This window comes from Pseudomonas sp. PS01301, assembly GCF_029960215.1.
GTDB lineage: Bacteria > Pseudomonadota > Gammaproteobacteria > Pseudomonadales > Pseudomonadaceae > Aquipseudomonas > Aquipseudomonas coleopterorum.
Genome location: NZ_JASCPM010000037.1, coordinates 1 through 45,987, shown reverse-complemented (window position 1 = coordinate 45,987; position 45,987 = coordinate 1). Strand labels below are relative to the sequence as shown.

Sequence of the window (45,987 nt, the reverse complement as noted above, 5' to 3'; positions counted from 1 at the left end):
AGACGAGGTCAGGAGCAAGTCCTGCCTTAAGCAGCGATCGGCATCCCCCAGAAACACATTTTTGTGAGTACACGAGCAAGAATAATGATTCTTGCCGAGTGCGGGCACAACATACAAGCAGCGGCGCAAGCCGCGTCGGCGGTACCTGCGATATCTCTGACACAACGCGTCTGCAGTCGATGCGTTTGCCGATCACAGCCAGATCGCATCCCACAGCGGATAATCACCGACCTTCTCGACCAGGCCAGCGCGAACGGGGTTCATGATGATGTAGCGGGCTGCCGCTCGCAGGTCGTCTTCGCGGCGCATCGCTCTGTCGTAGTAGCCTTTCTGCCAAAGCCGGCCGCAAGTCGCATTGCGGCGATTGATGGCCAGGCTGCTGCGCGCCTTCATGCGACAGATGACCGTGGCCAGGTCGCCCTTGCGCAGTTGAAACAACCAATGCATATGATCAGGCATTACTACCCACGCCAGGGATTCAACATCCCCCGACTCATGCATGGCCCGCAACTGAGCTACCAACAACCGAGCACTTCGCCAACAGGCGAACACCGATTCCCGGTCTGCCGTCACACAGGTGATCGAATACACCTGACCCACTTCGCTCGCGCGTCCCTTGCGCAACCCACAGGCTCTCCTGCACGCCGACATTCCCTGGCCTCCGAAAAAGCCATCAAGGTAGGAAACCGGTGAACCGTGAGCAAGCCAGCAATCGTTGCCGAATCGGACGAAGGCTTCAGAACCCCGAGCCCGCACGATCCAGGCAGGCGTCGACTTCCGCATCGGTCGGATGGCGCAGAATATGCAACGATTGCGCAGACCAGCTCACCAGACCCAGCTCGACGAACTCGCCAAGCCAGCCTTCCATGGGCCATTGCTGCCAGCGTTGATGGAAGCGCTGCGCATTGGCCACGATCGCGGAGAAATGGTTGAGTGGCGGACGCCAGGTGGGATGGTATTGGTGGAAAGCCTGTGCCGCCGCCGTTCTCAACTCCACACCCTGCCGACGCGCACTGAAAGCGAAATCGGTGTCTTCAGCACCGTAGCCCAGATAACCCTCGTCGAAGCCACCGACGCGCTCGAACACCGCGCGCGTACAGGCAAAATTCAGCGACCAGAACAGATGATGGGGCAGCAGCGATCCTGGTTCGCCCCGGTATTGGCTCAACGGGTGGGCCGCCCCATCGCGGGCCAGCGTGGCATGGGTCCAGCCCTCCATCTGCGCGGTGCTGGGCAGATAGCGCACCTCACCCAGATGCAAGGATTCAGGCATCTCGCGTAACGCAACCGCGTAATCGGAAAGCAGGCTTTCGCCAGGAATGCAGTCCACGTCGAGAAACACCCACTGCTCGCCTTCGCACTGGCGCACTGCATTGCGCGCTTTGGCCAACGGCAAGCCATGGGAAGCATCGTCGACCACCAGGCAGTGAATCGGAAAACACTCACTGTGCAGATCGCGCGCAGGCTGGTTCATGAACACCACCCAGAACGCCTCCGGCATCAGACTGCCCCGCTCCAGTCCGCGGATGACATTGTCCAGCTGCCGCTCGCGGCCATGCACCAGCGTGATCACATTCAACATTTCAGAACCCACTGACTTTGCTCAATGCCGGAAGCCGCGCCGGCTCGCCATAACCACTGCCAACCGGTGTACCGCGCCTCACACGCACCGAACCACTCCAGGCGATACGCCGACCACTGGATTCTATCTGGCGAACCAGCTGCACCTCATCCTGCCCCGCCTTGAGCCCACCGGCCTCAGTGTAGGCTGCGGCACTGATGCCCAGGTTCGCACCATGAACACTGGGCCGCGGTTCGTCAAAGGCAATGGACCGTCGGCGACGCTGGCCGGCCACTGATTTCAGCATGTCCGGTTCGAGGTCCACGCGACCACAGACCGCATCCACCCGATATGCCAACTGAGCCGCCAGCCAGTCATCGGGAACGCGAGCGTCGGCCTCGGTCCAGGCCAGCCAACGCGCTCCAGCCTGGACCAGATGAGCAGCGCCCGCTGCCCGGGCAGTGAGTTTGCTGCCAGCGCCGATATCGATCAACCGCACCGGGTAGCGCTGGGCAATGTCCCGCGACCGATCGCTGCAGTTATCCAGCACCACAACGATACGGACCAGCTCGGTGCACAAGGTGCCATGCTCGGCGGCCAGCATGACCGATTGCAGGCATCGGTCCAGGCTGGCCTGCTCGTTGTGCACGGGTATGATGACGCCGATCATGCTGAACCTCTTGAGACCATGAAATCGCCAGGACCCTGCAAGTCGTTGACCAGCAATCGACTCGAAGATGGCCCAGAGGTTTCACGGCGTCGATCAAATGAGCCGATTCATTCCAGGCCGATCTTGAGCAATTCCCCGTCGTCGTCATCGGTCAGCACGTACAGGTAGCCGTCGGGGCCCTGACGCACGTCGCGGATACGCTCGCCGCGCTCGCCCAGCAGACGCTCTTCGTGCACCACCTTGTCGTCTTCGAACTGCAGACGGATGAGGTCTTCGGACGCCAGCCCACCGATGAACAGGTTGTGGTTCCAGCGCTTGAACTTGTCGTTGTCATAGAACGCCATGCCGCTGATGGCCGGCGACTTCTCCCAGACATGGTAGGGATCGGTGATGCCCGGACCGGTTTTCCCTTTCGCTTCAGGAATCGGCTCGCCGGAATAGTTGATGCCGTGGGTGTAGAGCGGCCAGCCGTAATTGGCCCCCTTCTCGATGATGTTCAGCTCATCGCCACCCTTGGCGCCGTGCTCATGGGTCCACAGGGTGCCTGTCCACGGGTTCAAGGCTGCGCCCTGCTGGTTGCGGTGGCCGAACGACCAGATTTCCGGGCGCACGTTTTTCTGCCCCACGAATGGGTTGTCCTTGGGCACCTTGCCGTCGGGGAAGATACGCACAACCTTGCCCTGCAGCTTGTCCAGATCCTGGGAAGTCGAGCGCTGGTTGTTTTCGCCCAGAGCGATGAACAGGTAGCCGTCGCGGTCGAACACCAGCCGCGAACCGAAATGGTTGCCAACCGACAGCTTGGGCTCCTGACGGAAGATCGTGGTGAAGTTTTCCAGGTGAGTCAGGTCCTCGGACAACCGGCCGCGACCTACCGCCGTGCCGCCCTTGCCGTCCTCACCCTGCTCGGCATACGACAGGTAGACCATGCGGTCAGCCTTGAAGTCGGGCGACAGCACCACGTCGAGCAGCCCGCCCTGGTTCTTCGCCCAGACCTGCGGCACGCCGCTGATGGGCGACGAAATCTTGCCTTCGGCGCTGACCACGCGCAGATCACCTGGTTTTTCGGTCACCAGCATGCCTTTGTTGTCCGGCAAGAACGCCAGAGCCCACGGGTATTTGAGGCCTTCGGCAACGGTGGTGACCGTGACCTGGCCCAGTTCGCTCTGATAGGTTTTCACCGTGGCGGCCGAAGCGGCCATTCCATACAGGGCAAGGCCGGCGAAGGCTGAGGCGAACAGGGTTTTCTGCAACATAGGGCTTATCCTTCAGCGGAAAAAAAGAGGAATCACCGCGTGCCAGGGGCAGTGCGCGGTTGCTGGGTGCCGTTGGCCGGCCGGCGCAGGTTATCGCCGTTGCCGATGCCACGGTTTTCCAGCGTCGGCGGCCGCGGGTTATCGGTGCGCGGTGTCGGCTGGCGCAGCTGCGGATTGGGCGCGGTGGTGCCCTGCCGACTGTTGGGGTTGATCCGTCGGATCGGGCTGTTATAGGGGTTGGAGGTGTCGTTTGCAGCCAGGCTGATGGGCTGGCGTAGCGGCGCGTGTGCAGCGGCCACGTCGGCCAATGCCGAATGGGACAGCATCGCGCCAAGAAGCACGGTCGCCAATAGGGACAACTTCATGAAGGGCGTGTCCTCGATCACGGTGGGTTCAGGCCTTTGAGGCCGAATCGTCCTCGGCGTTCGCCGCGGCATGGCGTGACGACACCCCCGAGGTGATTCACCATGTTTCCGAACGGCCCGCGGGCTCAGTCCTGAGTCAAGCCGAGCCGCTCGTGCCATTGAGCCAAAGATTCGTCAGGATACTGCTGGAATTGCCGGTCATTCTTGCCGGCTTCCACCTCAACCCACCCTGCCTTTGAGTCCAACAGCAGGTGAGTGTGCTCCGGTGGCACGGGCAGCTCGCTGTCGATGGCGCTGGCGAAAGGATGCACCAGCTCCGGCCAGGCCGGATCGAACAGCCACAAGGCGCTGCCGCACAGATGACAGAAATGCCGTTCGGCGGTGCTGGCGTGGGTGCCAGTGCCGTCTTCGTCGGGCATCCGGGCGTGGTAGACGGTGATGTGGCTGCGGCCCTGCACATTGAGGCTCGCGGCCTCGCCCCCCAGGTTGATCGCGTAGCCACCACCGCCCTGGGTCTTGCGGCAGATCGAACAGTAGCAACGCTGATAAGGATAAGGGTGGGCGCTGTGCAGGCTGAAGGTGACGGCACCGCAGTGACAGGATCCGTGCAATTGCATGGCTGAACTCCGTATCGAATGACCATGAAGGGTCGGCTGGACCCCGTTCAGCGTAGACCCTGCACGGTCGCTTCAGTTTCGCAGGTAGCGCCCGCTGGCAGCGACGAACAGCAGCAGCACGATCAGCACGCCCAGCGCGATCGACAGGCTGCTGCCGTGGGCGACGAAGCCGATGAACGCCGGCCCTACCAGAATCCCCGCATACCCCAGCGAGGTCATGGCCGGGATGGCCGCGCTCTGCGGCATGGTGGTCTGCCGGCCGACAGCGGTGAACAGCACCGGGACGATGTTGGAGCAACCGGCGCCGATCAGCGCATAACCCAGCAACGCGGCAGGCCAGGCCGGGATGGCAAGCGACAGGGCCAGTCCGGCAGCGGCGCACAGCCCACCGAACAAGGTGACCCGCGCTCCACCGAAGCGAGCGACGATCCTGTCGCCGGTCAGACGGCCGATGGTCATGGCAGTGGCGAACGCCGCATAGCCAAGTCCGGCATAGGCCGGTTGCATGTCCCGCTCGGAAACCAGGAACACCGCACTCCAGTCGAGCATCGCGCCCTCGGTGAGAAAGACGATGAAGCACAGCGCACCGAGAAAAAGCACGATACCGCGCGGCATGGCGAACAACGGGCCGTCGCTTTCGTTGCCATAGGGCAGCAGGTGGGGTGCGGCCTTGAATACCGCCAGCAGGGTCACTACCACCACACAGGCCACTGCCAGCAGCGGCGTCAGGCCCAGCGCGAGCAGTGCGGTCATGCCGCCCGCCCCGAGTATGCCGCCAACGCTGAACAGGCCATGGAAGCCCGACATCATCGGTCGGCCACTGGCCTTCTCGACCAGCACCGCCTGGATATTCATGGCGCAGTCGATGGCCCCCATGCCTGCGCCGAACAGCAACACCGCACCGATCAGCAGCGGCAGGGTCCCGGCCGTGGCCAGCAGGGGCAACATCAGGCAGATCAGCACGCCGGCACCGACGATGACACGTCGGCAACCCCAGCGTGCGCACAGATAACCGGACAACGGCATGGCCAGAATCGAACCGGCGCCCAAACCCAGCAACAGCAACCCCAGGCTGCCATCGCTGAGTTCGGCCCGCGCCTTGGCCAAGGGCACCAGCGGGGCCCAGGCGGCCATGGCGAAGCCGGCGATGAAGAAAGCGATACGGGTGGAAAACTGCTCTCGCCGCCCGGCTGCGGCGGTGGCGTAGGTGCTGCTCGACGACATGATCAAAGCCTTGGATAAGAAACGTATGAACGGTAGCAGACCCGCCCTGAACAAAGGGCGGATGCCCCAAACGCAAGATGAACAATCCCGACAAATGCCGCCAATCGGCGAACTTGCCTGGCAAAATTCAATCAGTGACTGGTGTACCGACCAATAGAGCGACCCGCATTGTGTTCAGTTCCCCCGCCAGATTCACCCTCTTCCTGCTGTCTGTGCTGCTGAGTTTCAGCCTGCAGGCCGCCGAAGCACCCGCAGCCGATGCACCCACCGAAGACCCCGCGCCGCTGGTGCAGGGAGGTCTGCTGGGCGCCCTGAGCAACGGCATCGACGATGTGCAGAAAAAGCTCGACCTGGACGAGCACGTGCTCGACACCTGGCGCTTGCGCACCGACCGCGCCGCCAGCGAGGTCGACACGCTGATCAATCGGCATTCACGCTCGGCGCTGGACCTGGCGACCGATTTCATCCTGCTGTCGATGTGCTGGATGGCCACGTTTCTGGCCGTGCATTTCCTCGGGCGCTTCATCGTCGCGCGCAGCGCACGCCGCCGATTCGTCCGGGAACGCCCCCGGCTGCACAACCTGCTGGGCTATATCCTGCCCTTTACCCTTGCGGCCATCGTCGCACTGCCGGTGACGCTGTACGCCAGTCATTCCCTGGACATGTCCATCGCCCGCGCCATCGGCATGTCGCTGGCCTACGCTACCAGCAGCGGCATTTTCTCAACGTCGGTAATCATGTGCGTGATCACCCTGTTCGACAGCGGACACAAGCGCGCTGCCGTCGGCGCCTTGCGACGCTATGCGCCACGGCCGCTGTTCATGATCGGCTTTCTTGCCGCCCTCAGCGATGCACTGACCAGCCCGCAGATCGCCCGGCAACTGGGGACCAATTTCACTGCCAGCCTGGCGGTGGTCGCCGGCCTGTTCGCCACCCTCTCGTTCGCTGTACTGGTGGTGCGCATGCGCCGGCCTGTGGCCCACCTGATCCGCAACCGGCCACTGCCGCAGCGTCTCCAGCATCGCGCGGTACAGGAATCGCTGCGGCTGTTCTCATCCCTGTGGTACCTGCCTATCCTGCTGATGATCCTGGTGTCGGCGGTGCATCTGATCGGTGCGGGGGAGGAAAGCCAGAAAGCCTTGCAGAATGCGCTGCTGACCACGGTCCTGCTGATCGCCACGGTGTTTCTCAGCACGGTCATGCAGCACCTGTTCAAGCCCCCCGCTACGGCCACGCCGCGCCTGCGTCCCTATAAAGAGCTGCTGCGCAGCCTGGGGCACGCGGTGGCACGCATCGCCATGGCCATCGCCTTCATCGAGCTGCTGGGGCGCATCTGGGGCGTGTCGATGCTAGAGTTCGCCGCGCGCAACAGCATGGGCCGCGCCATCAGTGATTCGCTGAGCAGCATCGGCTTGATCCTGCTGGTCACCTGGCTGCTGTGGGTGGTCCTGGACACCGCCATCCAGGAGGCGCTGAAGCCCTCGGTGGGCAAGCGCGCCACGCGTCAGCCGAGCACGCGGGTGTTGACCATCCTGCCGATGCTGCGCAACGCGATCAAAATCATCCTGCTGGTGATCTGCACCATCACCACCATGGCCAACCTGGGCATCAACGTCGCGCCGCTGCTGGCCGGTGCCGGGGTGGTCGGCCTGGCCATCGGCTTCGGCTCGCAACAGTTGGTGCAGGACGTCATCACCGGGTTGTTCATTCTCATCGAAGACACCATCGCCATCGGCGACTGGGTGGTGCTCGATTCCGGGCATGCGGGCACCGTGGAGAGCCTGACCATCCGCACCCTGCGCCTGCGCGACGGCAAGGGCTTCGTGCATTCGGTGCCGTTCGGCCAGATCAAGGCAGTGACCAACCAGTCCCGGCAGTTCGCCTATGCGTTCTTTTCGGTGCAGTTCACCTACGACAGCGACATCGATACGGCCCTGGACCTGATCAAGCAGGCGGGCCAATCGATCGTCGACGACGTGATGCTCAAGCACAACCTGCAGGGGCCGCTGCAGGTGTTCGGGGTGGACAAGATGGACCTCAACGGCATCGTGCTCACTGCGCAGTTCCGCACGGTGTCCGGCGGGCAGTACGGTGTCGGGCGGGCGTTCAACGAGCGGCTGAAGAAGCTCGTCGACCAGCACGACAACGTGCGTTTCGCCCAGTACTACCCTGCCCTGGGCCTGCCCGCACCCGCCGCCGTCTGAAACGCAAGACGCCGACGCTCACAGGGCATGTGAGCGTCGGCATCGATGCTTTCAAAGCAATGATCAGCTGCCGTCGCCGCCGTGCGCTTCTTCGAAGAAGTAGTCCTTCCAGCTCTGCGCCTTGTTCTTCAGCACGCCCAGCTCATGCAGGCGTTCGGCGTAGATGAAGGTGCGTTGCGGGACCACGGTGAAGTCGATCTCCGGGTCCTTCACGATCTTCTCGACGAAGGCCTCGCTCAGGGTGGATTTCTCGACACGGATGTAGGTCTTGGCGGCGGCTACCTTGTCCGCCTTGACGATCTGCGCCGCTTCCACCAGCGCGTCATAGAACGCCTTGTAGGTCTTGGGGTTTTCGTCGTGGAATTTCTGCGTGGTGTACAACACGTTGAAGGTGGCCGGGCCACCGAGAATGTCGTAGCTGCTGAGCACCTTATGCACCTTGGGGTTTTCCAGAGCCTGGTACTGGAACGGCGGGCTGGAGAAATGCGCGCTGATTTCCGAACCGCCAGCGATCAGTGCCGAGGTGGCATCCGGATGGGGAATGCTCACCGAAATGTTGTCGAATTTCTTGAATTCCTTGTCGCCGTACAGCTTGGCCGTTTCCAGCTGCAAGGTCCGCGACTGGAAGCCTACGCCAGCGGCGGGCACTGCGATGCGATCCTTGTCGGTGAAGTCTTTCAAGGTCTTCACGTCTGGATTGTTGCTGAGCAGGTAGTTGGGCATGGAGCCCAGCGACGCAATGGCCTTGACGTTCTGCCGGCCCTTGGTCCGATCCCACACGGTGAGCATCGGCGGCACACCGGCCGAAACCACGTCCAACGCACCGGCGAGCAACGCCTCGTTCATCGCGGTCGCGCCGGAAATGCTGTTCCAGTCCACCTCGATGTCGATGCCCTGCTGCTTGCCGTGCTTCTCGATCAGGTGCTGGTCACGCACCACATCGAGGATGAGGTAGCCGATGCCGAACTGCTGGGCGATGCTGATCTTGCCTTCGGCGCTGGCCCCACCGGCCAGCAGCGCAGCGGCGAGGCCGCAGGCCAGGGAAAGCTTGTTTGCAAATACCATGTTGAATGCTCTGGACAGGGATTGAGGGATCAGCGCTGCATGCCCCAGCGCTTGATGGTCAGTCGTTCGAAGGTGTTGAACAGCAGGTTTTCCACCAGCAGGCCGATCAGGATCACCGCGGCCAGGCCGGCGAACACCTTGTCGGTGTACAGCTCGTTGCGGTTCTGGAAGATGTACCAGCCCAGACCGCCCTTGCCGGACGACGCACCGAACACCAGTTCGGCGGCGATCAAGGTGCGCCAGGCGAACGCCCAGCCGATCTTGAGGCCCGCCAGGATCGACGGCAGCGCCGCCGGTATCAAGATGTACCAGACGAAGCGCAAGCCACGCAGCCCATAGTTGCGCCCGGCCATGCGCTGGGTTTCAGAAACGCCGAGGAAACCGGCGTAGGTGTTCAGGGCCAGGGCCCACAACACCGAATGCACCAGCACGAAGATCAGGCTGTTCTCGCCCAGGCCGAACCACAGCAACGACAGCGGCAACAAGGCAATGGCCGGCAGCGGGTTGAACATGGCGGTCAGCGTGCTGAGCAGGTCGCGCCCCAGCTGGGTCGAGACCGCCAGGGTAGTCAAACCGAATGCCAGGACGATACCGATCAGGTAGCCCTTTATCAGCACGGTCAGGGAAATCCACACCTTGCTCAGCAGTTCGCCACTGGCGATGCCATCGATGAAGGCGTTGGCGGTCTGCAGGAAACTGGGCAGCAGCAGATCATTGTTCTGCCAGCGTGCCGCCAGTTCCCAGAGCACGGCCAGGGCGAGCAGGATCACACCCTTGCGCACCCACGCCTGTTGCCAGATACGCCGAGGCAGGGAGATATCCCGAACGAGTTCGGATTGAGTGAACGGCTCAAGAGCAACTTCGTACTCCTGACGCACGGGTGGGGAAAGGCTCATGGATGTGCTCCGAATGCGGCGAGGTCAGTGCAGCGATATCAATAGGCGATGCGCAAATGCTGGAAATCCACCGGGCGGTCCATCACCGGCTCCTCACCTTCGTCGAACAGCAGCCGGTGAATGCGCTGGGCACTGGCCTGGAAGTCCACGCCACCCAGGCTGCCCAAGTCGAACTGGTGGCTGTTGATCTCGGCCCGCACCCGGCCCGGATGAGGTGAGAGCAGCAGAATGCGATTGCCCACCACCAGGGCTTCCTCGATGGAATGGGTGACGAACAGCAAGGTGAAGCGCACTTCCTGCCACAGCTCCAGCAGCTCTTCCTGCATCTTGCGTCGCGTCAGCGCATCGAGTGCAGCGAACGGCTCGTCCATGAGCAGGATCTTCGGCTGCATGGCCAACGCCCGGGCGATCGCCACCCGCGCTTTCATGCCGCCGGAAAGGGTGTGCGGGTAGGCATCGGCAAAGGCACTCAGGCCGACCTTCTCCAGGTAGTAGCGGGCCCGCTCGTTGGCCTCGGCACGCCTGAGCGTCCGCGACGCCAGCAGCGGGAACATCACGTTCTCGATCACGGTTTTCCAGGCCGGCAGCTGGTCGAACTCCTGAAACACCACGATCCGGTCGGGGCCCGGCTCTTCGATCCGCTCACCCGCGAGGCGGATCTGACCTTCACTGGGCTTGATGAAACCGGCCACGGCCTTGAGCAAGGTGGATTTGCCGCACCCGGACGGGCCTAGCAAGACGAAGCGATCGGCCCGATCGACTTCGAAGCTGACCTGGTGCGTCGCACGCACCACCCGTTCGGAGGTGCGGTATTCGAGGCTGACGTTCTCTACCTGCAACAGGGTTTCGGGAGTTGCCCGTTGTCCGGTTGCCGAATCGGTCCCAGCGCTGGCCGTGTGGCCTGGCAGTGCAGCGTTCATGCAAGACTCCCTATCAAAACGGCGCATCGCCCTGGATGGTGGTGCGGTACAGCTTGCGCCGCAGGTGGTCCGGGCAGCCGGCCGCGAGGTGAATCAACGAGCGGTTGTCCCAGAAGACCATGTCGTGGGCTTGCCATTGATGCCGATAGACGTTGTCTTCGCGCACGCTGTGGGCATAGAGCTGCTGCAGCAGATCACGGCTTTCGTCTTGCGGAATACCGACGATGTGGGTGGTGAACCCTTCACTGACGAACAGGGCCTTGCGGCCGTTTTCCGGATGGGTACGGACCACCGGATGGGTCACGGTCACCACCTGAGCCAGCTGCTCTGCCGTCAAGGTCGGCCGCCAGTTGGCCGCATTCTTGCCCTCGCTGTAGCGCGCGGTGTACGAGTGCACGGCCTGCTTGCCTTCGACCGCCTCGCGCAACGCTGACGGAAGAGTGTCCCAGGCTCGATGCATGTCGGCGAACAAGGTGTCGCCGCCCTCGCTGGGCAACTCCTGCGCATGCAGCATGGAGCCCAGGCTCGGCAGCTCCTTGTACGACAGGTCCGAGTGCCAATACTTGCCCGCGTCACCCAGCCCGACCGGCTGGCCGTTCTCGACGATGTTGGAAACGATGAGAATCTCAGGGTGCCCGGCCAGTAGAAACTGCTTGAGCACATGGATCTGCAGCACACCAAAACGGCGGCTGAAGTCGATCTGCTGCTGGGGCGTGATGCGCTGGTCGCGAAAGACCACGACGTGATGATCGAGGTGGGCACGGTGGATGCTGGCGAAATCCTGGTCGTTGAGCGGCAGGCGCAAATCCAGGCCGATGATTTCGGCCCCGACATGGCCGGCCAACGGACGGATCTCGAAGGACTGACGAGGGATTTCTGAAAGGGCGACGGCCATGTTGTGCTCCGACTCTGGCTATTGAGTACGAGTGAATGGCCGAACTGTAGAGGTATAAGAACGGAATTTTAAATATCGTTATCGCATAACCATATCTCCGTCGGGACTTTCGATTCGACGCGACTTGTCGGATGTCTCTGATCGGATTCAAGTTTTTTCGTAAACATGGAAGAAAAATCGCGAATCCGCTGTCAGAAACCCGCTATTTATCCAGGGCTATTGCGAAACGTCTTACAGTCAAATACTGTACGCACGTACAGCCCATCAAGGAAACGCGTCGTGACCACTGCCACCCCCGCCGCGCCGAGCGCCTATGAACGTCTAGGCGTGCGCATCCAGAAGATCATCAACTCGCCCACCGCGCAGAAATCCCGTGCCGCTCTCATCTTTCGGCTCGAACACGAGAGCGAAGATGACTGGGCGCAAATGCTCGAAGAAATCGCCGAGAACGACAACGTCACCCTTGCCCACCGCGACGACGGTGGCGTGCAGATTTTCTGGGTTGTACCGAAGGAAGATTGATTCAATGATGGTTCGCAGTCTGTTCGTCAGTTTGATGCTGTTCAGTTTCACCGCCCACGCCGATGCTCCGCATACCTTCAGCGAAGCCAAGAAGATCGCCTGGAAGCTGTACGCGCCACAATCCACGGAGTTCTATTGCGGCTGCAAGTACAGCGGCAACCGCGTGGACCTCGCCGCCTGTGGTTATGTCCCGCGCAAGAATGCCAACCGCGCCGCGCGTATCGAATGGGAACACATCGTGCCCGCCTGGCAGATCGGCCATCAGCGCCAATGCTGGCAGAACGGTGGGCGCAAGAACTGCACCCGCAATGACAAGGTCTACCAGACCGCCGAGGCCGACTTGCACAACCTGGTGCCGAGCATCGGCGAAGTGAACGGCGACCGGAACAATTTCAGCTTCGGCTGGCTGCCCGAACAGCGCGGGCAATACGGTTCGTGCCTGACCCAGGTCGACTTCAAGGCGAAAAAGGTCATGCCCCGACCGTCGATCCGCGGCATGATCGCGCGCACCTATCTGTACATGAGCAAGCAGTACGGGCTGCGTCTTTCACGCCAGGACACCCAGCTGTACCAGGCGTGGGACAAGACCTATCCGGTGCAGGTCTGGGAGCGCCAGCGCAACCAGCAGGTGGCCTGCGTAATGGGCCACGGCAACGCGTTCGTCGGGCCGGTGGACCTCAAGGCCTGCGGCTGACGCCGCGACCCTGAAGTGCACACTGGCTTCAGGGCTTGTCCGCCTTGCTGAACGGCATCACCACCGACTCGATTCCGCGCGACCCCATCAGACGTGCCCGCTCCTTTTCAGCTTCGGCTTTGCTGTCGAATGGACCCAGATAGACGATGGTCTCGCCGTCATGCTGGACGAAGCTGGCGACGAAACCATTTTCTACCAGCCGGGCGGCCATGTCGGTCACCGAGCCCATGTTGCGGCCAGAAACGATACGCACCTCCCATTGCTGCCCCTGCTGCTCGGCGACATCCACTGGCGGCAGCAGCTCCTCGGCACTGCCGCACACCTCGCGCACGCGCGGATCGTTGCCGTCATTGTCGATGACGACCTCGAACTGGTCGCCATGGGGAATCGCCGCGTAGCTGCGGTAAGGTCCGTAGACGCCTTGGGCGTCCTTGCCCTTCACCTGGCCACAGTAGTTGCCCTGGTCGGTGGTGCGCACATTGGTGAAACGCGCCGTCTTGGGGTTCTCCAGCAACTGCGAGACCGCCTCGTGGGCTTTTTCGAACGCCGTGCCGCACCCGGCCAACGTCAGCACTGCCATCACCATCATCAACTTGCGCACGCGTCTACCTCCAGAATTCGAGGCGCAGATTTTATCACCATCCGCCCTCCCCGCGCCCGCCCACCCGTTGACCGTCGCTGACGGGCCGGCGGCGCCATGGCATCATGTCTCTTTATTTCCAACAATCAGCAGGGCCTAGACATGATCGCCAAAGAAGACCGCAACCAAGCCGCATTGGCGATATTTCTCGATGCACATCCCGAATTGCGCGAAGAGATTCAGGTGCTGAACGCCCGCGAGCAGGCAGAACAGGTGCAGTGGGCGTTCGAGGACGAAGCTCAGGCGCAGGGGCTGGAACCCTGGGAGCTGGCGCTGCAACTGATTGCTGAAAGTCCGGAAGAACTCAAGGCCATGCGTCTGGAGGTGCATCAGGAAGTGGCCGATGCACTCGGCCTGAGCTGGGAGGATTACTGCGAATTCAACGAAGTCGAACCCTGACATGACCGACGGTCACGGATCGAACAGAACCTGCCGCGTCGCGCACGCCTCGAATGCATGAACCCACCGTCAACGTGCGAGGCATGCCATGAATACCGATATCGACCCAATCCCGCTGATCGGCCAGGCCGAGGCTGATCCGCTGGCAGATGACCTGACCAGCGATGGCGCCGCGCTCAACGATGCCGATGACGGCGAGCCCGAAGTGCTTCCGGACGATCCGGACATCGATGGCGCCGATGCCTCCACCGAGCCCAGCTGAACGCTTACCGACGATCCGGTAATTCGCCATGGCGGCTGTAGGTCAACCCTTCCAGGTCGATCACCATGGCGAACCAGCCGGCAGTGGCCAACAGCACTACCAGCGCCATGCATGCGATCCATTTGTTCATCATTCTCAAGCATCCTTGCCCAGCTCGAACCGCCTGCGTTCGACGTCCTGTCCATCGTCTCCATCGCCTTCCCGATAACCCGGTCTGATCGATAGTAGTTTTTTGCCATCATGACGGAACTGGCCAATGGCCTGCATGTCTGATGCCCGGTAAAGCGGGAGCATTATATGACAAGCCGGTTCACGGATTACGAGATTCGCTATGTACTCAACGGTGAGTCCCGGCGCTTTCAACAGCGAGACACGCACATGAGCGACGCCGATGCCTGGTACTACGCGGCCTTGCACTCGGGAATCGGGCTGGTCTATGGCGGCACCAATGCGGGGGAACATGCTGAGCAGTTGCGCCGCCACGTCGAACGTCGAGGGCTGCGCGATGTGCAATGGCGGCCGTTGAATTGAATCCGCGACATCCAGTGCCGTGCATTGGTAGGCTGCCGTAACACTGCACGAAGGTGGCCGCGATGTTCCAGCAAGAACTATTGGCGCTGCACCTGATGCGCCTTCACCAGCATCAGCAGGCGTACACTGGCGCCCTGGCCGATGTCCGGCGCTGCCTGGCTCGACCAGAAACAAACGCGGAGCTTGGCGACTTGCTCGCCGAGATTGAAATGCGCGGCGCTCAACTCGAAGCCTTGGTGGAACGCCTCCGGCAACTTTCCGATGGTTGAGCACAAAAAAGGGCGACCCTTTCGGATCGCCCTTTCATACCGCCCAGCAGAGCGGATTTTGTTTGGTAGGCGCGATTGGACTCGAACCAACGACCCCCACCATGTCAAGGTGGTGCTCTAACCAACTGAGCTACGTGCCTGCTGTGAGGCGGCATTCTACGGAATCGACGCTGCCTGTCAACTCCTTTCTCACGCTAAGCCTATGAAATGCGGAATTATTTTCAGCGCCGACGGATCCAGTGCGCTGGTGAGCGGCTGGCAACTGCGCTAGCATCCAGACACAGGCGAATTCCACCGAGCCGAGGTTGCCGGATGTCCAGCATGCAGTATCCACCGTCCTTCTATGCCGCTTCCGCCAACGCGGCGCCGCCCCGCCCTGCCCTTCAAGGCGAAGTCGAAGCGGATGTGTGCATCATCGGCGCGGGCTACACCGGATTGTCCAGTGCGCTGTTCCTGCTCGAGCGGGGTTTCAGCGTTTGCGTGCTGGAAGCGGCCAAGGTCGGTTTCGGCGCTTCGGGACGCAACGGCGGCCAGATCGTCAACAGTTACAGCCGGGATCTGGATGTGATCGAGCGCAGCGTCGGCGCGGACCAGGCGCGGTTGCTGGGCGACATGGCCTTCGAGGGTGCTCGGATCATCCGTGAACGGGTGACCCGCTACGGTATCAACTGCGATCTGAAGAATGGCGGTGTGTTCGCGGCGCTTACCGCCAAGCAGCTCAAGCACCTGGAGGCGCAGCAGCGTTTGTGGGAGCGCTACGGCCACACCCAGCTGGAACTGCTGGACGAGAAGCGCATCCGCCAAGTCGTGGATTGCGAACAGTACGTAGGCGGTCTGCTCGATGTCAGTGGCGGTCATATCCATCCGCTGAACCTGGCCTTGGGCGAAGCGGCGGCAGTCGAGTCGCTGGGCGGCCGCATTCATGAGCAATCGCCCGCCATACGCATCGAGCGCGGCCCAAGCCCGGTGGTCCATACCGCTCAAGGCAAGGTGCGGGCCAAGTTCGTTATCGTCGCCGGCAACGCCTATCTGGGCGACCTGGTGCCGGAGCTGGCGGCCAAGTCCATGCCTTGCGGTACCCAGGTCATTGCAACCGAGCCCTTGGGCGAGGAGCTGGCGCGCAGTCTGCTGCCCCAGGACTACTGCGTGGAGGACTGCAACTACCTGCTCGACTACTATCGCCTGACAGCCGACAAGCGTCTGATCTTCGGTGGTGGCGTGGTGTATGGCGCGCGAGATCCGGCCAACATCGAGGCGATCATTCGGCCGAAGATGCTCAAGGCGTTCCCGCAGCTGGCGCAGGTTAAGATCGACTACGCCTGGACAGGCAACTTTCTGCTGACCTTGTCGCGCCTGCCGCAGATGGGCCGCCTGGGCGACAATATCTATTACTCTCAAGGCTGCAGCGGGCATGGTGTGACATACACCCATCTTGCGGGCAAGGTGCTTGCCGAGGCCCTGAGCGGCCAGGCCGAGCGCTTCGACGCTTTTGCCGACCTGCCCCATTACCCCTTCCCCGGCGGCCGCGCCCTGGGCGCACCCTTGACCCAGCTGGGCGCTTGGTATTACAGCCTGCGCGACCGCCTGGGGTTCTGACCCGGACACGTTCATCCAGGCGCACCGCGAGTGCCGCCGACGCAGCTTGCGCAGCTGCTACAGGATTGCAGCTGATTCCCCTGTAGCAGCGGCGCAAGCCGCGTCCGGGCTAGACGCGTTCATCCAGGCACACCGCGAGTGCCGCCGACGCAGCGTCCGAATTCGCAGGATTCCCCTGTAGCAGCGGCGCGAGCCGCGTCGGGATGCATGCGGCCCTTCAGCATGACTGCCGCGGCCTTCAACGTGGTATGCGTTTACGGGCCAATGGCCTTGCGCGCGCGGGCGGCGGCGGGTTCCTGGCCGGCTGCGGCGGTTTCGCGGGCGGCGTCGAGCCAGCGCTGGCGGTCGACCTGTGCCGGCAACTGGTTGGGCTGCTGAATCAGGATGGCCCAAGATCCTGCACTCTTCCACGCGGACGCAAAGCTGTCGAAATCCATCGGCAGACGCCGGTTCATCCCCGAGCGCAGCAGCACGTGCCGCTTGAACCGGTCGTAGCCCACCAGCAAGGCGTAGCGAGGTTGGGACCACAGGAACGAGCCTTCGCTGTAGCGCAGCAACACGGGATTGCCTGCGGCCACTTGAGCCAGCAATGCGTTCAACTGTGGATCGAGCGGATACACCAACAGCCCATATTCACAGGCCACCTGGGTGATGTTCTGTTGCAGGCGATCCGTTTCGCCGGGCAGTTTCAATGCCGGGTCGAGCAGCCCGGGTGTAATGGTAATGCCTTGTTGCGAGAGCATGCTGGCCAGCACCATCGAACCGCTCTGGTTGGCGTTACCGCGATAGAACGGTACGCCGTTGAGCTCCACCCGGTCCGCCAGACCCGGCAATGCCGGTCCATTGTTGGTGGCACAGCCAGCCATGCCTGCCATCAGGCTGCTGGCCAACAGCAGCCTGAGCAGGACGTTCGATTTGCGCAACATCGTGTTCCTCGGGACGGGGCGGCGCACAACGTGCCGCGCGAACGGCCATCATAGGTTTCCCGCGGCCCGCGGTATAGCAGCCAGCTGATCCATTGTTTGGGAGCAAGATCGATTCACGCAAATGACCTTTCGTCAATAGGTTGAAACGCTCGCAAACCCTCAGGGTCATCTATTACGTGACCGAGAAGACGCGAAAGCAATGGAGGTAGTGATGAGCCTTGCAATGATAATCTTCAGCCTGATCGCCGGCTGGATGGCCGTGGCGGCTGCCATGCTCTGGGGCGTACTGCGCATCGCGCGTCGCCATCAGCACCACGAGCCCCAGGCCCGGCAACAAGTCAAGCCAAAAGCCGCTGTAACGCTGCGCCGCACCAGCACCCCGCAACACATCTGAATCAATCCGCACAAAGTAGCAGGCGAAAAAAAAGGGGGCATCCATGCCCCCTCGCTTTGTCCACCTCGCTTACACCTCGCGATTGGCCGCTAGCTTGCGCTGCTTGGCCCTGCGCGACAGCATGTTCAAGCCTTCGATGGTGGCCGAGAACGCCATGGCTGCGTAGATGTAGCCCTTGGGTACGTGGGCACCGAAGCCTTCTGCAATCAGCGTCATGCCGATCATGATCAGGAAGCCCAGGGCCAGCATGACGACCGTAGGGTTGTCATTGATGAACTTGGCCAAAGGTTCGGCAGCCAGCAACATAACCACGACGGCGCTGACCACGGCGATGATCATGATCGGCAAGTGCTCGGTCATGCCCACAGCGGTGATGATGCTGTCGATGGAGAACACCAGGTCCAGCACCAGGATCTGACCGATCGCCGAAGCGAAGCTCAGGCTGACCTTGTCGCCGATCTTGGCTTCTTCCTGCTCGACAGGGTCCACGGTGTGGTGGATTTCCTTGGTCGCTTTCCACAACAGGAACAGACCACCGGCGATCAGGATCACATCTTTCCACGAGAACCAGTGATCGAACACGGAAAACACCGGTTCGGTCAGCTGGACGATATAGGCCACGGTGCTCAGCAGACCCAGGCGCAGGATCAGCGCCATGCTGATACCGATACGACGGGCCTTGGCCTGTATTTCCTTGGGCAGCTTGTTGGTCAGGATGGAGATGAAGATCAGGTTGTCGATACCGAGCACGACTTCCATGATCACCAGGGTTATCAACGCCACCCAGGCGGTGGGGCTTGAAGCCAGTTCCAGTAGGTATTCCATGTATCGTTCCTGCCCTTATCACGGTTTGCTGAATGTCTGGAGAGGCTCGGCCGGTGCCGCGCACAGTAGCGAGCCCCAAATACTGGCTCTTTGCTAGCGAGGCATTCTAGAGAGATGGACAGTTCTGGAAAATTCGTATTTTTACCAGCTACACTTCGGTTTTTACGAGGTGTAGGTGCCCGTGCTCAACTATCGTCAGCTTCACTATTTCTGGGTTGTCGCGCGCACCGGAAGCATCGTGCGCGCCAGTGAGCAACTCAATCTCACCGCACAAACCATTAGCGGTCAGATCAGCCTGCTCGAAGAAACGTTCTGCGTGAAATTGTTTCGGCGTGTTGGCAGACATCTTGAGCTGACCGAGGCCGGTCGTCAGGCCCTGCCCTATGCCGAACGCATGTTCCAGATGGCCGGCGAACTGGAAGCGGTACTGCGCACCCAGCCCGATGAAGAGCAGATCCCCTTCCGTGTGGGCGTGGCCGACGTGGTGCCCAAGTCGATCGTCTACCGGCTGATCGCACCGACCATGGAACTGAGCGAACCCCTGCGCATCACCTGCCGCGAAGACAAGCTCGAACGCTTGCTGGCCGACCTGGCCATCCAGCGCCTGGACATGGTCATCTCCGACAGCCCCATGCCATCCCACCTGGACATCAAGGGCTACAGCCAGAAGCTGGGTGAGTGCGGCATCAGTTTCTTCGCCACCGAGCAGTTGGCTGCTCGCCATGGTGAGGATTTCCCGCAATGCCTGCACGGGGCGCCGCTGCTCATTCCCGGTCAGGAAAGCGTGTTGCGCAGCCGCCTGATGCGCTGGTTCGGCGACCAGGGCCTGCTGCCGCGAGTGGTCGGGGAATTCGACGACAGCGCCTTGATGCAGGCCTTTGGCCAATCCGGCAGCGGGATCTTCATTGCGCCCAGCGTCATTGCCGATGAAATCATGACGCAGTATCGCGTCCGCTTGATCGGGCAGACCGAAGCGGTCACCGAGTCGTTCTACGTGATTTCGGTGGAGCGCAAGGTCAAACATCCCGGCATCGTGGCGATCACAGAGGGCGCGCGCCGGGAGTTGTTCACCCCGCCCGCCTGAAGGTTTTCCAAGCGCCGCAGACAAATATGGCAACATGGCCCCTTGGCACCCAGAAAGAAGGAGTCCCCATGAAGTTCATCAACGCCCGGTTGCGCAAGACCGATGGATTGCACACTGTCACCTGCGAGGGCGCCGTCATTGCCTCGATCCAGGCGCAAGGGGACACGGTGACAGCCCAAGAGGATGACATCGATGCGCAGGGAAATCTGCTGATCGCTCCATTGGTCGAGCCGCACATTCATCTGGACGCCACCCTCACCGCCGGTGATCCGCAGTGGAACATGAGCGGCACGCTGTTCGAAGGCATAGAGCGCTGGGGCCAGCGCAAGGCCAGCATCACCCACGAAGACACCAAACAGCGTGCCTTGACTACCATCGGCATGCTCGCCGAGCACGGCATCCAGCATGTGCGCACGCACATCGACGTTACCGACCCTACCCTGGGCGCGCTCAAGGCCATGCTCGAAGTACGCGAGGAAGCGCGCCACCTGATCGATCTGCAGATCGTGGCCTTTCCTCAGGAAGGCATCGAATCCTACCCCGACGGCCGCGAACTGATGGAGCGCGCGGTGGCCATGGGCGCCGATGTGGTCGGCGGCATTCCGCACTTCGAAAACACCCGAGAGCAAGGCGTTAGCTCCATCGGTTTTCTCATGGATCTGGCCGAGCGCACCGGCTGCCTGGTGGACGTGCATTGCGACGAGACCGATGATCCGCATTCGCGGTTTCTCGAAGTGCTCGCCGAGCAGGCCCGGGTGCGCGGCATGGGTAGCCGCGTCACTGCCAGCCACACCACCGCGATGGGCTCCTATGACAACGCCTATTGCTCGAAACTGTTCCGCCTGCTCAAGCAGTCGGGCATCAGCTTCGTGTCGTGCCCGACCGAGAGCATTCACTTGCAGGGTCGCTTCGATACGTTTCCCAAGCGCCGCGGCGTGACCCGCGTGGCCGAGCTGGACCGGGCCGGCATGAACGTGTGCTTCGGTCAGGACTCCATCAAGGATCCCTGGTACCCGCTGGGCAACGGCAACATCCTGCGGGTGCTGGATGCTGGTCTGCATATTTGTCACATGATGGGTTTCGAGGACCTGCAACGTTCGCTCGACCTGGTCACCGACAACAGCGCCCGCGCGCTGAACCTGGGCGAGCGCTACGGCATAGCCGTCGGACGTCCGGCGAATCTGGTGATTCTGGGTGCGGAGAATGACTACGAAGCGGTACGCCAGCAGGCCAAGGCGCGGGTATCGATTCGCGCTGGTCGGGTATTGATGAAGCGCATACCCGAGCGGGTCGAGTTCAGCCTCAGTTGACTGAGGACACCATACCGTCTTGACCGCTATTGTTGCCTTGAAGACAGGTAAGACAGCCCTCTGACATCGCGCCTGACAGATACGTCCTACACTACAAGGATCGTTCCTACACTCATTGCCATGCCTCACACCTCTCTAGAGTGGCCTGCGGCGGATTCGTCCATCCGCCCTGCCAACTCATAGCCCCCAGAGAGGAGCATCATCGTGCAACAAGCAGCTTTTTCTACCCAATCCTTCACTAGACACGGACTCGGACTCGCCGTCTCGGCGGTCCTGCTGACTACCCTCGGCTCAGCCTCGGCCAGCGAGCTGATTGCAGCTGATGGCCCAATGGGCATGGCCATTCTCGGCAACCAGGCCGGCGTACCGGTCGTCGATATCGTCGCGCCCAATACGCAAGGTCTTTCCCACAATCGCTGGCAGGACTACAACGTTGGTACAGCCGGTCTGGTGCTGAACAACAGCCTGGCGGCTGGGCAAGTACAGCTAGGCGGTGTCGCCCTGGATATTGGCGCCAATCGGCAATTCGCTGACGTCGCCGCCAGCACCATCCTCAATGAGGTGGTGGGCACTCGCGGCTCCACCATTGCCGGCTCGCAGGTCATCTTCGGTCAGGCGGCGGACTACGTCTTGAGCAACCCCAACGGCATCGAGCTCAACGGCGCACGCATGACGCTGGACTCGGCCCACACGGCAACCTATGTGGTCGGGACGCCCGCGTTCAGCGATGGCGTGATCAGCCAGCACGATACACGTTCGCAGTCCCCCGCCGAACACCGCCTGGTGGTTGGCCAGAACGGCCTGGATGTCGGGACCGGATCGGTGCGTCTGATCGCTCCTACCGTGCAGAAAACCGGGGCCATTACTGCGGGCGGCGACTTGACCTTGCTGCTGGGTAATCACTTGGTCGACGCACGTTCTCTGTCCACCGAAGCCGTTGCTCGGTCATCCGCGGCGGTGGATGCCAGCCTGCTGGGCGCCATGCATGCCAGGCGCATCAAGATCGTCAGCACCGACCAGGGTGTCGGCTTGAACATGGGCATCACGCGACTGCGCGGTGACAAAGGTATCGAGATCAGTTCGGCCGGGGCATTGTCCATCGGTTCCAGTGTGGTCAACCAAGGACAGTATGGGCAGGCGGCGATCGACGCCGGCGAACAGGACCTCGTGCTCTCATCTGGTGGTGACATGTCACTCACGTCCGTGGCGATCGATGCACAGAACATTGACGCACGGTCCCGCGGGCTGCTGAAGCTGGATGCATTAAGCAACCAGACCGAAACGCAGCGCCAGGCCAGCGCCGATGAACATTGGTTCACCCTCGCAGCGGGTGAATCGGACGCACAGATCACCGAACGCAGCTTGACCCATATCGGTAACCGGTTGACCGCAACGCGCAACGTACGCCTGGACGGCCGCAGCGGTATCGAGATGGCAGCTACCCGCATCGACGGGCCGGAAGATATCGGACTCTACACCGTCCGGGGCGGCGTGCAGCTCGGGGCCAAGATGGACCAGTCGTGGCGCACGGTGCGGGTGCCTTCCCTCGATGGCTCCGATGACAGCGCCTCCACCTACACTGAAACCGCTCAGGCTACGCACATTGAAGGTGGTACGGTCAGCCTGCCTACGGCCACATTGCTGGGCGCCACGATCAATGCGACCCACTCGATCGATATAGGCGGCGCGGGGGCTACCCACATCGGCAGTCTGGATTTCAAACGTACGCTCACCCAGGGAACCGGCGCCCGCCGGGTCAGCCTGACGGACACGCTCGCCCACGAGGCGCTGCAGGAGCGCCGGTATCAGCGACCATCGCAGCTGCAGGCCCCCAACGCCAGCCTGTCGCTGCATGGCACGGAAATTCGCATCGTCGGCAGTCAGCTTTCGGCGAAAGACGTTCGTTTGCAATTCGACGGCACCGTGGCCATCGAAGGTGGCAGCGAAGACGCTCGCATCGAAGGGGCAAGACCGGCAGCACAGCAGTTTCAGCGCAGTTTTGATCGTAGCGCGCAAAGCAACGTCGCCAGTTTCGTTCAGGCTACGGACACGCTGGCAATACGGGCACGCCGCTCGACCTTCCGCGAGGGTAGCGTATCGGTCAGCGGTTCACATCTGCTGGGCGACAAGGCTGTCATCGTCGATGCCGAGGACAATGTGTGGATCAGCAGCGCCGACGAAAAGCAGAGTTTCAACCTGAGCGGGCCGCAGTGGGGGCCGGTACCGGGTGAACTGCCGCAAACGGGTGCCTGGAGCCGCAAGGGCTTCCGGGAGTCTCAGGCACGCAGCACGCTCGGTGGCGCGGGTTCCCTGCACGTTTCTGCCGGTGGCATGCTCGACGTGGCCGGTTCGTACTTGGATGCCGGAGGGGATATCAAGTTGGCGGCCGCCGACATTCAGTTGACCGGTAGCCTGGCGCCGACCGGCCCGCGCAATGAAACCATATGGTTGGACAACGACCTGCCTGGGTACTATTTCGCGCCAGTTGCCGGCGGAACCGATGCGCGGGTGACCGACCGAGTCAATAATGGCTTCGCGATGAAGGCCGGAGGCAGTATCGATATCACGGCGAAGCGCTTGGCCACCCATGCCGCTTCGGTGAATGCGGCAGGTCAATTGACGCTGCCGAGCGGTCTGGCGCTGTTCAAGGACACGCCAGTGGAGGACGCCGATGCGATTCGCAGCAACTACCATGGCTACGTGGCGCCGCGGCCGTCGAGCTGGCAGAGCCTGGCAGGCCTGCCCTTGGCAGCGTTGGATGTAGCCGTGCCATCCAGCAATGGCACGACCCGCGAGTCGACATTCGTGGCCGGGGAAGTCAGCGCCGATACCGCTCAGCGCATCCAGGCGCTGAACATTCCCCTGACCCTGCGTTGACCGGTGTATCCGCCATCCGAGACCGCGTGGACCGCCGACGCGGCTCGCGCCGCTGCTACAGGAGCGCGGGATGGCGGATATCGGGTGTGAATCACCGGGCGAGGAAGCCGAACCCAGGAGCGTATCGCGGATATCGGGCGTGGGCCCCCGGGCGAGGCCGCCGAACCCAGGAGCGCATCGCGGATACCAGGCGTGAACCACCGGGCCAAGACGCCGCATCTGCGCGTGGATCGCGGCTCCTGTAGCAGCGGCGCGAGCCGCGTCCGGTGACACTGCGGCGGTTCTGGATCAAGAGCAGTCGCTGTTCTGTACCAGCAACATGATCGCGTCCCGCTTCTCCAGCAGGTGCTGGCGCAGGATGGCGCTCAGGCGCTTGCCATCGCGGGCCTGCAGGGCCTCGATCATCTGTTCGTGGTCGTGCAGGGCGCGGTCCCACTTGGGCGCCTGCTGATTGGACAGGAATCGCAACGCCTGCAGGCGGCGGTTCACCGTGAGGTACATCTGACGCAGTGCGGAATTGCGCGAAGCCAGGCTGATCAGGTCGTGGATCGCGCGATTGCGCTGGTAGTACCCGACCAGATCCTGCTGGCTCTTGCTCACCACCATGGCGTTGTGCAGCGCCTTGATCTCGTCGAGCTCCGCGTCGGTCATGCGCTCGCACGCCAGCTCGCCGGCAAACGCCTCCAGGCCGCTCATCAACTCGAACGCTTCGCGAATCTCCAGCTCGCTCATGCGCGCCACACTCGCCCCTCGGTTTGGATTGATTTCGATCAAACCCTCCCCGGCCAGTACTTTCAGCGCCTCGCGCAGCGGCGTGCGGGAAATGCCCAGGGTTTCACACAGCTCACGCTCGTTCAGCTTGGTCCCGGGCGGCAGCACGCCTTCGGTGATAAAGCCACGCAAGTGCTCTACCACGGTGTCGTGCAGGCGTTGACGTTCTACCCGTGGCAACTGCAACGCAGGCGCGGGCGCTGAAGCCATTGACGAAGACTGCATGCAAACTCCTTGTATCGACAGGTCAACCAGCGCTCTTCTTATTCTAAAAAGCACGAATTCGACTCGATATTAGCGCAAACGAGCCGTTTGACACAGGGTGACCAACTGCTAATGTAATTTTGCATTCAAAATACAACAACAAAAGGATTACCTCATGCTCAAGCTCGATTTCCATCCTGCCGGCCGTCATTTCCTGCAGATCCCCGGGCCCAGCCCGGTGCCCGACCGTATCCTTCGCGCCATGAGCTACCCCACCATCGATCACCGCGGCCCCGAGTTCGGCCAGCTCGGGCTCAAGGTGCTCGCGGGCATTCAGCAGATCTTCAAGACCCGCCACCCGGTGATCATCTACCCGGCCTCGGGCACGGGCGCCTGGGAGGCCGCGCTGTGCAATACCCTGAGCACGGGTGATCAGGTATTGATGTTCGAGACCGGTCATTTCGCGAGCCTCTGGCAGAAGATGGCCGTCAGTCTGGGGCTCAAGCCAGAATTCATCGGCCTGCCAGGTATCGAAGGCTGGCGCGGTGGCGTACGTGCCGACATGATCCAGGCCCGCCTGGAACAGGACAGCGATCACCAGATCAAGGCGGTGTGCGTGGTCCACAATGAAACCAGCACCGGCGTGACTTCAGATATTCCCTCCGTGCGCCAGGCCATCGATGCCGCCGGCCATCCGGCGCTGCTGCTCGTGGACACCATCTCCGGTCTGGCTTCGGCCGACTATCGTCACGATGAATGGGGCGTGGACGTGACCATTTCCGGCTCGCAGAAAGGCCTCATGCTGCCGCCCGGCATCAGTTTCAACGCCCTATCGTCCAAAGCCATCGAAGCCAGCCAGCGCGGTGGACTGCCCCGGAGCTTTTGGGCCTGGGACGAAATCATCGAGATGAACAAGACCGGTTACTGGCCTTACACCCCCAACACCAATTTGCTCTATGGATTGTCCGAAGCGCTGGACATGATCCTCGGTGAAGGCCTGGACAATGTCTTCGCCCGCCACCAACGCCTCGCCCACGCCTGCCGCACCGCCGTGCAGGCTTGGGGCCTGCCCACTCAGTGCGCCGACCCCAGCGTCTACAGCCCGGTACTGACCGGGGTCATGACCCCTGAAGGCATCGACGCAGACCAGGTGCGCAAAACCATCTATGAGCGCTTCGACATGTCCCTGGGGACCGGCCTGGGCAAACTGAAGGGGCGCATGTTCCGCATCGGCCACCTGGGCGACTGCAACGACCTGACCCTGATGGCAACCCTGAGCGGTTGCGAGATGGGCCTGCAGATGGCCGGGGTGAAGCTTGAGGCCAGCGGCGTACTGGCGGCGATGGACTACCTGGCCGGGCAACACGTGCCGCTGCGCCGCGAATAACATCAACGGCGCCGCCGTCCCTGGCTGGCGCTCATGCGACTGACTATCCCGACTCAACGCCTGCGGGCGTAAACAATAAGAAACTGGAGATAGAACATGAAGCGGTTATATCTGCGCCCTACTACTGTGGTGCTCGTCATGCTGTGCGCCATGTATTTCATCACCTACCTGGACCGGGTCAACGTCAGCACCGCGGCGGTCGGTTTCGGCAAGGAATTCAACCTCAGCAAGACCGAAATCGGCATCGTCTTCTCGGCCTTCGCCTATCCATATCTGGTGTTCCAGATCATCGGCGGCTGGGTCAGCGACCGTTTCGGCGCCAAGCGCACCCTGGTGGTGTGCGGGCTGATCTGGGCGAGCGCGACGGTGCTCACCGGCATGGCAGGCGGCTTCGTCTCGCTGCTGGTGGCGCGGGTCCTGCTGGGGTTGGGCGAAGGCGCGACCTTCCCTGCCGCCACTGCAGCGATGTCACGCTGGGTCGGCAAGGAGAACCGTGGTTTCGCCCAGGGCATCACCCACGCCTTTGCCCGCCTGGGCAATGCGTTGGCACCTGCAGCGATGGTCGCCGTGATGGCGGCGTATGGCTGGCGCGAGTCATTCTACGTCTGCGCAGGCATCAGTTTTGTCTGGGTGGTGCTGTGGGCACTGGTGTTCACCGAGCAACCCAAGGATCACCCGCGTATTACCCAGGCGGAACTCGCCGCCCTTCCTCCGCCCAAGCCGAAGAACACCCGCAAGTTGCCCTGGGGACGGCTGTTCCGGCGCATGGCGCCGGTCACCGTCGTCTACTTCTGCTACGGCTGGACCCTGTGGCTGCTGCTGAGCTGGGTGCCGATGTACTTCATGAACATGGGCCTGGACCTGAAGAACACTGCCATCTTCGCCTCCACCGTGTTCTTCGGCGGCGTGGTGGGCGATACCCTGGGCGGCATCGTCAGCGACCGCATCTACAAGCGCACCGGCAACCTCAACCGCGCCCGCAGCCTGATGGTCGCCATCTGCCTGTCCCTGACCCTGGTAGCGCTGCTGCCGCTGATGTTCACCCACGACATGTACGTGTCCCTGGCCTGCCTGGCCATTGCATTCTTCTTCTCCGAGATGACCATCGGCCCGATGTGGGCGATCCCCATGGACATCGCGCCGGACCACTGCGGCACCGCCAGCGGCATGATGAACACCGGCTCGGCCATGGCCGCGATCATCAGCCCGGTGGCGGCCGGACTGCTGATCGACAAGTTCGGCAATTGGCAGCTGCCGTTCATGGTCAGCATCGTGCTGTTGGCCATCGGTGTGGTGCTGTCGTTCCGCATGCGCCCTCAGAACCGGTTCGTCTACGACCTGCCGGCCAATCCCGTCACCACCGCCGTGGCGATGCCCAAATGACCCGCTGACGCCCAGGTAGGCGTAGGATGGCATGGATGTGCGCGGTGACACGCCAGGACGGTCACCGCGCTCCCTGACAGAAGGAGCCTGCCATGCCGCGCTTGTGTGCCAACCTTTCCATGCTGTTCACCGAACATGCCTTTCTCGACCGTTTCGCCCTCGCTGCACGGGCGGGCTTTCGCGGGGTGGAATTCCTGTTCCCCTACGCATTCGACAGCACCGAGATAAAAGCACGGTTGCAACACCATGGTCTGACCCAGGTGCTGTTCAACCTGCCACCTGGCGACTGGGACAACGGTGAGCGCGGCATTGCCTGTTTGCCCGATCGTCGCGAGGAATTTCGCGCCGGCGTGGCCACGGCCATCGAGTACGCCAAGGTGCTGGGCAATACCCGAATCAATTGCCTGGCCGGTATCGCGCCGTCAGGCAGCGATCCGCAGCAGGTGCAGCAGACCCTGGTCGACAATCTGCGCTATGCCAGCGAGGCACTGGCGGCTCACGGTATCCGCTTGGTCATGGAAATGATCAACACCCGCGACATGCCAGGTTTCTATCTGAATGGAACCCAGCAAGCACTGGCGATTCGGGAACAGGTGGGCCACGAGAATCTGTTTCTGCAATACGACATCTATCACATGCAGGTGATGGAGGGTGATCTGGCGTGCACGCTGCAGGCGCACCTGCCTGCCATCGGCCACGTGCAACTGGCGGACAACCCCGGCCGGCACGAACCGGGCACTGGGGAAATCAACTTTCGATTCCTGTTCCAGCACCTGGACCGGATCGGCTACCAGGGCTGGGTCGGTTGCGAGTACAAGCCGCTGAGCGGGACGGAGGCCGGGTTGGGCTGGATGAAGAGCCACAACCTGGCCTGAGTCTGGCGGTTACAACGGCTGGCGTTCGTAGGCGCGGTATTCCGGCTTCCAGAAATGCACCTCGATCGCTTCGCGCAGTGCAGCTTCATCCATCGGCGCCGCCACCCCATCCTTCTGTGCGGCCAGGCCTACGGCCAGGGCGATGCGCTTGCTGACCGACTGCACGTCGCGCAGCGGTGGCAGCATCTGCCCTGGCGCTGCGCTGTCGGCCAGCGCCTGGGCCGAAGCCATGAGCATGCCGTCGGTGATGCGCGTGGCCCGACTGGCAATGGCACCCAACCCGACACCGGGGAAGATGTAGGAGTTGTTGCACTGGGCGATGGGAAAGGTACGACCCAGCACCTCGATCGGCAGGAACGGACTGCCAGTGGCCACCAGTGCATTGCCCTCGGTCCACTGCAGGATGTCCTTGGGGTGGGCTTCGATCTGCGAGGTCGGGTTGGACAACGGCATGACGATCGGCTTGGAGCAGTGCTGGTAGAGCGTCTTCACCACTTCTTCGGTGAACAGCCCGGCCTTGCCGGAGACGCCGATCAGCACGCTCGGCTTGGCGTTGCTCACCACTTCCAGCAGGGTTGGCCACTGTCCGGCGAACGACCAGGACGTCAGGCTCTGGCTGTCGTGGGCCAGGCGCTGCTGGAAGTCGTAGAGGTCGGGCTGGCGATCGGTCAGCAGCCCCTTGCTGTTGAGCAGATAGACCCGGCTGCGGGCCTCGCTGTCGCTCAAGCCTTCCAGCTGCATGGCGGTGATGATCTGCTCGGCGATGCCACAGCCAGCTGAGCCGGCGCCGACGAAGGCCACGGTCTGCTCGGAGAGTTTCTGGCCTTTGACCTTGCACGCGGCTAGTAAGGTGCCCACGGTGACCGCGGCGGTGCCTTGGATGTCATCGTTGAAGCAGCACAGCTGATCGCGAAAACGCTCCAGCAGGGGCATGGCATTGCTCAGGGCGAAATCCTCGAATTGCAGGATCGCCTCCGGCCAGCGGCGCTGCACGCCCTCGACGAAGGCCTGCACGAACGCTTCGTAGCGCTCGCCGCGCACCCGTTCCTCGCGACGTCCGAAATACAGCGGATCGGCCAGCCGCTCGGGGTTGTTGGTGCCCACGTCCAGCACCACCGGCAAGGTATAGGCCGGGCTGATTCCACCGCATGCGGTGTACAGGGACAGCTTGCCGATGGGGATGCCCATCCCGCCCACGCCCTGGTCGCCCAGACCGAGGATGCGCTCGCAGTCGCTGACGACGATGACCTTGACGTTGTCCTTGGTCACGTTGTTGAGAATCTCGTCCATGCGTTCGACGTCGTCGATGCTGATGAACAAGCCGCGATGGCTGCGGTAGATGCGTGAAAATTCCTGGCAGGCTTTGCCGACGGTCGGGGTGTAGATGATCGGCAGCATCTCGTCGATGTGGTCATCGACCAGGCGGTAGAACAGGGTTTCGTTGGAATCCTGGATCGAGCGCAGCAACACATGGCGTTCCAGATCGGTGGAGCAGGCCTGGAACTGGTGATAGGCGCGCTCGCATTGCTGGTCGATGGTTTCGATCTGTTGCGGCAGCAGGCCTTGCAGATGCAGGACATCGCGTTCCTGAGCGGTGAAGGCAGTGCCCTTGTTGAGCAACGGCGTGGCAAGCAGTGCCGGGCCGGTGAACGGGACCTTTACAGGGCGTTTGGCGGAGCTGGTCATGCTGTTTCTCCCTTGCTTATTGTATTTTGCATTCAAAATAGACGCCTTTGCCAAAGGGTGCCATCGGTTTTAGCGCAATCGCCGCCCTGACGCCAGCCATGCGCTCTGTTCCCTGTCTTTTGCGCTAGCCGCGGGAAGGCCCGCATACCGCCGGGGAATAAAGCGCTTCGAACCTTTGCCGATCCTGCACCGTCGTAAATGCAGGCCCCTCGTCACGGGGCTTCCATAGCCAAGGACCACGACCATGCAGATCATTCATCCCAAAGCCCGCTACCAGCCCTATAGCTCGTCCTCTGGAGGCTGGGGATCGGCGTTTTCGGTGATGAACATCCTCTGGCGTCAACAGGCGCTGGGCAAGGGTCCCTTGGCATTGCTCAAGCAGAATAAGCCCGACGGCTTCGCCTGTGTCAGTTGCGCCTGGGCCAAGCCGGGCAATCCCCACGCCCTGGAATTCTGCGAGAACGGCGCGAAGGCGACCGCCTGGGAGCTGACTGCATTGCGCACCGGTCCCGAACTGTTTGCCAAGCACAGCCTGACCGAGCTGCGGACCTGGAGCGACTACGAACTCGAACGCCACGGCCGCCTCACCCACCCGATGCGCTATGACGCGACCCGCGACCGCTACGTGACCACCACCTGGGAAGAGGCGTACCGCGGGATCGGTGAGCAACTGCGCGGGCTGGAACCCGACAGTGTGATCTTCTACGCCTCGGGGCGTGCCTCGCTGGAAACCTCGTTCATGTACCAGCTGCTGGCGCGCGCTTACGGCACCAACAACCTGCCCGACAGCTCGAACATGTGCCACGAAAGCACCTCGGTCGGCTTGCAGGAAAGCATCGGCGTGCCGGTCGGCACGGTGTCCCTGAATGATTTCGAGCGCACCGACTGTATCTTTTTCTTCGGTCAGAACGTGGGCAGTAACAGCCCGCGCATGCTTCACCCGTTGCAGGAAGCGCGCAAGCGTCAGGTGCCGATCATCAGTTTCAACCCGCTGCGCGAGCGTGGCCTGGAGCGTTTCGTCAATCCGCAATCGCCCGTCGAAATGCTCGGCCCCGATTCCACGGTGATCAGCACGCAATATCACCAGGTCGCCATCGGCGGCGACACGGCGGCGGTGATGGGCATTGCCAAGGCGCTGCTGGCCATGGATCGGGCGGCACAGGCCGAGGGCCGGCCAGCGGTGATCGATCACGCTTTCATCGCCGAACACACCGAAGGCGTGGACGCGTTCCTGGCTCAGGTTGACCAGCATGAGTGGATCACCCTGGAGGAACGCAGCGGCCTCAAACGCGCGGCACTGGAAGCCGCCGCTACCGTTTATGCCCGCAGCGAGCGGGTGATGATCATCTACGGCATGGGCCTGACCCAGCATCGGCATGGCGTGCAGAACGTGCAGATGCTGGTCAACCTGCTGCTGTTGCGCGGCAACATCGGCAAGCCCGGTGCTGGCATCTGCCCTGTGCGCGGGCATTCCAATGTGCAGGGGCAACGGACCGTAGGCATCACCGAGGACCCGGCCAAGGTCCCTGCGGACAAGATCGAATCGCTGTTCGGCATCCAGGTGCCGAAGAACAAAGGCATGGCCACGGTGGACGCCTGCGAGGGCATCGTAGCCGGTACGGTGAAAGGCTTCATCGGCCTGGGCGGCAACTTCCTGCGCGCCGTCCCCGACACCGATCGCATCGAGCCCGCGTGGGCCAAGCTGACGCTGAACGTACAGATTGCCACCAAACTCAACCGCACCCACCTGTTCCCGGGCCAGCATGGCTGGCTGTTGCCCTGCCTGGGTCGCATCGAAAGCGACGTGCAGGACGGTCGCCGTCAGGTCTACACCACCGAGGACAGCACCGGTTGCATCCGCGCCTGGGAAGGCCGTGCGGAACCGGCCAGCGAGCACCTGCGCGCAGAGCTGGCGATCATCGCCGGCCTGGCCCAGGCGACCCTCAGTGGTCGCGAGCAGATTCCGTGGGAGCTGTGGCGTCAGGACTATGCCCGCGTACGCGAGGCCATCGCCCAGACTTACCCGGAGATCTTCCATGACATGGAAAAACGGATGTGGGAACCCGGTGGCTTCCACCGCCCCTTGGGTGCCTGCGAGCGCAAATGGACCACGCCTTCGGGCAAGGCTCAGTTCGTCACGGCCAAGACCCTGGACGAAGACGACGACATCTCGCAGAACAGTGATCAGCGCGATGTATTGCAGCTGATGACCCTGCGCAGCAACGATCAATTCAACACCACGGTGTATGGCTACGAAGACCGCTTCCGCGGCGTCAAGGGCACGCGCAGCGTGATCTTCCTGAATCGCAATGACATCGTTCGGCTGGGCTTCCATCCCGGTGACTGGGTCACCATCCGCACCGCCATCGAGCCTGGAGTGCGGCGCGAAGTGGGGCCGATGCAGATCATTGCCTACGACATCCCGATCAATTGTGCGGGCGCCTACTACCCCGAATGCAACGCGTTGATTCCCTTGTGGCATTACGCGAGCAAGAGCAAGGTACCGGCCGCCAAATCGATCCCGGTCACCCTGCACAAGGCCCAGGCCCGCGCCGAAGACATGGCCCACGCCGTTCCGTTGTCCGATCAGGTGATGTAAATCCGGACGCGGCTTTCGCTCTCTGTGGCAACAGTGCAGACCCGGACCTTCTGGTAGAAATCACCGTGGTCGCAGCCAGCTGAACCGCGTCGCCTGATTCGCGGGCAGAGGGCTCGCCGCGGTAGGTCAGACAAACCGCATGCGCCGCCGACGCGGCTCGCGCCGCTGCTACAGGGGTACCGCACTCCCTTTGTGGGAGCGGGCTCTGCCCGCGAAGGGCGCGCTGCGGTCCCAGACTTGAAACGCACAGCCCGCACACCCCAATCACCTGCGCAAATATCCCTCTTCCCCAGTTGACGGCCACATCGATTTGGTGTTTCCTGAAACCGGTTTCAAACCATCGATCGCCTGCCCATAACATCCATAAAAGGACCCAGGCCCGTGACACGTCTCTCCCTCACTGCGCGCCCCCGCGTGACCATGCTCGACGTTGCCGAGCGCGCCGGTGTGTCCAAAGCCAGCGTCTCGCGCTTCATCGGCGAAGACCGTGGCCTGCTGTCCGATGCCATCGCCGGACGCATCGCTCACGCCATCGATGAGCTGGGCTACCGTCCCAACCAGATGGCCCGCGGCCTCAAGCGTGGTCGCACGCGTCTGATCGGCATGCTCATGGCCGATATCCGCAATCCCTACTCGGTAGCGGTCATGCACGGTGTGCAAACCGCCTGCCGCCGCCACGGCTACAGCCTGGTGGTGTGCAACACCGATCGCGATCCGGAACAGGAGCACCAGCAGTTGCAGGCGCTGCGAGCCTACAACATCGAAGGCTTGATCGTGAACACCCTGGGCCACCATCAGGAGGAGTTGCGCGAACTGCAACAGGAACTGCCGATGGTGCTGGTCGACCGCAAGGTCGCGCACCTACCCAGCGATCTGGTAGGTCTGGACAACCAGTTGGCCGTCGACATGGCCCTGGACCACCTCCACGCGCGCGGCTATCGCCACATTGCGCTGGTCAGCGAGCCAGCGGACGGCACCAGTTCCCGGGTCGAGCGCATCGATGCGTTCAAGCGGCGCGCCGATGGCCCGGTGTTCTTCACCGAGCCCGACCTCGGCGAGCGCCTGCGGGACTTTCTTGACGACGCCCATTCCGGGCCCAAGGCGCTGTTCTGCGCCAACGGTGTCGCGGCCCTGGCTTGTACCCTGGCGCTGCGCGCGCTGGACACCCACCGGTGCGAAGACGTCGGGCTCATCGCCCTCGACGACCTCGACTGGTACCCCCTGGTCGGGGATGGCATCACCGCCCTCGCCCAACCCACTCACGCCATCGGCGTGCAAGCCCTGGAGTGCCTGCTGGAGCGACTGGACGGCTCGCAAGCCCCGGCCCAGACGTTTCATTTCACCCCAGAGCTGATCATTCGAGGTTCGACACCGCCGCGCTGAGTCGATTCGGCTGCGTACCGCTTACGTATACCTAAAATTGAAACCGGTTTCAGAGGACAATAACAATGCATCTCTATCCCGTCTCCATCAGCCTTTCCAGCTTCGGTGCGGACTATGTCCGTGCGCAGGGTCAGGCCAGCCTGGCGCCGTTGGTTGCCCAGAGCGGCGCCAGCCACCTGGAACTGCGCGAAGAGTTGTTCGACCACTTCGATGCACCTGTCCTGCGCAGCGCAATCGTCGACCAGGGACTGACCTGCGTCTATTCCTCGCCGCTCGAGCTGTGGCAGCCCGGCCAGGCCGCACCCAATCCACAGCTGCAAGAAGCGCTCGCCCGAGCCGTTGCCTGCGATGCAGTGTGGCTCAAGGTGTCGCTGGGCTTCTATTCATCCATCAGCGACCTGAATCTGCTGCACCAGCAACTGCGCGACCAGCCCGTGCGCCTGCTGATCGAAAACGACCAGACCGCCCAGGGCGGACGAATCGATCCCTTGGTCAAGTTCTTCACCGCGATCGCCGAACAGGGGCTGCCCGTGGGCATGACCTTCGACATCGGCAACTGGCAATGGCAGCAACAATCGGTGTCGAGTGCGGCGCTGCAACTGGGCCGTTTCGTCGAGTACATCCACTGCAAGGCAGTACAGCGCACGGCGACCGGCAAACTGGTCGCCACACCGCCCGAGCTGACCGACCTGCACCAGTGGTCGCGCCTGCTGCGCCACATGGCGCCGGGCCTGGTACGGGCCATCGAGTACCCGTTGCAGGGCGCCGATCTGCTGGCCGTCAGCCAGGTACAAGTGGCAACCCTGGCTGCGCTTGGTCAGGCCGCCCAGGAGGTGGCCCATGGCTGAGTTCGACGTGCTGAGCTTCGGCGAAACCATGGCCATGTTCGTCGCCGAGCAGACCGGCGACCTGGCCGATGTCACCCGCTTTCACAAGCGCATCGCCGGGGCCGACAATAACGTCGCCATCGGCTTGTCGCGCCTGGGTTTCAACGTCGCGTGGCTCAGCCGCGTGGGCGATGACTCTCTGGGCCGTTTCATCGTTGCGGCCCTGCAGCGCGAAGGCCTGGATTGCAGCCATGTCGCCGTGGATCCGCAACACCCCACCGGCTTCCAGTTCAAGTCGTTGCAGGACGATGGCCGCGACCCCTGCGTGGAATACTTCCGCCGCGGATCGGCCGCCAGCCACATGGGCATTGCCGACGTGCCCCCGCGCTTGCTCGATGCCCGCCACCTGCATGCCACCGGCATTCCCCCGGCACTGTCGCCGAGCATGAACGCCTTGACCCGAGGCTTGATGACCGCGATGCGTTCGGCAGGCCGCAGCGTTTCGTTCGACCCCAACCTGCGCCCGTCACTGTGGCCCAGCCAGGCCAAAATGATCGAGCAGATCAACAGCCTCGCTGCCCTTGCCGACTGGGTGCTGCCAGGTCTGGCCGAAGGGCAGCTGCTGACCGGGCAAGAACGCTGCGAAGACATCGCCCGCTTCTACCTGGACCTGGGCGTGCAAGCGGTGGTGATCAAGCTGGGCGCGGACGGTGCCTTTTATTGCAGCGCCCAGCAGCAGGGCTACGTGGCCGGACGCCCGGTGAACAAGGTCGTCGACACGGTCGGTGCCGGTGACGGTTTCGCCGTCGGTGTCATCAGTGCCTTGCTCGAAGGCCGCGACCTGATGCGGGCCGCCGCCCGCGGCAACTGGATCGGCAGCCTGGCGGTGCAGAGCCCCGGCGACATGGAAGGCCTGCCGACCCGCGCCGCGCTGACGGCGGACGAACACCGATGACCTGAACACACATCACCCCAGACCGTTGATTCAGCACCCTCTACCTGTTGCGACAATTACAAAATGCTCAGGAGTCAGACCATGCAGAGCCAGACCGCGAAACTCGCCAGCCGTCGCTGGTGGTACATCATGCCGATCGTTTTCATCACCTACAGCCTGGCCTACCTGGACCGGGCCAACTATGGTTTCGCCGCCGCCTCGGGCATGGCCGCCGACCTGAACATCACGCCGGGGCTGTCCTCGCTGCTCGGTGCCCTGTTCTTCCTGGGTTACTTCTTCTTCCAGGTACCCGGCGCCATCTACGCGCAACGACACAGCGTCAAGCAACTGATCTTCGTCAGCCTGATCCTCTGGGGCAGCCTGGCGACCCTGACCGGCGTGGTGTCCAGCGCCTACTGGCTGATCGTGATCCGCTTCATGCTCGGGGTGGTCGAAGCCGTGGTCATGCCGGCGATGCTGGTCTACCTGTGCCACTGGTTCACCCGTGCGGAACGCTCGCGGGCCAATACCTTCCTGATCCTCGGCAACCCGGTGACGATGCTGTGGATGTCGGTGGTGTCCGGTTACCTGATCCAGCATTACAGCTGGCGCTGGATGTTCATCATCGAAGGGCTGCCGGCGGTGATCTGGGCGTTCATCTGGTGGCGCCTGGCCGACGACCGTCCGGCGCAGGCCAAATGGCTCAGCCAACAGGAAAAAGATGACCTGCAAGCCGCCCTGGCCGCCGAACAGGTGGGCCTGAAGCCGGTGAAGAACTATGCCGAAGCCTTCCGCTCGGGCAAGGTGATCACGCTGTCGCTGCAGTTTTTTCTGTGGAGCGTGGGCGTCTACGGCTTCGTGCTGTGGCTGCCCTCGATTCTCAAGCAGGGCGCGCAGATGGACATGATCGAAGCCGGCTGGCTGTCGTCCCTGCCCTACCTGGCGGCGGTGATCGGCATGTTGGTGGTGAGCTGGTTTTCCGACCGCCTGCAAAAACGCAAACGTTTCGTCTGGCCGCCACTGCTGCTGGCCGCGCTGGCCTTCTATGGTTCCTACGCGCTGGGCAGCGAACACTTCTGGTGGTCCTATGCACTGCTGGTGATCGCCGGGGCCTGCATGTATGCGCCCTACGGGCCCTTCTTCGCCATCGTGCCGGAAATCCTCCCGGCCAACGTGGCTGGCGGTGCCATGGCGCTGATCAACAGCATGGGCGCCCTGGGCTCGTTCGCCGGTTCCTACCTGGTTGGCTATCTGAATGCCAGCACCGGCAACCCCGGCGCGTCGTACCTGTTGATGAGCGGCGCCTTGCTGCTTTCGGCCCTATTGACCCTGCTGCTCAAGCCCAGCGGCTGTGATCTGGAGGTAAAACAATCGACGACGGCAGGCCTGAAACCCTGCAAACACTGACCCAGATCATGAAACTCGATGAAATCATTCTGGAATCGCGGCAAACCACACAGCTGTCATCCAAGGGGTGCTACGTTTAATACTCAAAACGCAGCATTCGACAGGCCATCGGTCCGGATGGCCTGTCCCACGGCAGGCGACATGCGACAGGTGGGCGCGATGAACAAGATGACATTCCCCAATGCGTGCCAGGTGATGCGCTGGCACTTTCACCCCATGGGATTCGAGGGCAGCATGGATGCGCCCAGCAGCATGGTCGCCCGGCTGTTCGATCGCAGCAGCGGCGAAACCCTGCTGACCATCGCCGGTCTGCCTTGCGCGGCCGTCATGAACGCCGCCGACGTCGAGCGCATCATCGAGGCGGTGGAAGCCGAACTCGAGGCTTTCATTCCGCCCCAGGCGCTCAAGGCGGGCTGAGGGCTGCGCCGAAATGACTCCACACAGTGGTCTGAATGATCCCGGCGGCGTCCTGCGCGGCCTGGTCATTGAGCAGCGCCTGCCAGGCGCTGGGCCCGGGCAGATGCCGGGCTCGCTCCAGCAGGGCCGGCCAGTCCTGCGCAGCCGGCACGCCGTCCACTCCCAGTGCCACTCCCAACCGCTCCAGTTGCATGGCCTGCAGACGTTGCTCGTCGAACGGACGCTGCTCGGCGATCGCGATCAGGCGTCCACCCAGGTGGGCCACTTCGGCAACGACGTTGTCGCCTGCACTGCCCACCACGATCTCGGCGCGCAGCAACTCGGGCAATGGATCGGCCAACTGCCCCAACAGCGTCAGGTTGACGGGTAATGACAGGTCACTGCTTGGCAGCGGCCCGGCCACACGGAATCGGTACTGTGGACAGCAGTCAGCAATGGCCACCAGCGAATCCACGGTAAAAGCGGTGCCGCCCTGCCCCGTGATCACCAGCACGCTGCCCTGCTCGGCCTCCATGTGTGCGCGGCCATGCCCACTGTAACGGGACACCCAGCCGCAGTGATCGGTCTTGCTCGACACCCAGTCGGGCATCTGGCTGCACTCCATGGCCGCCGGATAAGGCGCCAACAGACGCGATGCCGAAGCGTAGGCCTGCAAGTGGGCGGTGTCGGTGCGTTCACCGTGCTGACGCATGTACACGCACGGCACACCGAACAGGCGCGCCAGCAACGCCACTTCGACCGATACGTCCACCACCAGCAGGCATGGCCACGCATTGCGCATCCAATCGGCCAGGAGCCCCATGCGCTCACGCAGACCGTCCACGGCCAGAGGTGCGTAATGCAGCGCGGGGAAGCTTTCGACGTGCATGCCCGGCGCCGTGTCGCCGGGCAAGAGCAGGCCTTTGACGTTGGCCGGATACGGACCTTCGGGCAAACGCGAACCGATCAAGGTGACGTCGCAGTTCAGGTGGCGGGCGATGGCCAACGCGCGCATGCCATGGCCCGAACCGTGGTGATGGACGTAATAGCCGACTTGCGGACGTTCACGCACCGGCTTCGGCCACCTGCCGCAGCAGCGCATCGTAGCGATCGAGCATGACCTCGTGGCTCCACTGGGTTTCGGCATGCAGACGGCAAGCCAGGCGCGACTTGCGCCGAGCCAGGCGCAGCGCCTGGGCCAGGCCCTCGACATCGCCGCCCGCAGCCAGCGCACCGGTGGCATCGGTCAGCAGATCGCCAACAGCACCACGGGCGAAGGCGGCTACCGGCGTGCCGCAGGCCAGGGCTTCTGCCACCACCAGACCGAAGGGTTCTTCCCAGCAGGGTGTGACCAGTGCCGCGGAGGCACTGGCCAATTCGATGGCCAGTTCTTCGCGCCCCAGATGGCCGAGGTACTGGCACTGGTCACTCAAGCGCGGCTGAATCTGTTCCTTGAAGTAGCGAGGATCGACCGCCTGACCGGCCAGGCGCAGCGGGACGCCAGCCAGCTTCGCGGCGTCCATGGCCAGGTGGGCGCCCTTGTCGGGCACCAGTCGGCCGAACCAGATCGCATGCTCCAGGGGCGCGGCGCGCGGCGACCAGGTCTGCAGGTCGATGCCATTGGGGATGACATGGCACTCGGGAATGACCTCTTCCCACTGCCGTGCATTGGCCTCGGAAATGGTCGCGAAATGCCCCGCACGGCGTTCGCCACTGTAGGCATTGATCAGCTCGAAGAACGGTGGTGTGTGCAATACCGTAAGCATCGGCGTGCGGATCATCGATGCCATGGTCGCGGGCACGTAGTGCAGGCTGTTGTTGAAGATGACATCGAAGCGACGGTCGTCGATGTTCTGCATGGCCTTGAGGTACGCGTGGTGCTCCTCGATGTACTCGGAACTCAGGCACGCACGGCGACCATCTTTATAGATGGCGTCGTCCCACACCGGCACGATATTGAGGGCTGGGTCACTGGATGAGCTGGCGAACAGGGTGACGTCGTGACCACGTTGCATCAGCCCGGACGTCACATCGTGGGTGAACGCTTCCAGGCCGCCGGCGAACGGCTGGCGAATGGGATGTTTGATGTGCGTCAGCACACCGATGCGCAACGGGCGAGCGGAAGATGAAGACATCGAGGACGTTCCTGGCACGGATTGCAGCTTTGAGGCTGCAGCACAGGAATGGTTGCATCTAAAGCACCCCCTCGGCCCCCTGTAGCAGCGGCGCAAGCCGCGTCCCGGTCAATGCGGTCACCTAGACACACCGCATTGGCCGCCGACGCGGCTCGCGCCGCTGCTACAGGGTAAGGTCGACCAGACCGTGTCAGGCCTTGAGGCTGGCCATGTCGATCACGAAGCGGTACTTCACATCACCGGCGTGCATGCGCTCAAAGGCTTCGTTGATGTTCTTGATGTCCAGCATTTCGATATCACAGGTGATGTTGTGTTCGGCGCAGAAATCCAGCACTTCCTGGGTTTCCTTGATGCCACCGATCAACGAACCGGCCAGCACACGGCGCTTGAGCACCAGGTTGGCTGCGTGCAGCGCAGGGTCTACCGGCTGGATCAACCCGACCAGAATGTGCACGCCGTCGAAACGCAGGGTTTCCAGGTAGGGGTTCAGGTCGTGAGGCACCGGAATGGTGTCGAGCAGGAAGTCGAAGGTTTCGGCAGCGGCTTTCATCTGCTCGGCATCGGTCGACACGATGACATGGTCCGCGCCCTGGCGGCGGCCTTCGGCGGCCTTGCTCGCCGAACGGGTGAACAGCGTCACCTCGGCGCCCAGCGCCTTGGCGAACTTGATGCCCATGTGGCCCAGGCCACCCATGCCCAGAATGCCGACCTTGTCACCCGGCTTGACGCCGTAATGCTTGAGCGGCGAATAGGTGGTGATGCCTGCACAGAGGATTGGCGCAGCGTTGGCCGCATCGAGGCCGTCGGGAATGCGCACCACGAAGTTCTCGCTGACCACGATGCTGTCCGAGTAGCCGCCCATGGTGTTGGTGCCATCGATACGGTCGGGCGTGGCATAGGTCATGGTCGGACCTTCCAGGCAGTATTGCTCGAGGTCGGCGTGACAGGCATCGCAGTGCTGGCACGAGTCGACCATGCAGCCCACGCCCACGCGGTCACCGACGGCGTACTTCTGCACCTGGTCTCCGACGGCGACCACGCGGCCAACGATCTCGTGGCCCGGTACCAGCGGATACACGGCGATGCCCCAGTCATTGCGAGCCTGGTGCAGGTCGGAGTGGCAAACGCCGCAGAATTCGATGGCGATGCTGACGTCGTCGGGGCGCAGGGCACGACGTTCGAAGCTCAGGGGAGCCAGTGGCGTGGTGGGCGAAAGCGCGGCGTAGCCGAGTGCCTTGGACATGTTGAAACCTCTCGAAACGAAGATGATCAGGCGCCGATTGTGGCCCTGACGTGCGCTCGCGGCCATGTCCGATCCTGCGCGATGCATGCCCATTCCTCCGAGCACCCCGCAAACGGGGCCCGAACGTGCGATCATGGACGACTGATTTCATGCCTGATCCGTGGTATCCCATGAGCCTCACCAAACACCTCGACGCCAACGCCCGCCTGGTAGAACTCATCCGTCCGCTGGCGGTTGCCGATGACTGGATCCCTACCTCCATCGACGGCTTGCGGGTGGTTTCGTGCCGCAGCCATATCGCGCGCACCGCGCAGATCTATGAACCGAGCCTGATGGTGATCGCCCAGGGCAGCAAGCTGGCGTACCTGGGCGAGCGCACCCTGGAGTATGGCGCCGGGCATTACCTGATCCAGGCCCTGCCGGTGCCGTTCGAGTGCGAGACCTTCGCCAGTGAACAGCTGCCCCTGCTCGGCGTGTCGATACCGATCGATCGCACGTTGCTCGGTGAATTGGTGCTGGCCATGGAGCCCGGGCCGAGTCAGGCGCAGACCACCGAGTCGATGACCGCCGTGCCGCTGGACGATTCCATGCGCGGGGCCGTGGAGCGGCTGCTGCAGTGTCTGCACGATCCCCAGGACCGCTTGGCCATGGGCCAGGCTCGCCTGCGCGAAGTCCTCTATACCGCTTTGCGCGGGCCCAACGGCCATGTGCTGCGGGCCTTGGTGGAGCAACAGGGGCAATTCGCCCGCATCGCTGGCGCGTTGTCCTGGCTGCATGCGCATTACGAAGAGCCGTTGCAGGTCGATGACCTGGCCCGTCGCGCGAACATGAGTGCCTCGACCTTTCACGAGCATTTCAAGCGCAACACCCTGGCCTCGCCGGTGCAATACATCAAGCGCCTGCGCCTGCTCAAGGCCCGCGCGCTGCTGGTGGCCGACGGCATGAACGTCAGCCAGGTCGCGTTGCGGGTGGGCTACCAGAGCAGCTCGCAGTTCAGCCGCGAGTACAAGCGCCTCTTCAACCACAGCCCCGGCCAGGAACGCGACCTGCGCTGACCTCCAGCGCAACGTCAGGTACAGCACCGCCCCTGTAGCAGCGGCGCAAGCCGCGTCCGGCTTCACCGCGTGGCATCAGACACACCGCATCCACCGCCGACGCGGCTCGCGCCGCTGCTACAAAAACGCCACGATCCCCTGTGGGAACGGGGCGGGCGGCGAGCCCTCTGCCCGCGAAGGGCGCGCTGCGGTACAACAGACACACCGCACCCATCGCCGACGCGGCTCGCACCGCTGCTACAAAAGCGCCGCGATCCCCTGTGGGAGCGGGCTCTGCCCGCGAAGGCCGCGCTGCGGTACGCCAGACACACCGCAGTATCAGGTTTCGCGCACGACCAATTCGAAGCCCAGGTCGAGCGCCTGGGCGCAATGACGCTTGCCATCCATGCTGTCGAGCAGCATCTGCGCCGCCTTGCGGCCGATTTGCGCACGCGGGGTGCGGATCGAGGTCAAGCGCGGCACCAGGTGGGCCGACCCCGGCAGATCATTGAACCCCACCATGCCGACCCGATCCGGAACGGCAATGCCCTGGCGCTGTGCTTCGTAAATCGCACCCTGCGCCAGGTCGTCGTTGCAAAAGAACACGCCGTCCACGTCCGGATGCCGACGCATCAGGTCAGCGAACAACTCGCCACCCAGGCCGATCGACGAAGGCTGCGGACACAGCACTTCAAGTTGCGGATCGTGCACCCCTTCCGCCTCGAGCGCCGCCCTGAACCCCTCGGCCCGCTGCATCACGCGTGGATCGAGCTGCGCCGCCACATACCCCAGGCGTCGGCGCCCGGCATCCAGCAGATGCCGCGCCGCCACACTTCCGGCCTGCTCCTGGGAAAAGCCAACGCAGGCGCCTTGGCCCTCAGCACCCAGCTCCATCATGTGCACACACGGCACACCGCTGTTGTGCAACATGGCCTGGGAACGTTCGCTGCGGCTCATGCCCGTCAGCAGCATCCCACCCGGCTTGTAGGCCAGGTAGTTACGAATGAGGTTTTCCTCTTCGTCGACATCGTAGTGATAGTTGCCGATCAGCACTTCCAGCGCACGCGGACGCATCACTTCATGGATGGCTTCCAGTGTGTCGATGAACAATTGGTTGGAGAGAGAAGGAATGAGCACCACCACCGACTGACTCTGCGCCGACGCCAGCGCCCGTGCTGCCGGATTGACCACGTAACCCAGCGCCTGCGCGGCTTCCAGCACTTTGCTGGCCAGTTGTGGAGCAACCGTGGACACCCCGCGCAATGCGCGCGAAGCAGTAATGGGAGAAACACCTGAAAGTTTGGCAACTTCGGCCAGGGTCGGCAGGCCGGTTGCGCGTGAGCCGATTCGCGCCATGATTCTTGTTGTTATCTACTTGCAATGAAAAAGAGTTGAGGTAAGGTAGCGCTGTCTCGAATCCAGAGCAATAATGATTTGTGCCTTGCTATTACTGCAGGCTGCACCAGACTGCTTTGACAAGATCAATAAGATGAGGGCGCCGTATCCATACCCGGTGCGCCCCAGCAGGAGTGACTTGATGAATGCCCCTCTGAACGCTTTGGTGGTGATGGGAGTATCCGGCTGCGGCAAGAGCAGCGTCGGTGCCGCCATCGTCGGTCGCAGCGGCGGCCGCCTGATCGAAGGCGACAGCTTTCATCCCGAAGCCAACATCGCCAAGATGAGCGCCGGCACTCCCCTCGACGACCAGGACCGCGCCGGCTGGCTGCTGCGTCTGGGCGAAGAAATGCGCGCCTGTATCGAATCGGGACAGCGCCCGGTACTGACCTGCTCCGCCCTCAAGCTCAAGTACCGCGAAACCCTGCGCAACGCCGTGCCCGGCCTGGGCTTCGTGTTTCTCGAACTGACCCGCGAAGAAGCCGCCAATCGCGTTGCTCACCGGCCCGGTCACTTCATGCCGGCCAGCCTCATCGACAGCCAGTTCGCTACCCTGGAACCGCCCACCGGTGAAGCATTGACCCTGCCCCTGGATGCCACAGTCCCCATCGTGGAGCTGGCGCAGCAGGTGGAAAACTGGCTGGTCGAGCATGGCGCCTCCACGCTGGCTTGAACGGCTTTTGAAGACAGCGCTGTCTGAGCTTTCCGCCCGGCAGCGCCCGATGTTCCCAACCACAACCGTTGCGCCCACAACAACGACAACACGAGGCAGACCTTTATGTTTGGCTTAGCTCACGACACCTACTTGCTGCTTGACGCACTGGTCACCATCATTGGTCTGATCGTGCTCATCACCCAGTTCAAGGTTCACCCCTTCGTCGCCCTGACCATCGCGGCGATCTTCCTGGGCCTGACATCCGGTCTGCCGGTGGTCAAGGTCATGAAGTCGTTCCAGGATGGCTTCGGTGGGGTCCTTGGCTTCGTCGGCATCATCCTCGCGCTGGGCACCATGCTCGGCAAACTGATGGCCGACTCGGGGGGCGCCGACCAGATCGCGCAGACCTTGATCCGCAAGTTCGGGGTCAAGCGCATCCACTGGGCGATGATGTTCTCCGCTTTCCTGGTGGGCATCCCGCTATTCTTCGAGATCGGCTTCGTACTGCTGATCCCGCTGGTATTCATCGTCGCCCGCCGTTCCGGCGTGTCGCTGGTGAAGATCGGCATCCCGCTGCTCGCCGGCCTGTCGGTGGTGCACGGGCTGGTCCCGCCACATCCGGGCCCGCTGCTGGCCATCGGCATCTTCAACGCTGATATCGGCAAGACCATTCTCTACGGCCTGATCGTCGGCCTGCCCACCGCGATGATCGCCGGCCCGATCTTCGGTTCGTTCATCTCCAAATACATTCCGGGCAACCCCTCCAAGGAGTTGATGGACCAGATCGCCAAGGAGTCGGACAACCAGAACCTGCCCAGCTTCGCGGTGACCCTGATCACCATCCTGCTGCCCGTGTTCCTGATGATGCTCAAGACCTTCGCCGACGTGGCGCTGCCGGCGGAAAACCTGTTCCGCCAGTGGATGGACTTCATCGGCCACCCGATCACCGCCCTGCTCGCCGCCCTGCTGCTGGCCTTCTACACCTTCGGCGTGGCGCGCGGTTTCGACCGGGCGAAGATCATGAAGCTGCTGGACCAGAGCCTGGCGCCCACTGCGGCCATCGTCCTGATCGTCGGTGCCGGCGGTGGCTTCAAGCAGATGCTGGTCGACACCGGCGTGGGCAACATCATCGGGCAGATGGCCGTGCAGGCCGAGGTCAACCCGATCCTGTTGGCCTGGCTGGTCGCTGCGGTGATTCGCGTCGCGACCGGTTCGGCGACGGTAGCGACCATTACCGGTGCGGGCATCGTCGCCCCGGTCATCGGCATGATGCCGGGCGTCAATCGTGAGCTGCTGGTGCTGGCTACCGGCGCCGGCTCGGTGATCCTGTCCCACGTCAACGATGCCGGTTTCTGGCTGGTCAAGCAGTACTTCAACATGACCGTCACGGAAACCCTGAAGACCTGGACCGTGATGGAAACCATCCTGTCGGTGGTAGGCCTGATCTTCATCCTGCTGCTGTCGCTGGTGGTCTAATCCCCAGCCCGCTGCCACACGAGTACAGTTCATTTCACTCTGTGGGAGCGGGTCTCTGCCCGCGAAGGCCGCCCCGCAACCTGCCTGACGCACCGCAGTGAACCATTCGCGGGCAGAGCCCGCTCCCACACAGGGCCCGTAGGGCATTGCAATGTGGGAGCGGGTGTCTGCCCGCGCAAGCCGCCCCGCAAATCAACG

At 62.8% G+C, this 45,987-nt stretch carries 45 protein-coding genes and 1 tRNA gene; 24 read left to right on the top strand and 22 right to left on the bottom strand.

Going from position 1 to position 45,987, the window contains the following annotated elements:
• Nucleotides 1–192: 192 nt before the first annotated feature.
• The 7 genes from QMX89_RS17525 to QMX89_RS17495 all read right to left on the bottom strand — a co-directional run bounded on the left by QMX89_RS17525 (nt 193) and on the right by QMX89_RS17495 (nt 5,690).
• Nucleotides 193–651, bottom strand: coding sequence for a transposase (locus tag QMX89_RS17525; protein ID WP_282349189.1), 459 nt, complete (start codon nt 649–651; stop codon nt 193–195).
• Nucleotides 652–736: 85 nt separating this feature from the next.
• Nucleotides 737–1,582, bottom strand: coding sequence for a galactosyltransferase-related protein (locus QMX89_RS17520; protein ID WP_282349188.1), 846 nt, complete (start codon nt 1,580–1,582; stop codon nt 737–739).
• A 1-nt stretch (nt 1,583) separates the two neighbouring features.
• Nucleotides 1,584–2,231 carry a glycosyltransferase family 2 protein gene (locus QMX89_RS17515; RefSeq protein ID WP_282349187.1) on the bottom strand — a complete coding sequence of 216 codons (648 nt, stop codon included), beginning with the start codon at nt 2,229–2,231 and terminating at the stop codon, nt 1,584–1,586.
• 107 nt (nt 2,232–2,338) lie between these two features.
• Complete coding sequence (locus tag QMX89_RS17510) at nt 2,339–3,484, bottom strand: PQQ-dependent sugar dehydrogenase (RefSeq protein WP_056842720.1); 1,146 nt, start codon at nt 3,482–3,484, stop codon at nt 2,339–2,341.
• Between the two features lie 32 nt (nt 3,485–3,516).
• The gene (locus QMX89_RS17505; protein WP_122742409.1) at nt 3,517–3,810 is read right to left on the bottom strand and encodes a hypothetical protein; all 294 of its coding nucleotides are present in this window, start codon (nt 3,808–3,810) and stop codon (nt 3,517–3,519) included.
• Between the two features lie 164 nt (nt 3,811–3,974).
• Complete coding sequence (locus tag QMX89_RS17500; RefSeq protein ID WP_049859578.1) at nt 3,975–4,466, bottom strand: GFA family protein; 492 nt, start codon at nt 4,464–4,466, stop codon at nt 3,975–3,977.
• A gap of 72 nt (nt 4,467–4,538) precedes the next feature.
• Entirely contained in the window at nt 4,539–5,690 is a 1,152-nt protein-coding gene (locus QMX89_RS17495) for an MFS transporter (protein WP_282349186.1), read from the bottom strand.
• Nucleotides 5,691–5,860: 170 nt separating this feature from the next.
• Here QMX89_RS17495 and QMX89_RS17490 point away from each other — a divergent pair, with 170 nt between their 5' ends.
• Complete coding sequence (locus QMX89_RS17490) at nt 5,861–7,894, top strand: mechanosensitive ion channel domain-containing protein (protein WP_282349185.1); 2,034 nt, start codon at nt 5,861–5,863, stop codon at nt 7,892–7,894.
• A 63-nt stretch (nt 7,895–7,957) separates the two neighbouring features.
• On the opposite strand, the gene QMX89_RS17485 is transcribed toward QMX89_RS17490, so the two are convergent.
• From QMX89_RS17485 to QMX89_RS17470, 4 genes are read right to left on the bottom strand one after another with little or no spacing between them, the layout of a single operon-like run.
• Complete coding sequence (locus tag QMX89_RS17485; RefSeq protein ID WP_049859575.1) at nt 7,958–8,959, bottom strand: ABC transporter substrate-binding protein; 1,002 nt, start codon at nt 8,957–8,959, stop codon at nt 7,958–7,960.
• 29 nt (nt 8,960–8,988) lie between these two features.
• Nucleotides 8,989–9,855 (bottom strand): ABC transporter permease, encoded by an 867-nt coding sequence (locus QMX89_RS17480; RefSeq protein WP_090358306.1) that lies wholly within the window; start codon nt 9,853–9,855, stop codon nt 8,989–8,991.
• A 38-nt stretch (nt 9,856–9,893) separates the two neighbouring features.
• Entirely contained in the window at nt 9,894–10,775 is an 882-nt protein-coding gene (locus QMX89_RS17475; RefSeq protein ID WP_282349184.1) for an ABC transporter ATP-binding protein, read from the bottom strand.
• Nucleotides 10,776–10,788: 13 nt separating this feature from the next.
• Complete coding sequence (locus QMX89_RS17470; RefSeq protein WP_282349182.1) at nt 10,789–11,670, bottom strand: TauD/TfdA family dioxygenase; 882 nt, start codon at nt 11,668–11,670, stop codon at nt 10,789–10,791.
• A gap of 279 nt (nt 11,671–11,949) precedes the next feature.
• On the opposite strand from QMX89_RS17470, the gene QMX89_RS17465 reads away from it, so the two are divergent.
• Nucleotides 11,950–12,192: a DUF1654 domain-containing protein gene (locus QMX89_RS17465; protein WP_049859571.1), complete on the top strand. Its 243-nt coding sequence runs from the start codon at nt 11,950–11,952 to the stop codon at nt 12,190–12,192.
• Between the two features lie 4 nt (nt 12,193–12,196).
• On the top strand, nt 12,197–12,886 hold the full coding sequence (locus QMX89_RS17460) for an endonuclease I family protein (protein ID WP_282349181.1): 690 nt from the start codon (nt 12,197–12,199) through the stop codon (nt 12,884–12,886).
• Between the two features lie 28 nt (nt 12,887–12,914).
• Here QMX89_RS17460 and QMX89_RS17455 read toward each other — a convergent pair whose 3' ends face one another.
• Nucleotides 12,915–13,487 carry an SPOR domain-containing protein gene (locus QMX89_RS17455; RefSeq protein ID WP_049859569.1) on the bottom strand — a complete coding sequence of 191 codons (573 nt, stop codon included), beginning with the start codon at nt 13,485–13,487 and terminating at the stop codon, nt 12,915–12,917.
• Nucleotides 13,488–13,628: 141 nt separating this feature from the next.
• On the opposite strand from QMX89_RS17455, the gene QMX89_RS17450 reads away from it, so the two are divergent.
• Together QMX89_RS17450 and QMX89_RS17445 are read left to right on the top strand one after the other, a co-directional pair.
• A complete protein-coding gene (locus tag QMX89_RS17450) occupies nt 13,629–13,925 on the top strand; it encodes a DUF6388 family protein (protein WP_049859568.1) in 297 nt (98 codons plus the stop codon).
• An 88-nt stretch (nt 13,926–14,013) separates the two neighbouring features.
• A complete protein-coding gene (locus QMX89_RS17445; protein ID WP_161804287.1) occupies nt 14,014–14,187 on the top strand; it encodes a hypothetical protein in 174 nt (57 codons plus the stop codon).
• Nucleotides 14,188–14,191: 4 nt separating this feature from the next.
• On the opposite strand, the gene QMX89_RS17440 is transcribed toward QMX89_RS17445, so the two are convergent.
• Nucleotides 14,192–14,320 carry a hypothetical protein gene (locus QMX89_RS17440; protein WP_269082565.1) on the bottom strand — a complete coding sequence of 43 codons (129 nt, stop codon included), beginning with the start codon at nt 14,318–14,320 and terminating at the stop codon, nt 14,192–14,194.
• Between the two features lie 164 nt (nt 14,321–14,484).
• Here QMX89_RS17440 and QMX89_RS17435 point away from each other — a divergent pair, with 164 nt between their 5' ends.
• Together QMX89_RS17435 and QMX89_RS17430 are read left to right on the top strand one after the other, a co-directional pair.
• Nucleotides 14,485–14,718, top strand: coding sequence for a DUF6555 family protein (locus QMX89_RS17435; RefSeq protein WP_056842728.1), 234 nt, complete (start codon nt 14,485–14,487; stop codon nt 14,716–14,718).
• A gap of 62 nt (nt 14,719–14,780) precedes the next feature.
• Nucleotides 14,781–14,987, top strand: coding sequence for a hypothetical protein (locus QMX89_RS17430; RefSeq protein ID WP_282349174.1), 207 nt, complete (start codon nt 14,781–14,783; stop codon nt 14,985–14,987).
• 63 nt (nt 14,988–15,050) lie between these two features.
• Here the strand turns inward: QMX89_RS17430 and QMX89_RS17425 are convergent.
• Nucleotides 15,051–15,127: transfer RNA gene (locus QMX89_RS17425), tRNA-Val, on the bottom strand.
• A 172-nt stretch (nt 15,128–15,299) separates the two neighbouring features.
• Between QMX89_RS17425 and QMX89_RS17420 the strand changes: the two genes are divergently transcribed.
• Nucleotides 15,300–16,583, top strand: coding sequence for an FAD-binding oxidoreductase (locus tag QMX89_RS17420; RefSeq protein WP_282349173.1), 1,284 nt, complete (start codon nt 15,300–15,302; stop codon nt 16,581–16,583).
• Between the two features lie 254 nt (nt 16,584–16,837).
• On the opposite strand, the gene QMX89_RS17415 is transcribed toward QMX89_RS17420, so the two are convergent.
• Nucleotides 16,838–17,509: a peptidase C39 family protein gene (locus QMX89_RS17415; RefSeq protein WP_282349171.1), complete on the bottom strand. Its 672-nt coding sequence runs from the start codon at nt 17,507–17,509 to the stop codon at nt 16,838–16,840.
• A gap of 211 nt (nt 17,510–17,720) precedes the next feature.
• Between QMX89_RS17415 and QMX89_RS17410 the strand changes: the two genes are divergently transcribed.
• Nucleotides 17,721–17,903: a hypothetical protein gene (locus tag QMX89_RS17410; protein ID WP_282349169.1), complete on the top strand. Its 183-nt coding sequence runs from the start codon at nt 17,721–17,723 to the stop codon at nt 17,901–17,903.
• 69 nt (nt 17,904–17,972) lie between these two features.
• On the opposite strand, the gene QMX89_RS17405 is transcribed toward QMX89_RS17410, so the two are convergent.
• Nucleotides 17,973–18,728 (bottom strand): TerC family protein, encoded by a 756-nt coding sequence (locus tag QMX89_RS17405; RefSeq protein ID WP_049859564.1) that lies wholly within the window; start codon nt 18,726–18,728, stop codon nt 17,973–17,975.
• A gap of 181 nt (nt 18,729–18,909) precedes the next feature.
• On the opposite strand from QMX89_RS17405, the gene nhaR reads away from it, so the two are divergent.
• The 3 genes from nhaR (at nt 18,910) to QMX89_RS17390 (ending at nt 23,999) form a co-directional block, all read left to right on the top strand.
• Entirely contained in the window at nt 18,910–19,812 is a 903-nt protein-coding gene (nhaR, locus tag QMX89_RS17400; RefSeq protein ID WP_056842732.1) for a transcriptional activator NhaR, read from the top strand.
• 68 nt (nt 19,813–19,880) lie between these two features.
• Nucleotides 19,881–21,122, top strand: coding sequence for a cytosine deaminase (codA, locus tag QMX89_RS17395; protein ID WP_282349168.1), 1,242 nt, complete (start codon nt 19,881–19,883; stop codon nt 21,120–21,122).
• A gap of 336 nt (nt 21,123–21,458) precedes the next feature.
• Nucleotides 21,459–23,999, top strand: coding sequence for a hemagglutinin repeat-containing protein (locus QMX89_RS17390; protein WP_282349167.1), 2,541 nt, complete (start codon nt 21,459–21,461; stop codon nt 23,997–23,999).
• Between the two features lie 288 nt (nt 24,000–24,287).
• Here QMX89_RS17390 and QMX89_RS17385 read toward each other — a convergent pair whose 3' ends face one another.
• A complete protein-coding gene (locus tag QMX89_RS17385; protein WP_282349166.1) occupies nt 24,288–24,995 on the bottom strand; it encodes a GntR family transcriptional regulator in 708 nt (235 codons plus the stop codon).
• A gap of 154 nt (nt 24,996–25,149) precedes the next feature.
• Between QMX89_RS17385 and QMX89_RS17380 the strand changes: the two genes are divergently transcribed.
• From QMX89_RS17380 to hyi, 3 genes are all read left to right on the top strand, one after another.
• Entirely contained in the window at nt 25,150–26,361 is a 1,212-nt protein-coding gene (locus tag QMX89_RS17380) for an aminotransferase class V-fold PLP-dependent enzyme (protein ID WP_282349165.1), read from the top strand.
• 96 nt (nt 26,362–26,457) lie between these two features.
• Complete coding sequence (locus QMX89_RS17375; RefSeq protein ID WP_282349164.1) at nt 26,458–27,744, top strand: MFS transporter; 1,287 nt, start codon at nt 26,458–26,460, stop codon at nt 27,742–27,744.
• A gap of 92 nt (nt 27,745–27,836) precedes the next feature.
• Nucleotides 27,837–28,619: a hydroxypyruvate isomerase gene (hyi, locus tag QMX89_RS17370; RefSeq protein WP_282349163.1), complete on the top strand. Its 783-nt coding sequence runs from the start codon at nt 27,837–27,839 to the stop codon at nt 28,617–28,619.
• Nucleotides 28,620–28,628: 9 nt separating this feature from the next.
• Here hyi and QMX89_RS17365 read toward each other — a convergent pair whose 3' ends face one another.
• Nucleotides 28,629–30,305, bottom strand: a complete 1,677-nt coding sequence (locus QMX89_RS17365; RefSeq protein ID WP_049859557.1) for an NAD-dependent malic enzyme — start codon at nt 30,303–30,305, stop codon at nt 28,629–28,631.
• A gap of 244 nt (nt 30,306–30,549) precedes the next feature.
• Here QMX89_RS17365 and QMX89_RS17360 point away from each other — a divergent pair, with 244 nt between their 5' ends.
• The 6 genes from QMX89_RS17360 (at nt 30,550) to QMX89_RS17335 (ending at nt 37,872) form a co-directional block, all read left to right on the top strand.
• Nucleotides 30,550–32,904 carry an FdhF/YdeP family oxidoreductase gene (locus QMX89_RS17360; RefSeq protein ID WP_282349161.1) on the top strand — a complete coding sequence of 785 codons (2,355 nt, stop codon included), beginning with the start codon at nt 30,550–30,552 and terminating at the stop codon, nt 32,902–32,904.
• Between the two features lie 420 nt (nt 32,905–33,324).
• Nucleotides 33,325–34,287 (top strand): LacI family DNA-binding transcriptional regulator, encoded by a 963-nt coding sequence (locus tag QMX89_RS17355; RefSeq protein ID WP_282349190.1) that lies wholly within the window; start codon nt 33,325–33,327, stop codon nt 34,285–34,287.
• A 65-nt stretch (nt 34,288–34,352) separates the two neighbouring features.
• Nucleotides 34,353–35,135 (top strand): AP endonuclease, encoded by a 783-nt coding sequence (locus QMX89_RS17350; protein ID WP_282349159.1) that lies wholly within the window; start codon nt 34,353–34,355, stop codon nt 35,133–35,135.
• The gene (locus tag QMX89_RS17345; protein ID WP_282349155.1) at nt 35,128–36,069 is read left to right on the top strand and encodes a sugar kinase; all 942 of its coding nucleotides are present in this window, start codon (nt 35,128–35,130) and stop codon (nt 36,067–36,069) included. The genes QMX89_RS17350 and QMX89_RS17345 overlap by 8 nt, the downstream gene beginning before the upstream one ends.
• Before the next feature lie 81 nt (nt 36,070–36,150).
• Nucleotides 36,151–37,455 (top strand): MFS transporter, encoded by a 1,305-nt coding sequence (locus tag QMX89_RS17340; protein WP_049859542.1) that lies wholly within the window; start codon nt 36,151–36,153, stop codon nt 37,453–37,455.
• A gap of 141 nt (nt 37,456–37,596) precedes the next feature.
• On the top strand, nt 37,597–37,872 hold the full coding sequence (locus tag QMX89_RS17335) for a DUF1652 domain-containing protein (protein WP_049859541.1): 276 nt from the start codon (nt 37,597–37,599) through the stop codon (nt 37,870–37,872).
• Here the strand turns inward: QMX89_RS17335 and QMX89_RS17330 are convergent.
• The 3 genes from QMX89_RS17330 to QMX89_RS17320 form a co-directional block, all read right to left on the bottom strand.
• Nucleotides 37,859–38,923, bottom strand: coding sequence for a hypothetical protein (locus QMX89_RS17330; protein WP_282349153.1), 1,065 nt, complete (start codon nt 38,921–38,923; stop codon nt 37,859–37,861). The genes QMX89_RS17335 and QMX89_RS17330 overlap by 14 nt on opposite strands.
• Nucleotides 38,916–39,986, bottom strand: a complete 1,071-nt coding sequence (locus tag QMX89_RS17325) for a glycosyltransferase family 4 protein (protein ID WP_282349152.1) — start codon at nt 39,984–39,986, stop codon at nt 38,916–38,918. Before QMX89_RS17325 ends, QMX89_RS17330 begins: the two co-directional genes overlap by 8 nt.
• Before the next feature lie 190 nt (nt 39,987–40,176).
• Nucleotides 40,177–41,229 carry an NAD(P)-dependent alcohol dehydrogenase gene (locus QMX89_RS17320; RefSeq protein WP_049859820.1) on the bottom strand — a complete coding sequence of 351 codons (1,053 nt, stop codon included), beginning with the start codon at nt 41,227–41,229 and terminating at the stop codon, nt 40,177–40,179.
• Between the two features lie 170 nt (nt 41,230–41,399).
• On the opposite strand from QMX89_RS17320, the gene QMX89_RS17315 reads away from it, so the two are divergent.
• Complete coding sequence (locus QMX89_RS17315; RefSeq protein WP_282349151.1) at nt 41,400–42,284, top strand: AraC family transcriptional regulator; 885 nt, start codon at nt 41,400–41,402, stop codon at nt 42,282–42,284.
• A 318-nt stretch (nt 42,285–42,602) separates the two neighbouring features.
• On the opposite strand, the gene QMX89_RS17310 is transcribed toward QMX89_RS17315, so the two are convergent.
• On the bottom strand, nt 42,603–43,619 hold the full coding sequence (locus tag QMX89_RS17310) for a LacI family DNA-binding transcriptional regulator (protein WP_282349150.1): 1,017 nt from the start codon (nt 43,617–43,619) through the stop codon (nt 42,603–42,605).
• A gap of 181 nt (nt 43,620–43,800) precedes the next feature.
• On the opposite strand from QMX89_RS17310, the gene QMX89_RS17305 reads away from it, so the two are divergent.
• A complete protein-coding gene (locus QMX89_RS17305; RefSeq protein WP_049859536.1) occupies nt 43,801–44,331 on the top strand; it encodes a gluconokinase in 531 nt (176 codons plus the stop codon).
• 105 nt (nt 44,332–44,436) lie between these two features.
• The gene (locus QMX89_RS17300) at nt 44,437–45,789 is read left to right on the top strand and encodes a GntP family permease (protein WP_056842757.1); all 1,353 of its coding nucleotides are present in this window, start codon (nt 44,437–44,439) and stop codon (nt 45,787–45,789) included.
• Nucleotides 45,790–45,987 lie beyond the last annotated feature (198 nt).

What these genes read in the sequence shown, in the direction of transcription:
- hyi (WP_282349163.1), top strand. Translation starts at nt 27,837, where the DNA reads ATGCCGCGCTTGTGTGCCAACCTTTCCATGCTGTTCACCGAACATGCC.
- QMX89_RS17410 (WP_282349169.1), top strand. Translation starts at nt 17,721, where the DNA reads ATGAGCCTTGCAATGATAATCTTCAGCCTGATCGCCGGCTGGATGGCC.
- QMX89_RS17305 (WP_049859536.1), top strand. Translation starts at nt 43,801, where the DNA reads ATGAATGCCCCTCTGAACGCTTTGGTGGTGATGGGAGTATCCGGCTGC.
- QMX89_RS17405 (WP_049859564.1), bottom strand. Translation starts at nt 18,728, where the DNA reads ATGGAATACCTACTGGAACTGGCTTCAAGCCCCACCGCCTGGGTGGCG.
- QMX89_RS17440 (WP_269082565.1), bottom strand. Translation starts at nt 14,320, where the DNA reads ATGATGAACAAATGGATCGCATGCATGGCGCTGGTAGTGCTGTTGGCC.
- QMX89_RS17345 (WP_282349155.1), top strand. Translation starts at nt 35,128, where the DNA reads ATGGCTGAGTTCGACGTGCTGAGCTTCGGCGAAACCATGGCCATGTTC.
- QMX89_RS17340 (WP_049859542.1), top strand. Translation starts at nt 36,151, where the DNA reads ATGCAGAGCCAGACCGCGAAACTCGCCAGCCGTCGCTGGTGGTACATC.
- QMX89_RS17385 (WP_282349166.1), bottom strand. Translation starts at nt 24,995, where the DNA reads ATGCAGTCTTCGTCAATGGCTTCAGCGCCCGCGCCTGCGTTGCAGTTG.
- QMX89_RS17355 (WP_282349190.1), top strand. Translation starts at nt 33,325, where the DNA reads ATGCTCGACGTTGCCGAGCGCGCCGGTGTGTCCAAAGCCAGCGTCTCG.
- QMX89_RS17510 (WP_056842720.1), bottom strand. Translation starts at nt 3,484, where the DNA reads ATGTTGCAGAAAACCCTGTTCGCCTCAGCCTTCGCCGGCCTTGCCCTG.
- QMX89_RS17505 (WP_122742409.1), bottom strand. Translation starts at nt 3,810, where the DNA reads ATGCTGTCCCATTCGGCATTGGCCGACGTGGCCGCTGCACACGCGCCG.
- QMX89_RS17325 (WP_282349152.1), bottom strand. Translation starts at nt 39,986, where the DNA reads ATGTCTTCATCTTCCGCTCGCCCGTTGCGCATCGGTGTGCTGACGCAC.
- QMX89_RS17470 (WP_282349182.1), bottom strand. Translation starts at nt 11,670, where the DNA reads ATGGCCGTCGCCCTTTCAGAAATCCCTCGTCAGTCCTTCGAGATCCGT.
- QMX89_RS17300 (WP_056842757.1), top strand. Translation starts at nt 44,437, where the DNA reads ATGTTTGGCTTAGCTCACGACACCTACTTGCTGCTTGACGCACTGGTC.
- QMX89_RS17495 (WP_282349186.1), bottom strand. Translation starts at nt 5,690, where the DNA reads ATGTCGTCGAGCAGCACCTACGCCACCGCCGCAGCCGGGCGGCGAGAG.
- QMX89_RS17430 (WP_282349174.1), top strand. Translation starts at nt 14,781, where the DNA reads ATGTTCCAGCAAGAACTATTGGCGCTGCACCTGATGCGCCTTCACCAG.
- QMX89_RS17365 (WP_049859557.1), bottom strand. Translation starts at nt 30,305, where the DNA reads ATGACCAGCTCCGCCAAACGCCCTGTAAAGGTCCCGTTCACCGGCCCG.
- QMX89_RS17360 (WP_282349161.1), top strand. Translation starts at nt 30,550, where the DNA reads ATGCAGATCATTCATCCCAAAGCCCGCTACCAGCCCTATAGCTCGTCC.
- QMX89_RS17415 (WP_282349171.1), bottom strand. Translation starts at nt 17,509, where the DNA reads ATGTTGCGCAAATCGAACGTCCTGCTCAGGCTGCTGTTGGCCAGCAGC.
- QMX89_RS17475 (WP_282349184.1), bottom strand. Translation starts at nt 10,775, where the DNA reads ATGAACGCTGCACTGCCAGGCCACACGGCCAGCGCTGGGACCGATTCG.
- QMX89_RS17520 (WP_282349188.1), bottom strand. Translation starts at nt 1,582, where the DNA reads ATGTTGAATGTGATCACGCTGGTGCATGGCCGCGAGCGGCAGCTGGAC.
- QMX89_RS17515 (WP_282349187.1), bottom strand. Translation starts at nt 2,231, where the DNA reads ATGATCGGCGTCATCATACCCGTGCACAACGAGCAGGCCAGCCTGGAC.
- QMX89_RS17445 (WP_161804287.1), top strand. Translation starts at nt 14,014, where the DNA reads ATGAATACCGATATCGACCCAATCCCGCTGATCGGCCAGGCCGAGGCT.
- QMX89_RS17460 (WP_282349181.1), top strand. Translation starts at nt 12,197, where the DNA reads ATGATGGTTCGCAGTCTGTTCGTCAGTTTGATGCTGTTCAGTTTCACC.
- QMX89_RS17310 (WP_282349150.1), bottom strand. Translation starts at nt 43,619, where the DNA reads ATGGCGCGAATCGGCTCACGCGCAACCGGCCTGCCGACCCTGGCCGAA.
- QMX89_RS17450 (WP_049859568.1), top strand. Translation starts at nt 13,629, where the DNA reads ATGATCGCCAAAGAAGACCGCAACCAAGCCGCATTGGCGATATTTCTC.
- QMX89_RS17500 (WP_049859578.1), bottom strand. Translation starts at nt 4,466, where the DNA reads ATGCAATTGCACGGATCCTGTCACTGCGGTGCCGTCACCTTCAGCCTG.
- QMX89_RS17435 (WP_056842728.1), top strand. Translation starts at nt 14,485, where the DNA reads ATGACAAGCCGGTTCACGGATTACGAGATTCGCTATGTACTCAACGGT.
- QMX89_RS17485 (WP_049859575.1), bottom strand. Translation starts at nt 8,959, where the DNA reads ATGGTATTTGCAAACAAGCTTTCCCTGGCCTGCGGCCTCGCCGCTGCG.
- QMX89_RS17335 (WP_049859541.1), top strand. Translation starts at nt 37,597, where the DNA reads ATGCGACAGGTGGGCGCGATGAACAAGATGACATTCCCCAATGCGTGC.
- codA (WP_282349168.1), top strand. Translation starts at nt 19,881, where the DNA reads ATGAAGTTCATCAACGCCCGGTTGCGCAAGACCGATGGATTGCACACT.
- QMX89_RS17350 (WP_282349159.1), top strand. Translation starts at nt 34,353, where the DNA reads ATGCATCTCTATCCCGTCTCCATCAGCCTTTCCAGCTTCGGTGCGGAC.
- QMX89_RS17320 (WP_049859820.1), bottom strand. Translation starts at nt 41,229, where the DNA reads ATGTCCAAGGCACTCGGCTACGCCGCGCTTTCGCCCACCACGCCACTG.
- QMX89_RS17390 (WP_282349167.1), top strand. Translation starts at nt 21,459, where the DNA reads ATGGCCATTCTCGGCAACCAGGCCGGCGTACCGGTCGTCGATATCGTC.
- QMX89_RS17525 (WP_282349189.1), bottom strand. Translation starts at nt 651, where the DNA reads ATGTCGGCGTGCAGGAGAGCCTGTGGGTTGCGCAAGGGACGCGCGAGC.
- QMX89_RS17420 (WP_282349173.1), top strand. Translation starts at nt 15,300, where the DNA reads ATGTCCAGCATGCAGTATCCACCGTCCTTCTATGCCGCTTCCGCCAAC.
- QMX89_RS17480 (WP_090358306.1), bottom strand. Translation starts at nt 9,855, where the DNA reads ATGAGCCTTTCCCCACCCGTGCGTCAGGAGTACGAAGTTGCTCTTGAG.
- QMX89_RS17380 (WP_282349165.1), top strand. Translation starts at nt 25,150, where the DNA reads ATGCTCAAGCTCGATTTCCATCCTGCCGGCCGTCATTTCCTGCAGATC.
- QMX89_RS17315 (WP_282349151.1), top strand. Translation starts at nt 41,400, where the DNA reads ATGAGCCTCACCAAACACCTCGACGCCAACGCCCGCCTGGTAGAACTC.
- QMX89_RS17375 (WP_282349164.1), top strand. Translation starts at nt 26,458, where the DNA reads ATGAAGCGGTTATATCTGCGCCCTACTACTGTGGTGCTCGTCATGCTG.